The organism is Nocardia sp. NPDC047654, from assembly GCF_043205035.1.
In the GTDB taxonomy this organism is placed as follows: Bacteria; Actinomycetota; Actinomycetes; order Mycobacteriales; family Mycobacteriaceae; genus Nocardia.
This window is the reverse complement of the sequence record NZ_JBIDDF010000001.1, coordinates 225622-282518: the sequence shown is the minus strand read 5'-3', so window position 1 is coordinate 282518 and position 56897 is coordinate 225622. Positions and strand designations below refer to the sequence as shown.

General features: G+C 68.5%; 48 protein-coding genes and 3 pseudogenes (2 of these 51 only partly in view). 26 read left to right on the top strand and 25 right to left on the bottom strand.

Translation table 11 applies throughout. The features are described from left to right. Both ACGF7Y_RS01340 and nrdF read left to right on the top strand, forming a co-directional pair. Nucleotides 1-713, top strand: the 3' portion of a protein-coding gene (locus ACGF7Y_RS01340) for an intradiol ring-cleavage dioxygenase (RefSeq protein ID WP_393230849.1). 160 nt of this gene lie to the left of the window's left edge; the window shows 713 of its 873 coding nt (coding positions 161-873); its start codon lies beyond the left edge, outside the window; its stop codon occupies nt 711-713. 589 nt (nt 714-1302) lie between these two features. Continuing rightward, nucleotides 1303-2265, top strand: a complete 963-nt coding sequence (gene nrdF / locus ACGF7Y_RS01335) for a class 1b ribonucleoside-diphosphate reductase subunit beta (RefSeq protein WP_391465907.1) — start codon at nt 1303-1305, stop codon at nt 2263-2265. A gap of 67 nt (nt 2266-2332) precedes the next feature. On the opposite strand, the gene mgtE is transcribed toward nrdF, so the two are convergent. Then, nucleotides 2333-3697: a magnesium transporter gene (gene mgtE / locus ACGF7Y_RS01330; RefSeq protein WP_393228139.1), complete on the bottom strand. Its 1365-nt coding sequence runs from the start codon at nt 3695-3697 to the stop codon at nt 2333-2335. 870 nt (nt 3698-4567) lie between these two features. Between mgtE and ACGF7Y_RS01325 the strand changes: the two genes are divergently transcribed. The 4 genes from ACGF7Y_RS01325 (at nt 4568) to ACGF7Y_RS01310 (ending at nt 8500) form a co-directional block, all read left to right on the top strand. Continuing rightward, nucleotides 4568-5650: an ABC transporter substrate-binding protein gene (locus ACGF7Y_RS01325; RefSeq protein ID WP_393228137.1), complete on the top strand. Its 1083-nt coding sequence runs from the start codon at nt 4568-4570 to the stop codon at nt 5648-5650. Next, the gene (locus tag ACGF7Y_RS01320) at nt 5647-6501 is read left to right on the top strand and encodes an ABC transporter ATP-binding protein (protein ID WP_393228135.1); all 855 of its coding nucleotides are present in this window, start codon (nt 5647-5649) and stop codon (nt 6499-6501) included. Before ACGF7Y_RS01325 ends, ACGF7Y_RS01320 begins: the two co-directional genes overlap by 4 nt. Continuing rightward, nucleotides 6494-7384 (top strand): ABC transporter permease, encoded by an 891-nt coding sequence (locus tag ACGF7Y_RS01315; protein WP_393228133.1) that lies wholly within the window; start codon nt 6494-6496, stop codon nt 7382-7384. Before ACGF7Y_RS01320 ends, ACGF7Y_RS01315 begins: the two co-directional genes overlap by 8 nt. Nucleotides 7385-7552: 168 nt before the next feature. Continuing rightward, nucleotides 7553-8500 (top strand): TauD/TfdA dioxygenase family protein, encoded by a 948-nt coding sequence (locus ACGF7Y_RS01310; RefSeq protein ID WP_393228131.1) that lies wholly within the window; start codon nt 7553-7555, stop codon nt 8498-8500. A gap of 215 nt (nt 8501-8715) precedes the next feature. Here the strand turns inward: ACGF7Y_RS01310 and ACGF7Y_RS01305 are convergent, their stop codons facing one another. Beyond that, the gene (locus ACGF7Y_RS01305; RefSeq protein WP_393230847.1) at nt 8716-8877 is read right to left on the bottom strand and encodes a winged helix-turn-helix transcriptional regulator; all 162 of its coding nucleotides are present in this window, start codon (nt 8875-8877) and stop codon (nt 8716-8718) included. 212 nt (nt 8878-9089) lie between these two features. Between ACGF7Y_RS01305 and ACGF7Y_RS01300 the strand changes: the two genes are divergently transcribed. Further along, the gene (locus ACGF7Y_RS01300) at nt 9090-10082 is read left to right on the top strand and encodes an LLM class F420-dependent oxidoreductase (protein WP_393228129.1); all 993 of its coding nucleotides are present in this window, start codon (nt 9090-9092) and stop codon (nt 10080-10082) included. A 276-nt stretch (nt 10083-10358) separates the two neighbouring features. Here ACGF7Y_RS01300 and ACGF7Y_RS01295 read toward each other — a convergent pair whose 3' ends face one another. The 7 genes and pseudogenes from ACGF7Y_RS01295 to ACGF7Y_RS01265 form a co-directional block, all read right to left on the bottom strand. Further along, entirely contained in the window at nt 10359-11180 is an 822-nt protein-coding gene (locus tag ACGF7Y_RS01295; protein ID WP_393228127.1) for an SAM-dependent methyltransferase, read from the bottom strand. Nucleotides 11181-11340: 160 nt separating this feature from the next. Beyond that, nucleotides 11341-12957 (bottom strand): annotated as a pseudogene (gene nrdE, locus ACGF7Y_RS01290) (class 1b ribonucleoside-diphosphate reductase subunit alpha); the annotation flags it as partial. Between the two features lie 24 nt (nt 12958-12981). Further along, nucleotides 12982-14157: pseudogene (locus ACGF7Y_RS01285) on the bottom strand (LAGLIDADG family homing endonuclease); the annotation flags it as partial. Nucleotides 14158-14172: 15 nt separating this feature from the next. Beyond that, nucleotides 14173-14646: pseudogene (locus ACGF7Y_RS01280) on the bottom strand (ribonucleotide reductase N-terminal alpha domain-containing protein); the annotation flags it as partial. Between the two features lie 62 nt (nt 14647-14708). Next, nucleotides 14709-15170, bottom strand: coding sequence for a class Ib ribonucleoside-diphosphate reductase assembly flavoprotein NrdI (gene nrdI, locus ACGF7Y_RS01275; RefSeq protein WP_040868730.1), 462 nt, complete (start codon nt 15168-15170; stop codon nt 14709-14711). A 70-nt stretch (nt 15171-15240) separates the two neighbouring features. Then, nucleotides 15241-15474 carry a redoxin NrdH gene (locus tag ACGF7Y_RS01270; protein WP_039799742.1) on the bottom strand — a complete coding sequence of 78 codons (234 nt, stop codon included), beginning with the start codon at nt 15472-15474 and terminating at the stop codon, nt 15241-15243. Nucleotides 15475-15865: 391 nt separating this feature from the next. Further along, on the bottom strand, nt 15866-16435 hold the full coding sequence (locus ACGF7Y_RS01265) for an NAD(P)H-dependent oxidoreductase (protein ID WP_393228124.1): 570 nt from the start codon (nt 16433-16435) through the stop codon (nt 15866-15868). Nucleotides 16436-16579: 144 nt separating this feature from the next. On the opposite strand from ACGF7Y_RS01265, the gene ACGF7Y_RS01260 reads away from it, so the two are divergent. Further along, nucleotides 16580-17185: a TetR/AcrR family transcriptional regulator gene (locus tag ACGF7Y_RS01260; protein WP_062969540.1), complete on the top strand. Its 606-nt coding sequence runs from the start codon at nt 16580-16582 to the stop codon at nt 17183-17185. Between the two features lie 22 nt (nt 17186-17207). Beyond that, nucleotides 17208-18032 carry an ammonia-dependent NAD(+) synthetase gene (gene nadE, locus ACGF7Y_RS01255; RefSeq protein WP_393228122.1) on the top strand — a complete coding sequence of 275 codons (825 nt, stop codon included), beginning with the start codon at nt 17208-17210 and terminating at the stop codon, nt 18030-18032. Nucleotides 18033-18136: 104 nt separating this feature from the next. Here the strand turns inward: nadE and ACGF7Y_RS01250 are convergent, their stop codons facing one another. Then, nucleotides 18137-18379: a MoaD/ThiS family protein gene (locus tag ACGF7Y_RS01250; protein ID WP_357802614.1), complete on the bottom strand. Its 243-nt coding sequence runs from the start codon at nt 18377-18379 to the stop codon at nt 18137-18139. Next, entirely contained in the window at nt 18372-19430 is a 1059-nt protein-coding gene (gene moaA, locus ACGF7Y_RS01245; protein ID WP_393228120.1) for a GTP 3',8-cyclase MoaA, read from the bottom strand. The genes ACGF7Y_RS01250 and moaA overlap by 8 nt, the downstream gene beginning before the upstream one ends. 253 nt (nt 19431-19683) lie before the next feature. Between moaA and glp the strand changes: the two genes are divergently transcribed. From glp to ACGF7Y_RS01225, 4 genes are read left to right on the top strand one after another with little or no spacing between them, the layout of a single operon-like run. After that, a complete protein-coding gene (glp, locus tag ACGF7Y_RS01240) occupies nt 19684-20928 on the top strand; it encodes a gephyrin-like molybdotransferase Glp (protein ID WP_393228118.1) in 1245 nt (414 codons plus the stop codon). Next, nucleotides 20925-21980, top strand: coding sequence for a bifunctional molybdenum cofactor biosynthesis protein MoaC/MoaB (moaCB, locus tag ACGF7Y_RS01235; protein WP_393228116.1), 1056 nt, complete (start codon nt 20925-20927; stop codon nt 21978-21980). The genes glp and moaCB overlap by 4 nt, the downstream gene beginning before the upstream one ends. Continuing rightward, entirely contained in the window at nt 21967-22401 is a 435-nt protein-coding gene (locus ACGF7Y_RS01230) for a molybdenum cofactor biosynthesis protein MoaE (protein WP_393228114.1), read from the top strand. The genes moaCB and ACGF7Y_RS01230 overlap by 14 nt, the downstream gene beginning before the upstream one ends. 56 nt (nt 22402-22457) lie before the next feature. Then, entirely contained in the window at nt 22458-23480 is a 1023-nt protein-coding gene (locus tag ACGF7Y_RS01225) for an AraC family transcriptional regulator ligand-binding domain-containing protein (RefSeq protein ID WP_393228112.1), read from the top strand. Here ACGF7Y_RS01225 and ACGF7Y_RS01220 read toward each other — a convergent pair. The 3 genes from ACGF7Y_RS01220 to ACGF7Y_RS01210 form a co-directional block, all read right to left on the bottom strand. Further along, the gene (locus tag ACGF7Y_RS01220) at nt 23470-23661 is read right to left on the bottom strand and encodes a hypothetical protein (RefSeq protein ID WP_040868744.1); all 192 of its coding nucleotides are present in this window, start codon (nt 23659-23661) and stop codon (nt 23470-23472) included. The two genes, ACGF7Y_RS01225 and ACGF7Y_RS01220, sit on opposite strands and share 11 nt — an antisense overlap. Nucleotides 23662-23847: 186 nt before the next feature. Further along, on the bottom strand, nt 23848-24882 hold the full coding sequence (locus ACGF7Y_RS01215; protein ID WP_393228110.1) for a CobW family GTP-binding protein: 1035 nt from the start codon (nt 24880-24882) through the stop codon (nt 23848-23850). A gap of 85 nt (nt 24883-24967) precedes the next feature. After that, a complete protein-coding gene (locus ACGF7Y_RS01210; RefSeq protein WP_393228108.1) occupies nt 24968-26275 on the bottom strand; it encodes an N-acetylmuramoyl-L-alanine amidase in 1308 nt (435 codons plus the stop codon). A 563-nt stretch (nt 26276-26838) separates the two neighbouring features. Between ACGF7Y_RS01210 and ACGF7Y_RS01205 the strand changes: the two genes are divergently transcribed. Beyond that, entirely contained in the window at nt 26839-27210 is a 372-nt protein-coding gene (locus tag ACGF7Y_RS01205) for a hypothetical protein (RefSeq protein ID WP_393228106.1), read from the top strand. 64 nt (nt 27211-27274) lie between these two features. Beyond that, on the top strand, nt 27275-28024 hold the full coding sequence (locus ACGF7Y_RS01200; RefSeq protein WP_393228104.1) for an SDR family oxidoreductase: 750 nt from the start codon (nt 27275-27277) through the stop codon (nt 28022-28024). Nucleotides 28025-28036: 12 nt separating this feature from the next. Here the strand turns inward: ACGF7Y_RS01200 and ACGF7Y_RS01195 are convergent, their stop codons facing one another. Beyond that, nucleotides 28037-28894 (bottom strand): cyclopropane mycolic acid synthase family methyltransferase, encoded by an 858-nt coding sequence (locus ACGF7Y_RS01195; protein ID WP_393228102.1) that lies wholly within the window; start codon nt 28892-28894, stop codon nt 28037-28039. 176 nt (nt 28895-29070) lie between these two features. Between ACGF7Y_RS01195 and ACGF7Y_RS01190 the strand changes: the two genes are divergently transcribed. Then, entirely contained in the window at nt 29071-29472 is a 402-nt protein-coding gene (locus ACGF7Y_RS01190; RefSeq protein ID WP_393228100.1) for a PaaI family thioesterase, read from the top strand. Here the strand turns inward: ACGF7Y_RS01190 and ACGF7Y_RS01185 are convergent. Continuing rightward, entirely contained in the window at nt 29469-30590 is a 1122-nt protein-coding gene (locus ACGF7Y_RS01185; RefSeq protein ID WP_393228098.1) for an MAB_1171c family putative transporter, read from the bottom strand. The genes ACGF7Y_RS01190 and ACGF7Y_RS01185 overlap by 4 nt on opposite strands. Before the next feature lie 694 nt (nt 30591-31284). On the opposite strand from ACGF7Y_RS01185, the gene ACGF7Y_RS01180 reads away from it, so the two are divergent. Continuing rightward, complete coding sequence (locus tag ACGF7Y_RS01180) at nt 31285-32010, top strand: TetR/AcrR family transcriptional regulator (protein WP_393228096.1); 726 nt, start codon at nt 31285-31287, stop codon at nt 32008-32010. 19 nt (nt 32011-32029) lie between these two features. Here ACGF7Y_RS01180 and ACGF7Y_RS01175 read toward each other — a convergent pair whose 3' ends face one another. After that, nucleotides 32030-32578: an ester cyclase gene (locus tag ACGF7Y_RS01175; protein WP_393228094.1), complete on the bottom strand. Its 549-nt coding sequence runs from the start codon at nt 32576-32578 to the stop codon at nt 32030-32032. 455 nt (nt 32579-33033) lie between these two features. Here ACGF7Y_RS01175 and ACGF7Y_RS01170 point away from each other — a divergent pair, with 455 nt between their 5' ends. The 6 genes from ACGF7Y_RS01170 (at nt 33034) to ACGF7Y_RS01145 (ending at nt 45979) form a co-directional block, all read left to right on the top strand. Beyond that, entirely contained in the window at nt 33034-39360 is a 6327-nt protein-coding gene (locus ACGF7Y_RS01170; protein ID WP_393228092.1) for an SDR family NAD(P)-dependent oxidoreductase, read from the top strand. Beyond that, nucleotides 39357-40781, top strand: coding sequence for an aminotransferase class I/II-fold pyridoxal phosphate-dependent enzyme (locus tag ACGF7Y_RS01165; protein WP_393228090.1), 1425 nt, complete (start codon nt 39357-39359; stop codon nt 40779-40781). Before ACGF7Y_RS01170 ends, ACGF7Y_RS01165 begins: the two co-directional genes overlap by 4 nt. Continuing rightward, the gene (locus ACGF7Y_RS01160; RefSeq protein WP_393228088.1) at nt 40778-42790 is read left to right on the top strand and encodes a CRTAC1 family protein; all 2013 of its coding nucleotides are present in this window, start codon (nt 40778-40780) and stop codon (nt 42788-42790) included. Before ACGF7Y_RS01165 ends, ACGF7Y_RS01160 begins: the two co-directional genes overlap by 4 nt. Then, a complete protein-coding gene (locus ACGF7Y_RS01155) occupies nt 42787-44010 on the top strand; it encodes an enediyne biosynthesis protein (RefSeq protein ID WP_393228086.1) in 1224 nt (407 codons plus the stop codon). Before ACGF7Y_RS01160 ends, ACGF7Y_RS01155 begins: the two co-directional genes overlap by 4 nt. Nucleotides 44011-44202: 192 nt before the next feature. Next, nucleotides 44203-45165: a DUF1702 family protein gene (locus ACGF7Y_RS01150; protein ID WP_393228084.1), complete on the top strand. Its 963-nt coding sequence runs from the start codon at nt 44203-44205 to the stop codon at nt 45163-45165. A 10-nt stretch (nt 45166-45175) separates the two neighbouring features. Continuing rightward, a complete protein-coding gene (locus ACGF7Y_RS01145; RefSeq protein WP_393228082.1) occupies nt 45176-45979 on the top strand; it encodes an SDR family oxidoreductase in 804 nt (267 codons plus the stop codon). A gap of 64 nt (nt 45980-46043) precedes the next feature. Here ACGF7Y_RS01145 and ACGF7Y_RS01140 read toward each other — a convergent pair whose 3' ends face one another. Beyond that, the gene (locus ACGF7Y_RS01140) at nt 46044-46481 is read right to left on the bottom strand and encodes a hypothetical protein (RefSeq protein ID WP_393228080.1); all 438 of its coding nucleotides are present in this window, start codon (nt 46479-46481) and stop codon (nt 46044-46046) included. 98 nt (nt 46482-46579) lie between these two features. Here ACGF7Y_RS01140 and ACGF7Y_RS01135 point away from each other — a divergent pair, with 98 nt between their 5' ends. From ACGF7Y_RS01135 to ACGF7Y_RS01125, 3 genes are all read left to right on the top strand, one after another. After that, nucleotides 46580-47149, top strand: coding sequence for a TetR/AcrR family transcriptional regulator (locus ACGF7Y_RS01135; RefSeq protein ID WP_393228078.1), 570 nt, complete (start codon nt 46580-46582; stop codon nt 47147-47149). Between the two features lie 85 nt (nt 47150-47234). Further along, nucleotides 47235-47603, top strand: coding sequence for a hypothetical protein (locus tag ACGF7Y_RS01130; protein WP_393228076.1), 369 nt, complete (start codon nt 47235-47237; stop codon nt 47601-47603). Nucleotides 47604-47826: 223 nt separating this feature from the next. Then, entirely contained in the window at nt 47827-48522 is a 696-nt protein-coding gene (locus ACGF7Y_RS01125; protein ID WP_393228074.1) for a hypothetical protein, read from the top strand. A gap of 34 nt (nt 48523-48556) precedes the next feature. On the opposite strand, the gene ACGF7Y_RS01120 is transcribed toward ACGF7Y_RS01125, so the two are convergent. The 7 genes from ACGF7Y_RS01120 to ACGF7Y_RS01090 form a co-directional block, all read right to left on the bottom strand. Further along, nucleotides 48557-49834 (bottom strand): MFS transporter, encoded by a 1278-nt coding sequence (locus ACGF7Y_RS01120; RefSeq protein WP_393230845.1) that lies wholly within the window; start codon nt 49832-49834, stop codon nt 48557-48559. Between the two features lie 328 nt (nt 49835-50162). Beyond that, a complete protein-coding gene (locus ACGF7Y_RS01115) occupies nt 50163-50957 on the bottom strand; it encodes a 3-oxoacyl-ACP reductase (protein WP_393228072.1) in 795 nt (264 codons plus the stop codon). Then, nucleotides 50954-52315 (bottom strand): aldehyde dehydrogenase family protein, encoded by a 1362-nt coding sequence (locus tag ACGF7Y_RS01110; RefSeq protein ID WP_393228071.1) that lies wholly within the window; start codon nt 52313-52315, stop codon nt 50954-50956. The genes ACGF7Y_RS01115 and ACGF7Y_RS01110 overlap by 4 nt, the downstream gene beginning before the upstream one ends. Beyond that, nucleotides 52312-53058 carry a gamma-glutamyl-gamma-aminobutyrate hydrolase family protein gene (locus tag ACGF7Y_RS01105; protein WP_393228069.1) on the bottom strand — a complete coding sequence of 249 codons (747 nt, stop codon included), beginning with the start codon at nt 53056-53058 and terminating at the stop codon, nt 52312-52314. Before ACGF7Y_RS01105 ends, ACGF7Y_RS01110 begins: the two co-directional genes overlap by 4 nt. After that, complete coding sequence (locus tag ACGF7Y_RS01100; protein WP_393228067.1) at nt 53039-54403, bottom strand: glutamine synthetase family protein; 1365 nt, start codon at nt 54401-54403, stop codon at nt 53039-53041. Before ACGF7Y_RS01100 ends, ACGF7Y_RS01105 begins: the two co-directional genes overlap by 20 nt. A gap of 140 nt (nt 54404-54543) precedes the next feature. Further along, a complete protein-coding gene (locus ACGF7Y_RS01095) occupies nt 54544-55932 on the bottom strand; it encodes a lipase family protein (RefSeq protein WP_393228065.1) in 1389 nt (462 codons plus the stop codon). A gap of 165 nt (nt 55933-56097) precedes the next feature. Next, on the bottom strand, nt 56098-56897 hold the 3' portion of the coding sequence (locus ACGF7Y_RS01090; protein WP_393230843.1) for an esterase/lipase family protein. Its footprint extends 340 nt past the window's final position; 800 of the gene's 1140 nt are visible here — the last part of the coding sequence; its start codon lies beyond the right edge, outside the window; it ends in the stop codon at nt 56098-56100.

The following is a 56897-nucleotide window of genomic DNA, read 5'->3' as shown; positions in this document are numbered from 1 at the left end:
CCGCTCCGCAGGAAACCGAGGGACCGTATCCGGGCGACGGGTCGAACGGACCCAACGTCCTCATCGAGTCCGGCGTGGTGCGCAGCGACATCACCGGCTCGTTCGGCTCGTACTCCGGCGTCGCGCAGGGCGTTCCGATGACGCTCGAACTCACGCTGCGCGATCTGGCGAACAGCGGCGCGGCGGGGGCGGGCATGGCGGTGTACGTGTGGCACTGCGACCGCGACGGCAATTACTCGCTCTACAGCAGTGGTGTCACCGAGCAGAACTACCTGCGCGGCGTGCAGGTGGCCGGCGCCGACGGCAAGGTGAGCTTCACCTCGATCTTCCCGGCCTGCTACTCGGGCCGGTGGCCGCACATCCATTTCGAGGTCTACGACTCGCTGGAGACCGCGGTCGCGGGCCAGAACGCGCGACTGACCTCGCAGATCGCGCTGCCCCAGGACACCTGCGAGGCGGTGTTCGCCTACGACTCCGGTTACGCGCGCAGCATCACCAATCTGGCAAAGGTCTCGCTCGCCTCGGACGGTGTCTTCGGCGACGGCTGGGACGCCGAACTGGCGACCGTGACGGGCGCGCCGTCCTCCGGGCTGCGCGTCTCGCTCACCGTGGGCGTCGCCGAGAAATCGCAGAACACGCAGTCGGGCAATGGTTCCGCGCAGCCCGGTGGGCGGCCGCCCGGCGGCGTACCCGGCGGCCGACCTCCGCGGTAGCGATCGGTCCTGCGCCCGTCCGCCACGGGTCTCCGGCCGGGCGTTGGCCGGCCCCGGATACCACGACGTCCACGGCGATCACCAACGCCCGGAACCGGTGGTGACACGACCAGGAATCTCCATGCCGGGCCGGGTGGAGCCGCTCGGATGATCGATTCGGGGCAGGTAGACCACCGCGCGTCGAAGCGGCTCGGTCCCCGGGCGGCGGTGACTTGCGGCACTGCCGCCGTCCCGGCGCACCGGGGAAATGAAGGATCAGCGAGCCCGGCAACGCTTTCGCGGCCGAGCGGAGGCAGGCATCCACACCTGGTGTGCCGCGTCGTCAGCCCGCCGCCCCCGTCTGATGTGACACCTATTGGCAAACTTTCAGCGAGCAATCGGACCCACCGATGCCGATGTAGTCGCCAGAAGGCGCGTACCGCACAATAGGGGGCCGCGCGCGGCGCGCCCTGGCGTTCTTCCGCACATAGGACGCGCGTCGCGGCGACACAAGGTGTTGTGCTACGCGGACATGTCAGCCACTAGGAGTAGTGTTCCGAGGGTAGACATTCCGTGACGGCAGCGTGCTCGGGAAAGGCGTGGAGGCAGGATGAAACTGATCGATCGGGTGTCGGCCATCAACTGGAATCGGGTGCCCGACGAAAAGGACGCCGAGGTCTGGGACCGGCTGACCGGCAACTTCTGGCTGCCGGAGAAGGTGCCGGTCTCCAACGACATCCCGTCGTGGAACACCCTGACCGCCGACGAGAAGCAGCTGACCATGCGGGTCTTCACCGGCCTGACCCTGCTGGACACCATCCAGGGCACCGTCGGCGCGGTGAGCCTCATCCCGGACGCGCTGACCCCGCATGAAGAGGCGGTGCTGACCAACATCGCGTTCATGGAATCGGTGCACGCCAAGAGCTACAGCTCGATCTTCTCCACGCTGTGCTCCACCCGCGAGATCGATGAGGCGTTCCGCTGGTCGGAGGAGAACCGCAACCTCCAGCGCAAGGCCGAGATCGTGCTGTCGTACTACAACGGCGACGATCCGCTCAAGCGCAAGGTCGCCTCCACACTGTTGGAGAGCTTCCTGTTCTATTCCGGTTTCTACCTGCCGATGCACTGGTCGTCGCGGGCCAAGCTCACCAACACCGCCGACATGATCCGCCTCATCATCCGGGACGAAGCGGTCCACGGCTACTACATCGGCTACAAGTACCAGAAGGGCTTGGAGCTGGTCACCCAGGCCGAGCGGGACGAACTCAAGAACTACACCTTCGAGCTGCTGTTCGAGCTCTACGACAACGAGGTCGACTACACCCAGGACCTCTACGACGAGGTCGGCCTCACCGAGGACGTCAAGAAGTTCCTGCGCTACAACGCCAACAAGGCGCTGATGAACCTCGGCTACGAGGGCCTGTTCCCCAAGGACGAAACCGACGTGAACCCCGCCATCCTCTCGGCCCTGTCCCCCAACGCGGACGAGAACCACGACTTCTTCTCCGGCTCGGGCTCGAGCTACGTCATCGGCAAGGCGGTCAACACCGAGGACGAGGACTGGGAGTTCTGAGCCGACCGAGCCCGGCGCCGCGACCGCGGAGCCGGGCTCGGGGTGGTCGATCCCTCGTTCGCCGACCTCAGATTCCCAGGACCAGCTTGGCCGTCGTGAAGTAGATGATCAGGCCGGTGGCGTCGACCAGGGTGGTGACCATCGGGGCGGAGACGACCGCGGGGTCGATGCGCAGTTTCTTGGCCAGCAGCGGCATGGTGCCGCCGATGGTGGCGGCCCAGCCGCAGATCAGGACCAGGGTGATGCCGACGACCAGGGCGATGCGCGGACCGACGAACAGGGCGCCGATCGCCAAGCCCACCGAGGCCAGCAGCGAGCCGAGCACCAGGCCGACCCGGCATTCCCGCCAGATCACCTTCAACAGGTCCGACGCCTTGACCTCGCCGACCGCGACCGCGCGCACGCAGGCGGTGGCGGCCTGCGCGCCCGCGTTCCCGCCCGCGCCGATCAGCAGCGGGATGAACAGCGCCAGGTGCGCCGCCTGCTGCAAGGTGCCCTCGAAGAAGTCGGTCACGCTCACCGTCAGTGTCGCGGCGAAGAGCAACAGCAGCAGCCACAGCGCGCGATAGCGGGCCAGCTGGAACACCCCGGCGGCCATGTAGTGGCCCTCCCACGGCGCCGATCCCGCCTGTAACGCCACGTCCTCGCTGTCGGCGGCCTCGATCACCTCGACCGCGTCGTCGATGGTGAGCAGCCCGACCAGCCGGTCCTCGCTGTCCACCACCGGCAGGTTGATGTCGTTGGTCTCGCGCATCAGGCGGGCGGCCTTCTCCGCGGAATCGGTGGCGCGCGCGAAGGCCGGTTCGGTGACGACCAGCTCCGACACCATGGTCTCGGGCTTGCTGAGCACCAGTTCGCGCAGTTCGACGATGCCGGTCAGCCGCCTGCCCGAATCGACCACCGGCAGCGTGTACACCGTCTCGGCGTTGCCGCCCTTGGCGCGCACCATGCCGAGCGCTTCGGCCACGGTGAGGTCACGCGGCAGCGCCACCACCTCCGGCGTCATGAACTGACCGGCGGAGCCCTCCGGGTAGCCGAGCAGGCTCGCGGTCATCCGCCGCTCCCGCGGGCTCAGGCCGGCCAGCGCCTTCTTGGCCACCTTGGCGGGCGCCTCGCGCAGCATGCGGGCGCGGTCGTCGGGCGCCATGCCCTCGACCAGGTCGCGGAAGCTCTGATCGCGCAGTCCTTGCAGGATCTGCTGCTGGTCCACCGGCTCGAGTTCCTCGAAAACGGCCAGCGCCAGGTCTTTGTCGAGCAGGCGGAACGCCATCCCGGCCCGCACCGCGTCCATGCGGGCGAGCTGATCGGCGATGACGTGCGGCGGATGGTTGCCGAGCCAGTCCAGCGCGGCGTCCACGCGACGGGTATCGACGATGTCCTGGAGGGATTCGGACAGCGTCGGACGTACTTCGATGATGTCGGTCTGCGACATGAGAGGACCTCAGCACATGCGTGAGTGAACGGAGAGCGCGAAATTCACACCGCGGGCGCCGGCCCCTGCCGTCGCGACCTGATCAGGAATGCGAAGGGGCGGCGCCGCGCGGCCTTCGACTGGGAGGTTCGCTGCGCATCGCTACCCCACCTCCCTCTCGTCGTCGCCGCGGATCTCGGATATCCGCACCATTCGGATCAACATCTCGCGGACAGGAAACGTCCTCGTGCAGCTTACATGGCTTCGGGGACGATGATCACCTTACGACGGCGCGCTGTGACGGAAGCCGCTCCACGCCGGTCGGAATCGGGCGTCGTTCGCCCGCGGATGTCGGCGTGGGTATCGGCGCGCCGACCGCGATGGCGGTCGACCGCCCGCGGTCGGGCTCCGGCAGCCGCAGGAACGACCGGATCCGAGCGTGCGGCACCGCACGGGTCGTCATCGCTCCGGGTTGCGCGACCGCGCGGTTCATCGTGCGGCGCACGCCGCTACCGGCCGGCGACCGTGTCACCCGGTCTCCGGAACGCTCGTCCGCTGGCCGACAGGGTTATACGCAGGGGGCGTCGAACTGTTGCTCCCATGCTTGGGAACCGGGACAGTGTTTCCCAAGCGGGTGTCGGAAGTCACCGCGCCTGTCCCGCACCGATATACAGCTCACGGAAGTCTCGAAGTGTCGACAGCAACAGCATTGATCCGCCGTCGCGCGGTCGACTTCATGCGCGTTCCGCACGGAATCTGTCGCCACTGAAGTAGCGCGGCATCGGTTCCCGGCCGAATCCCGCGCGGTCGTCCACCGCCGCATCGCTCCGCTGTGGTGTCGCCGGACGCCTGCATCGAACTGCACGGCGTCTTCTCTTCGAAAGATCAACAATGCTTCTCTCTCCCTCCTCCCGGCGCGTCGCCCGCGCTCTCGCAGCCGCCGTGGCGGTGCTCACCGGTCTATCCGTGCTCACCGGATGCGGCGAGTCCACCCCCGCCAAAACCACCGACGGCAAGACCGTGCTGCGCTATCAAGGCGCCACCGGGCAGGTGAGTCCCGTCGAACTGGCCGACGATCTCGGCTACTTCACGAAGATCAGCCTGCACTGGGAAGGCGACACCACCAGCGGGCCGGCCAATATCCAGGCCGCGGCGACGAACCAAGTCGAGTTCGGCAGCGCGTTCAACGGCGCGGTGGTGAAGCTGATCGCGGGCGGGGCGAAGGTCACCTCGGTGCTCAGTTCCTATGGCGCGGACGAGCAGTCGTTCACCGGTTACTACGTGCGCGACGACTCCGGCATCACCTCGGCACGCGATCTGATCGGCAAGAAGGTCGCGGTCAACACCCTCGGCGCGCACCACGAATTCATCACCAGGGAGTGGCTGCACCAGCAAGGTTTGACCGACGACGAGATCAAGCAGGTGCAGCTGGTCGTCGTACCGCCTGCCAACACCGAGGACGCGCTGCGCAAGGGGCAGGTCGACGTCGGCGCCTTGGGCAGCGTCTTCCGCGACACCGCCCTCCAGCGCGGCGGTATCCACCCGCTGTACACCGACAAGGCCATTTTCGGCACGTTCGGCTACGGCACGTACGTCTTCCGCAACGACTACATCGCCAAGAATCCCGAAGCCGTGGAGGACTTCGTGCAGGGCACCGCGCGCGCGATCCGCTGGCTGCAGGTGACTCCGCGCGATCAGGTGCGTGAGCGGTTCGTCCAGATCATCGGCAAGCGCGGCCGCAACGAGAACGCCGGCCTGGTGCCGTACTGGCTCAGCTCCGGGATACCGGTGCCCGGCGGGGTGGTCGCCGACAAGGAGCTGCAGATCTGGATCGATTGGCTGGTGCGCAACGGCGAACTGCCCAACGGCAAATTGAAGGCCGCGGACCTGTTCACCAACAAGTTCAACCCGTATGCCAACGGCAAGTTCACGCCGGAGGCGGGACCGACCGGAGAGGTGGTGGCCGCGAAATGAGCACGGCTACGAAACTAGCGCTCACCGGAGTGCGCAAGCAGTTCGCGGTGCGCGGCTCCCAGGAGCGGTTCACCGCACTCGAGGACATCTCGCTGGAACTGCGTGAAGGCGAGTTCCTGGTCCTGGTCGGACCGAGCGGCTCGGGCAAGTCGACGCTGCTGGACCTGCTCGGCGGGCTGAGCAAGCCCACCTCCGGTGAGATCCTGCTGGACGGGAAGCCGATCACCGGGCCGGGCCTCGACCGCGGCATCGTCTTCCAGCAGTACGCCCTGCTGCCCTGGCGCACTGCCCGGTCCAATATCGAATTCGGTTTGGAGGCCAAGGGTTTGCGCCGCAAGACGCGGCGCGAGCTCGCCGACCACTACTTGGAACTGGTCGGGCTCTCCGGTTTCGGCGACCGCTACCCGCACGAACTGTCCGGCGGCATGAAACAGCGCGTCGCGATCGCTCGCAGTCTCGCGTTCGATCCCGAGGTGCTGCTGATGGACGAGCCGTTCGCCGCGCTCGACGCGCAGACCAGGGAATCGTTGCAGGACGAACTGTTGCGCATCTGGCGCGCCACCGGCAAGACCGTCCTGTTCATCACCCACGGCATCGACGAAGCGGTGTATCTCGGCCAGCGTGTCGCCGTGCTGACCTCACGGCCCGGCCGGATCAAGGCCATCGTCGACGTCGAACTCGACCGGGACACCGACGACGACATCCGCTCCTCCCCACGCTTCCGGGACTATCGCCACGAGATCTGGACGCTGCTGCACAGCGAGGTCCAACGAGCCGCGAGCCTGGAACTGGAATCCCTTTCCGACCCGGCCGATATCGACCCCACCACCGAGAGGACGGCTCATGTCTAGTGCCATTCAGCTGAGCGAGCGGCCGGTACGGGAACGCGCGGTCCAGCCCACCCGGCCTGCCCCGGTGCAGCGGGCCGAGCCGGCGCCCACCGCCGTGACGCGGGCCCTGCGGGCGGTGGGCCGGTTCGCCTGGCGGGTATTCAAACCGACGGTCGTGATCGTGCTGTTCTTGCTGCTGTGGCAACTCGCCCCCACGCTCGGGCTGGTGGACGAGGTGTTCCTGCCGCCGTTCTCGGTGGTGGCGCAGGCGTTCGCCGACCTGGTGGCGAGCGGAGAGATGTGGACGCACATCTCCGCGAGCCTGAATCGTTCCCTGGCCGGGTATTCCCTCGCGTTGGTCGCGGGTATCCCGGTGGGCGTCGCGATCGCCTGGTACAAGCCGGTGGCGGACTTCCTGAACCCGATCCTCGAACTGTTCCGCAACACCGCGGCGCTGGCGTTGCTCCCGGTCTTCTTGCTGATCCTGGGGATCGGCGAAACCTCGAAGGTGGCCATCGTCGTCTACGCGAGCTTCTTCCCGATTCTGCTGAACACCATCACCGGCGTGCGCACCGTCGATCCGCTACTGGTCAAATCCGCTGCTTCCCTGGGCTTCTCGCCGTTACGACTGTTCCAGAAGGTGATCCTGCCCGCGGCGCTGCCGTCCATCTTCACGGGTCTGCGGATGGCCGCCGCCAGTTCGATCCTCGTGCTGCTGGCCGCCGAGATGTTCGGGGCCAGGGCCGGGCTCGGCTATCTGATCACCGCCGCGCAGCAGAACTTCGCGATCCCGAACATGTATGCGGGAATCCTCGCCATCTCGCTGCTCGGCCTCGGCTTCAACGGCGTGCTGGTGGCCCTGGAACGCCGCCTGTCGCGGTGGCGTGCCCCGGCGAACGCCTGAACCATGGCCGCCCGTCCCATGTTCGGAAGGCAGTCGCCGTGCGGGCGCTGACCAAACGGCGCGTCGTGGACTTCATGCGGGTGTGCGGCAGCGCTTGTCGCCTTGCCGCACATCCCGCATCTCCGGTTGCCGCCGGCCCGATCCTCTGATCCGAAACGAGTTCTTCCGATGACCGCTGTCCACGAAACCCCCCTCTCGACCGTCACCGACAACCCGGTGCGCGTCGCGCCCGTCGCCGGTTACATCGGCGCCGACGTCTCCGGCGTCGATCTCCGCGAGCCGCTGACCGACCAGCAGGTCGCGGCCATCACCGACGCGCTGCACACCTACAAGGTGCTGTTCTTCCGCGATCAGCACATCGATCACGCGCAGCAGATCGCCTTCTCCCGCCGGTTCGGCGCGGTCACGCCGTCACATCCGTACGACGACGACGCGCCGACGGAGCACCCGGAGATCCTCGCGGTCGACAGCCGGTTGTACGAGAAGCGGTTCGGTGTGCGGAAATTCAGCTACACCAACCACTGGCACACCGATGTCTCCGCGCTGATCAACCCGCCCGCCGCCTCGATCCTGCGCGCCGAGATCGCCCCGGCGCAGGGTGGCGACACCGGCTGGACGAACCTCGTCGCGGCCTACGAGAACCTGCCCGAGCCGCTCAAGCGATTCGTCGAAGGGTTGCGCGCCGAGCACCGCTTCGGCGGCAGCAGGCCGGCCTGGGACTCCGACAGCGACTATGCGAAAAAGGTCGCGGCCGCGCCGCTGATCACCGAACATCCGGTCGTCCGGGTGCATCCGGTGACCGGCGAGCGGGCGCTGTTCGTGAACCCCGGCTTCACCACCCGCATCGTCGGGCTCCGGCCGAACCAGAGCGACGCACTGCTGAAGCTGCTGTTCGACGAGGTGACCAACCCGGCCTACACCGTCCGATTCCGCTGGGCGAAGGGCAGCCTCGCGTTCTGGGACAACCGCGCCACCGCGCACCTCGCACCGAGCGACCTCGACCACCTCGATGTCACCCGCGTGCTGTACCGCACCACACTCGAGGGTGACATTCCCGTCGGCGTCGACGGTGCGCCGTCGAAGTCCATCGCGGGAGGGAAGTTCACCGGCGCGTAGGGACAGGGCAGGCGAAGTCGGCCGATCGCACCATTTGCGATCGGCCGACCTCTTGCTTTCGCGGCGCCGAGACGAGGCTGCCTTTCCCACGGTTCCAGCGTCCGGCATTCGGTCCGCCTCTCGCCGGCGGATTTCGTGTGCGGGCAGTCGGCGGAACAACGAACAATCGGCCTGCTGCACCGTGCGTTCTCGATTCCCGGGCCGCGTTCGGGCGCTCAGCGTGGCCGCGTGTCGTACGCGGCCCGATGAGCGTCGATCTCGGGATTGTGCTTCGTGGCCCATCTGGCCAGGGCGAGCGCGTGGGGGATCAAGGTCATGGCGAGTTCGCTGAGCTCGTACTCGACACGCGGCGGGACCTCGGCATGGGCGGTGCGGATGACCAGCCCGTCGCGTTCGAGATTGTGCCGCGGTGGCGACCTGGCTCGCTACGACCTGGTTGTAGAGCGCTCGAGTCCCGGCGGCCGGGGCTCCCCGGGGGAATTCGGAGCGTCGAGCGCCGAACGGTTGCCAGCGCGCGGTGGACTGGTAACAGTGAGGAAGGCCGCGGCGCTCGCCATGGCCGTTTCGGGTACACACGAAGGAGATATTCGTGCGCTTCGGCATCTTCATTCCGCAGGGTTGGCGGCTCGATCTGGTGGGCATCGACCCGGCGGATCAGTGGGGGGTGATGCGAGACCTCGCCCAGCGCGCCGACGCGAACCCGGCGTGGGAATCGCTGTGGGTGTACGACCACTTCCACACCGTCCCGGTCCCCACCGAGGAGGCGACGCACGAGGCATGGACGCTGATGTCGGCGTTCGCCGCCACCACCGCACGCATCCGCCTCGGCCAGATGTGTACCGCGATCAGCTACCGCAACCCGGCCTACCTGGCCAAGGTGGCCGCGACGGTCGACCTGATCTCGGGCGGCCGCGTCGAGATGGGCATCGGCGGTGGCTGGTACGAACACGAGTGGCGCGCCTACGGTTACGGTTTCCCGTCCGCGGGCGAAAGACTGGGCCGCCTGGACGAGGGTGTGCAGATCTTCCGGCAAGCGTGGACCACGGGTTCGGCCACCCTCGACGGCAAGTACTACCAGGTCGACGGCGCCATCGTCCGTCCGCTCCCGTTGCAGGAGAACGGTATTCCGCTGTGGATCGCGGGTGGCGGCGAGAAGAAGACGCTGCGCATCGCCGCGAAGTACGCGCAGTACACCAACTTCAGCGGTAACCCCGAGGAATTCACCCACAAATCCGAGGTGCTGCGCGCCCACTGCGCCGACGTCGGCACCGACTTCGACGCGATCGTCCGCAGTTCGAACTTCAACGTCGTCATCGGCTCTAACCAGGCCGAAGTGGAGGATCGCCTCGCGGCGCTGCGCGCCCGCCTGATCCCCGTCATCGGCGCCGACGCGGCCGAGTCCTACTTCCACCAGCTGTACAACAGCGGCGCCGCCACCGGAACTCCGGACCAGATCATCGACAACCTCACCAAGGTCCGCGACCTCGGCCTCGGCTACGCCATCTTCAACTTCCCCGAATCCGCCTACGACACCTCCGGCATCGAACTCTTCGAACGCGAAGTGCTCCCCGCGCTGAGCTGAGCGCGCTGAGGCAGGTCTGTCCGCAGCCGAGCGAACCTCAGCGCCTGGGTTGATCCCCAGTACCGAGTACTCCCGGCCCCTCCCCCTGCCCGCAAGAGTTGGCATCCCCACCCACCCGCCCACAACGGAGCGAGTCTTACGAGCGACCGTTCGCGGCCGTCTCGCGACCGAGCGACCGAAGCGCATGCGCCGTAGGCGCGAGTCTCGGTCGCTCGGTCGCGAGACAAAGGGGGCCGCGAACACGCCGCGCCGCAGGCGCGGCCGACAAACACAGCACTACAACTTCCGGCCGACCGCGCTCCAGCAGTTCACTTGGGAGTCGAGCCAGGACGGTGACTCACCGTGGGTGCGCCATTGGTTGGAGACGACGATGCCCGGGTCCATTAGTTCCAGCCCGGTGAAGAATCGGGCGAATTCGTCTCGCGTGCGTGTCTGGGCATAGACCCCACTCTGCCTGTACACGTTCAGGGCCTCGGTCATCATCTCCGGTTCGAGGTCGGCGGTGATGTGCGAGACCACGAGGAACGAGCCCGGCGCGAGGGCGCCGAGCAGCGTCTGGACTATTCCGTAGGGGTCCTGCTCGTCGGACAGGAAATGCAGCACGGCGACCAGGCTCAGCGCCACCGGACGCTTCAGGTCCAGGGTGTCGAGGAGTTCGGGGGCGGACAGGATCGCCGCGGGATCTTTCAGGTCGGCGTCGACGTAGGCGGTGCGACCCTCCGGCGTACCGGTGAGCAAGGCGCGGGCGTGGGACAACACGATCGGATCGTTGTCCACGTAGACCACCCGCGCTTCCGGCGTCGGCGCCTGCGCCACCTGGTGCAGGTTCGGCTCGGTGGGGATGCCGGTGCCGATGTCGAGGAACTGGGTCACGCCCATCGCGGTGAGCGCGTTCACCGCACGGTGCATGAAGAGCCGGTTCTGCCGAGCCGCGACCCGGGTGGTGGGAAAGGCCGCGATCACCTTCTCGGCCGCATCCCGGTCCACCTGATAGTGGTCTTTGCCGCCCAGCACGTAGTCGTATATTCGCGCGCTGCTCGGCACGCTCGCGTCGTGAATCGGACGGAGCGGCTTACCGTGGCCGCCGAGATCGGTCATTGTCGTTCCCATCACTACCGGATCGCCTCTGCGCCAGCATATTCCAGGCGCGGGATGGGCATCGCACCGCGACGGAAGCCCGGAATGGGAACACCTCGGTGGCCGGAGAATGCGAAACCGGGTGGCTGCCCAGCGGGAAGCCACCCTGTTCGCTACGGGATCACAGCATGCAGGAGACGCAACCCTCGACTTCGGTTCCCTCCAGTGCCATCTGGCGCAGCCGGATGTAGTAGAGGGTCTTGATGCCCTTGCGCCAGGCGTAGATCTGGGCGCGGTTGAGATCGCGGGTGGTGGCGGAGTCCTTGAAGAACAGCGTCAGCGACAGGCCCTGGTCCACGTGCTGGGTGGCCGCGGCATAGGTGTCGATGATCTTCTCGTAGCCGATCTCGTAGGCGTCCTCGTAGTACTCGAGGTTGTCGTTGGTCATGTAGGGCGCCGGGTAGTAGACGCGCCCGATCTTGCCTTCCTTGCGGATCTCGATCTTCGACGCCACCGGGTGGATGGAGCTGGTGGAGTGGTTGATGTAGGAGATCGACCCGGTCGGCGGGACCGCCTGCAGGTTCTGGTTGTAGATGCCGTGTTCCATGACCGAGGCCTTCAGCTCACGCCAGTCGTCCTGGGTCGGGATGTGCACGCCCGCGTCGGCGAACAACTGCCGGACGCGATCGGTCTTCGGCTCCCACACCTGATCGGTGTACTTGTCGAAGTACGCGCCGCTGGCGTACTTCGATTCGGGGAAGCCGCCGAAGTACGAGCCGCGCTCGATCGCGATCCGGTTCGACGCCCGGATCGCGTGATAGACCACGGTGTAGAAGTAGATGTTGGTGAAGTCGATGCCCGCTTCGGACCCGTAGTGGATGCGTTCGCGCGCCAGGTAGCCGTGCAGGTTCATTTGCCCGAGGCCGATGGCGTGCGAAGAGTTGTTGCCCTGCTCGATGGAGGGCACCGAGTAGATGTGGGTCTGGTCCGACACGGCGGTCAGCGCCCGGATGGACACCTCGATGGTCTGCGCGAAGTCGGGCGAGTCCATCGTCTTGGCGATGTTCAGCGACCCGAGGTTGCAGGAGATGTCCTTGCCGATCTTGGCGTAGGACAGGTCGTCGTTGAACTCCGACGGCGTGGAGACCTGCAAGATCTCCGAGCACAGATTGGAGTGGGTGATCTTGCCCGCGATCGGGTTGGCCCGGTTCACCGTGTCCTCGAACATGATGTACGGGTAGCCCGACTCGAACTGCAGCTCGGCGATGGTCTGGAAGAACTCGCGCGCCTTGATTTTCGACTTGCGGATGCGCTTGTCGTCGACCATCTCGTAGTACTTCTCGGTGACGTCGATGTCGGCGAACGGCTTGCCGTAGATGCGCTCCACGTCATAGGGCGAGAACAGGTACATGTCCTCGTTCTTCTTGGCCAGCTCGAAGGTGATGTCCGGGATGACCACGCCGAGCGAGAGCGTCTTGATGCGGATCTTCTCGTCCGCGTTCTCCCGCTTGGTGTCCAGGAACCGGTAGATGTCCGGGTGATGGGCGTGCAGGTAGACCGCGCCCGCGCCCTGGCGCGCGCCGAGCTGGTTGGCGTAGGAGAACGAGTCCTCGAGCAGCTTCATGATCGGGATGACGCCCGAACTCTGGTTCTCGATCTTCTTGATCGGCGCGCCGTGCTCGCGAATGTTGCTCAGCAGCAGCGCGACACCGCCGCCGCGCTTGGACAGCTGCAGCGCGGAGTTGATCGAGCGCCCGATGGACTCCATGTTGTCCTCGATGCGCAGCAGGAAGCAATTGTGGACGACCGTACCGCGGATCGAGTAGGTGTGGGTGTCCTCGACGTGGAGGTTGTACACCTTCTCCGGGGTCTCGGTGGTGCGCTCGACAGCGCGCACACCGTATACCTGCCGGCCGTGCACGACCTGATACGTCGCACGCTTTGTGCCCTTGCGGCCGACGTAGTTGTACAGGTTCTTGCCGATGTCGAAGATGAAGTCCTCGTTGTTTCCCGGCAGGCCGGGCACGAAAACCTGGCCGGTCACATTGCCCGCTCGGTTGACGTAGCTACGGACGACCGACACGATGCCGAGGCGGCGCAGGATCAGCTGCACCTGGTCGATGAGCTCGGGGTTGACCAGGTCGAGCATCATGCCGCCCGAGGTGCTGCAACCATCGCCGCGGAACAGCCCGGCCAGCAGGCCGCGTTGGAATTCCTCGTCGGCGGTGAGCACATCACCGTCCAATCGTTTGTTGCCATAGCCGGTCCCGGCCAATGACAACAGCAATGATGCGACGACGTTGCTGTTGCACACCATCCGCGTGGAGTGATCGGAGTGGTTGGTGTGCAAGGACAGGTCGACCCCGAACACCTGCTTGAATGCCATGCCGAGTTCGACGTGGTAGTCGACCTCATGCGCGCCGAGGGTGAAATGTACGCCGTTGGGCACGCTCACGTCGGTCGACCGCTTGGACACGTGGCCTTCGGCCACATACCAGCCGAGGATCAGGCCGAGCTCGTAGGACTCCTCGACGAAGCGGTTGACCGCGACGAAACGCTGGTTGTGGCGCTGCTTGTCGCGGTGCTTCGCGTCGGTGTTCACCTTCTGGATCAGCCCGTCGACCTCTTCGTACACACCTTCGCCGGTGTGATCCATGAGGTCGAACACGCGCCGGTCCCGCTGTCCCAGCGGCGCGGTCGTCACGATGTAGTCGGTCGGCTGCACGTCCCGCGCGGCCAGCCACACGAAACCGTTGAACGGGTCCGCGCCGTCCGCGTTGATGAGTGTGTCGACCTCACGGGTGGTCCACACCAGGATCGGATGCTCAGGAGTGCACCGGATCGGCTCCTTGTGGCCGAAGTGCGAAATCGCCACCAGCGCTTGATCGTTGGGATTCTCGATCAACGCTTCGACCGCACGATAGGAACCGTCGTGGGACAAGACCCGGTCGCCCGGCCGCAGCGTCTCGATGGCGCGGGGACCGTCGATCGTGTCCACCGGCGTACCCGCAGGGAAACACGACACCGGCTCGCCGCGCTGCTTCTTGCCCGAGTTCAGGAAGGTCGGGGTGGCGGGCTGGAAGCGGCCGTCGATGATCTCGTCGACCAGCTTGCCCGCCAGCGCCTCGTCACCGGCGGCGAGGGTGAGCGCGACCATGCACACCCGGTCCTCGAACCGCTCCAGGTAGCGCTTGCCATCGAAGGTCTTCAGCGTGTACGAGGTGTAGTACTTGAACGCGCCGAGGAAGGTGGGGAACCGGAACTTCTTGGCGTACGCCTGTTTGAACAGATTCTTGATGAACGGGCGGCTGTACTGCTCCAGGACCTCCGCCTCGTAGTAGTTCTCGTCGATCAGGTAGTCCAGCTTCTCGTCCAGGTTGTGGAAGAAGACGGTGTTCTGATTGACGTGCTGCAAGAAGTACTGGTGGGCGGCCTCACGGTCCTTGTCGAACTGGATCTCCCCGTTCGGACCATACAGGTTCAGCATCGCGTTGAGGGCGTGGTAGTCGAGGACCTCGCCCGCGTCGCCGCCACGGACCGGGGGCTGCTCTAAGCGAGCTGTTTTTCCGGCCGGTGCTGTCGTTGCTGTTGCCAAAACAATCCCAATCCCTCTCGGACGCGTTCGACGTCCTCAGCGGTTCCCATGAGTTCGAAGCGATACAGGTACGGCACGCCGCACTTGCGCGCGATCAGTTCGCCCGCATAGCAGAAGGTGTCGCCGAAGTTCGTGTTCCCCGCCGCGATGACGCCGCGCAGCAGCGCCCGGTTGTGCGGATCATTGAGGAACTTCGCGACCTGCCGCGGCACGAAATCCTTGTCGGAACGATCGCCCCCCAGCACGTGCCGACCGCCCCCATAGGTGGGGACGATCAGCACGTACGGTTCGTCTACGCGCAGCGAGTCGGCGGTGTGCAGTGGTATGCGAGTCGCCGGGAGCCCCAGCTTCTCGACGAAACGATGCGTGTTCTCCGAAGCGCTGGAGAAGTAGACCAGCGCCGTCGTCTCCGGCATGGTCGCCTTCCTCTTCTCGGGAGTGCCGCGGCGGACCGCCCGGCACTCGCACCTCGGATCCGGTGGAGGGTCAGGCCGCCACGGTCGCGAGCGACTTGATGCGATCGGGCCGGAAGCCCGACCAGTGATCGTCTCCGGCCACCACGACCGGCGCCTGCAGGTAGCCCAGGGCCATGACGTAGTCACGCGCCTCGTCGTTCTCCGAGATGTCGATGACCTCGTAGTCCACCCCGGCCTTGTCGAGGGCCTTGTAGGTGGCGTTGCACTGGACGCAAGCGGGCTTGGTGTACACGGTGACGGTCATTGATGTCCCTCTCTCCTTGTGCCTGATCCACAGCCTGAGATCCGTTGCAATACACGATCGACGTATGCTGCGCAAACTTCTGGAGCCGGACTCGAATCCCCTGATCAGCCACTCGTGACCGACTCCTACCGGGTGGGGCCTCTCACCGTCTTCCAGTAGCGAAGACACTACACCTAGTGGCCGACAGATTCCTACAACACGACATGTAGCGAGTCACATTGATGAAATTCCATCGAGAGAAGTACCAGGACGCTCGATTCGCCCCCGGATCAAACAGTGGCGCAGATCACTGTTCAGCACGTCAGCACACTTTCAGCAAACTCACTGGCAAACGAAGAGGGCCACCGCTGCGCCCGCAGCGATGACCCTCGTCCGAGACCGGAGATGGAGCTTACACCGACGCGAATTCGCCCCGCGTGGCCTCGACCAGTTCGCGCACGGTGCCGGCCAGCTGGGTGAGCGCCTCGGCGTCGTCGCGCGGATGCGTGGCGCCGAAGCGCTCGCCGATGACACCGAAGTGCAGGTGCGCGGACTCGACCACTCGCGCGCCCGCCACACCGAGCGCCTTGACGGCGTCGCCGTGCGCCCACTGCGCCGCGTTCGGGCTGATCGACGCACTCACCACAGCGGTGGGCTTACCCTTGATGGCACCGGCGCCGTACGGGCGAGAGGCCCAGTCGATCGCGTTCTTCAGCACCGCCGACAGCGTGCCGTTGTACTCCGGAGTGACCACCAACAGGCCGTCGGCCTCGGCGACCGCGTCGCGCAGCGCCTGGGCCGCCGCCGGAACCGAGCCGGGGACGTCGATGTCCTCGTTGTAGAACGGGATGTCGGCGAGTCCGTCGTAGAGGGTGACCTCGACGCCCTCCGGCGCGGTGTGGGCCGCAGCCTCGGCCAGCCGCCGATTGACCGAGGCGGCGCGCAGGCTGCCGACGAGTGCGAGAATGCGGGTCTGGCTCATGAGCACTCCTGGTGTACTGAATTAGATGGTGTCCGTACGTTCACCACACACTAACCGGACCATGGTCCGATTACTTCCCGCGGAGCCTGCGTGAGCGCTGTGAACTACCCCACACCCCACCCGACCTCCGCCGGCTCCCGTCGGCTGCTCGACGTCGGGGCCCCGCTGCCCGGCACCTCGGAGCCCGCCGAGCGCGCCGACGCCGCACGCAATCGCCGGCTGCTGCTGGACGCGGCGCAGCAGCTGGTGCGTGAGCACGGCGTGGACAGTCTCACCATGGACGCGCTGGCGAAACGCGCCGGGGTCGGCAAAGGCACGGTGTTCCGCCGGTTCGGCAGCAGATCCGGCCTGATGCTCGCCCTGCTGGACCACTCCGAACAGAAGTACCAGGAGTCGTTCATCTTCGGCCCGCCGCCGCTCGGCCCGGGCGCACCTCCGGTGGAACGACTGGTCGCCTTCGGGCGGGCCAGGCTCCTCGACATCGAAGTGGAAGGGGAACTGCACCGCGCGGCCGAACTCGGCGAGGCGGGTGACCGGTATTCCGGTGCGCCCTACGGATTGCTGCGCGCTCACGTCGCCATGCTGTTGCGGCAGGCCGACGTGCCCGGCGAGGTCCCGCTCGTCGCCGACTGGCTGCTGGCGATGCTGGGCGCGGCGCTGGTCATGCACCAGATGCACGTGCTCGGCTATACCCGCGAGCAGATCGGCGACAACTGGGAGGACGTCGTCCGTCGCGTTGTCACCCGCTGAATCGCCAGTACACTCGGGCGCCATGGGGAACCTGCGCGAACAGATCATCAGTGAATTGGGCGTCCAGCCCACGATCGAACCGAAGAAAGAGATCCGGCGCCGAGTCGATTTCCTCAAGGATTATCTGAACGCCACTCCCGCACGTGGTTTCGTTCTAGGCATCAGCGGTGGACAGGACAGCGCTCTCGCGGGCAGGCTGTGCCAGCTCGCGGTCGAGGAACTGCGCGCCGACGGCGTGGACGCGACCTTCCTCGCCGTCCGGCTGCCCCACGGTGTGCAGGCCGACGAGGCCGACGCGCTCACGGCGCTGGCCTTCGTCCGGCCCGACCGGCAGGTCGTGGTGAACATCCGGCCGAGCGCGAGCGCCGCGGCCGCGGAGGCGGCATCCGCGTTGCAGGTGGACCAGCTGCGGGACTTCGTGCGCGGCAACATCAAAGCGCGCGAACGCATGGTGCTCCAGTACGCGTTGGCCGGGCAGGAGAACCTGCTCGTGATCGGCACCGACCACGCGGCCGAGGCGGTCACCGGATTCTTCACCAAGTACGGCGACGGCGGTGTCGACCTGACCCCGCTCACCGGTCTCACCAAGCGCCAGGGCGCCGCCCTGCTCCAGGAGCTCGGCGCACCCGCCAGTATCTGGTCCAAGGTGCCCACCGCCGACCTGGAGGACGACCGACCCGCCCTGCCCGACGAGGAGGCGCTCGGTCTGCGCTACAGCGAGATCGATGACTACCTGGAAGGCAAGGAGGTGACCCCCGAGGTCGCCGAGCGGCTGGAAGGCATCTTCCGCGACACCCGGCACAAGCGCACCGTCCCGGTGACTCCGCTGGACACCTGGTGGCGCTGAGCACCTGGGCCGACTCACCCGGCGCGAGACGGCGCGCCGGGAACCGCCGCTTGTGAAGCCATCGGCTGCTGCGGCGTGCCCGCCGGTGCGAACGCGTCGCCGGGCTATCCCCCGGCGAAGGGGGGCAGGACGTCGACGCGCGGACTCAACGCGGCGGCGGGATCACGGGTGAGTTCATCACCGATCAGATAGGCGCACACCGACAGCATCTTGTCCAGGTCCGGGCCGTAGGCCGCGGACAGGGCGGCGCGAAGGTCGGCCACCGTCGCTCCGGCCGGGAAGTCGAGGGTTTCGCTGTCCTTGCCGACGGCGTCGGCGATCGCGGCGAAATAGCGGATCTCAACCACCGATGGCTCCCATCGTCCGCTCCGGGGGGACGAAGCCCTCGGCATCGATGCCGTGACCTGCCCATTTGTTCCACATCGCGCCGCGCCAGATGGTCGCGACCTCGTCGTCGCTCGCACCGGAGCGCAGCACCTGGCGCAGGTCGAATTCCTGGTCGCTGAACAGGCAGGAGCGCAGCATGCCGTCCGCGGTGAGGCGGGTGCGGTCGCAGGTGTCGCAGAACTTGCGGGTCACGGTGGCGATGATGCCCACGGTGCCGGGGCCGCCGTCGACCAGCCACTTCTCCGCGGGGGCCGACGGATCGGCGCGGCCTGCCTCGGCGAGCCCGAACCGGGCGCCGAGCACATCGAGCAACTCGGCGGCGGTAACCATGTTGGCGCGGGCCCACTCGTGGTCGGCATCGAGCGGCATCTCCTCGATGAAACGCAGTTCGCAACCCTCGTCCAAGCACCAGCGCAGGAGATCCGCTGCACCGGAGAGGGTTTCGCGCATCAAGACGGCGTTGACCTTGATCGGCGCCAGTCCGGCGGCACGAGCGGCGCGAACACCCGCGAACACCGATTCGAGGCGGTCGCGGCGCGTCAGCCGCGCGAAACCGGCCCGGTCCACGGTGTCCAGCGACACGTTCACCCGGTGCAGTCCCGCGGCGGCGAGGCCGAACGCGCGGTGCTCGAGCCCGATGCCGTTGGTCGTCATGGCCAGCGGGATGTGCGGCACCTCGGCGTGACAGCCCGCGATGATCTGTTCCAGCTCGCGACGCATCAGCGGCTCGCCCCCGGTGAAGCGGACCTCACGCACCCCCAGCTCGCGCACCGCGAGGCGGACCAGACGCACGATCTCGTCCACCGTGAGCAGCTCGTGCCGGGGAATCTCCGGCAGCCCCTCCTCCGGCATGCAATAGGTACAGCGCAGCGAACACTTCTCGGTGATGGATACGCGTAGGTCGCGGGCGACGCGTCCGAAACGATCCAGCAAGTAGGGGGTGTCGGGACGGCCGGCGAGCGAGGGACGCCCGGAACGCACCGCGGGAATCCCGATCTCGACCAGAGTCACACGTCCATTATGACCGCCTGTCCCGATTCGGCTGCGGGCGGAATGCCCACCTCGGGCTCACCGCGTCCGCGAATCAGCGGTGCGGCCCGCGCCGGGGACGAGCACGACGCCGGCGACCTGCGCACGGACCGGCGCGCGGCGACGGAGGCGGAAAACCGCCCGGATCGGGCGTTAGGCGTACCTCCGCCTTCGCTCCGGCCATGCGCAGGCTGAGGACGGACTACGTCCGACCGCACCCATTAGGCTGACTCGCATGAACCCTCGGCCCGCCGGCGTCTCGGCCAGGCCCGTCGACGACTACCGCGACAGCATCGAACAGCTGCTGCGGCCACTGGCCGCGCGCACGGTCGAGTCCGTCCCGGTGCCGCGGGCGCTGGGCAGGCAGTCGGCCGAGGACGTCCGCTCGCCGATCGAGCTGCCGGTGTTCCGGAACTCCGCGATGGACGGCTACGCGGTGCGCGCCGAATCGGTGCTGGTCGCCCCGGTCACCCTGCCCTTGACCGGCGTGGTCGCGGCGGGCGCGGCGGGCCGCACGCCGCTGCCGAGGGGCGCTGCGATGAAGGTGATGACAGGTGCGCCGATCCCGCCCGGCGCGGACTGCGTCGTGCCGGTGGAGGACACCCACGTGGGCGACGGCACGGTGACCATCGAACGCGGGCGCAGCGCAGGCGAATTCGTGCGGGAACCGGGGACGGACGTCCGGACCGGGGATCTGCTCGTGCGGGCGGGAACCATGCTCGCCCCCCGGCATGTCGCCGCCCTCGCCGCCGTCGGCCTGCCCGCGGTGGCGGTCTTCCGGTCGGTACGCGCCGCGGTGATCACCACCGGCGACGAGCTGGTCGCGGCCGGAAAGCCGCTGCGTCCGGGGCAGATCTACAACTCCAACGGCGTCGCCCTCGCCGCGGCGCTCGCGGCGAACGGCGTCGACGTCGTCTCGGTGGCGCACAGCACCGACGATCCGGCGCGCTTCCGCGCGCTGCTGTCGGCGGCGACCGAGAACGCCGATGTGGTGTTCACCTCCGGCGGCGTGTCCAAGGGCGACTTCGAGGTGGTCAAGGACGTGCTGGAGCCGATGGGCGGGCGGTTCGGCTCGGTCGCGATGCAACCGGGCGGCCCGCAGGGACTGACCGTGGTCGACGGGGTGCCGGTGCTCAGCTTCCCCGGCAATCCGGTCAGCACGATGGTGTCGTTCGAGGTGTTCGCCCGCCCGATCCTGCGGCGTCTCGCCGGTCTGCCCGAGGTGGACACCTACGAGCTTCCGCTGGCCGACGCCGTGCCGCGCTCGCCGGAGGGGAAACGGCAATTCCTGCGCGGCAGACTCGTCCGCGCCCTTCCGGGGGAATCTCCCGCGCACCGGCAGCCCCGGGCGGTCGAGGTGGTGTCCGGTCCCGGGTCGCATCTCGTGGCGGCCATGGCGTGGGCCGAGGTGCTGATCGACGTGCCCGCCGAGGTCACCGCGCTGCCCGCCGGAGCGCTTGTGCGAGTGTGGTCCTTATGAGCGAGTTGTCCCATGTCGACCAGGAAGGCCGCGCCCGCATGGTGGATGTGAGCGCGAAGAGCGACACCACCCGGATCGCCGTCGCGGCAGGCGAGTTGCGCACCACGGCCGAGGTGGTCGCGCTGGTGCGGGCCGACGACCTGCCGAAGGCGGATGTGCTGTCCACCGCACGCATCGCGGGCATCTCGGGGGCGAAGAAGACCTCCGAACTGATCCCGCTGTGCCATCAGCTGGCGCTGTCGTCGGTGCGAGTGGAGTTCGGTTTCACCGACACCGCCATCACGATCGAGGCCACCGCGAAGACCAAGGGTCCCACGGGTGTGGAGATGGAGGCGCTCACCGCGGTCGCGGTCGCCGGGCTCACCCTGCACGACATGGTGAAGGCGGTCGACCCCGCGGCGACGCTCACCGACGTGCGGCTGCTCACCAAAGAAGGCGGCAAACGCGGACATTGGGAGCGCCCGGCCGACGAAGGCCCCATCCCGCCTTCCGCCGACGAAGACCTGTCCCCCGAGGACGCGGATACCGAGCCGGACATCTCGGAGTACGCCGAGCCGGAACTCGACGAGGAACCGCGGTCGGCCGTGGTGCTGGTCGCGTCGACCGGTGTGGCGGCGGGGACCCGCGAGGACACCACCGGTCCGGTGCTCGCGGACTGGCTGGCCGGACTCGGCTTCTCGGTGCGGGGCCCGCTGATCTACGCCGACGCCGAGATCGAATTCGGCCTGGCCGACGCGTTGCGCTTCGAACCGGCGCTCGTCATCAGCACCGGCGGGACCGGCGCATCCCCTACCGACGGGACCCCGGAGGCCACTCTCGCCTTGCTCGACCGCGAACTCCCCGGTGTGGCGGAGGCGATCCGGCAGCGCGGCACGGCGAAATTCCCGCTGGCGGCGCTGAGTCGCGGCGTGGCGGGGCTGGCCGGGCGCTCGGTGGTGGTGAATCTGCCGGGATCGCCGGGGGGCGTCCGCGACGGCATCGCGGTGCTGGAACCGCTGCTGGATCATCTGCTCGCACAAGTCGCCGGAGGTGGAAGTCATGACAACGGCTGAGGCCACGGTCCGGCTCGCCCGGATCAGCGACCAGCCGCTCGACCCAGCGGAGGTCGAGGAGGCGGTCCGCGGACCGCGCTACGGCGCGGTCGTGGTGTTCACCGGGAAGGTCCGCGACCATGATGGCGGGCAGGCCGTTTCGGCCCTGGAATACTCCGCGCACCCGCAGGCGGAACGCTTCCTGCGCACCGTCTGCGCGGAACTGGCCGCCGCACACGGTTTGCCGGTCGCGGCCGTGCATCGCGTCGGCTCGCTCGGCATCGGTGACCGCGCGATCGTCGTCGCGGTGGCGGCGGCGCATCGGGGCGCGGCGTTCGCGGCGTGCTCGGAACTGGTGGATCGGATCAAGCACGAAGTCCCGATCTGGAAACGCCAGTTGTTCGCCGACGGCCTGTCCGAATGGGTGAACGCCTGCGGGTGACCTGACCGTGACATGAATATCATGACGAATCAACACGACCGGGATAGCGTGTCGGCGTGGGAACCGACCAGGTCTTGCTCCACCGGTTCGTCATCTCGCAGCTCACCGCGGCCGGCGTCGACCGCGACCGGCTGCTCCGGGAATCCGGGTTGCCGGAGTGGACCATGGCGGGCGACGACGTGCACCTGCCCAGCCAGACGTTCTCCCGGCTGTGGGAGATCGGTGAGCACGAACTCGGCGATCCGGACGTCGCCCTGAACGTGGCGAGCCGCTACGAACTCACCTGCCTGGGTCTCTACGACTACCTGTTCTCCTCGGCCCCGACGCTGGGCGCCGGATTGGCGACCTGCGGGCCGTACGTCACGGCGGTGACCACCAACCATCGGTTCGACCTGGTCGCGGAGAACGACGACGAAGTCACCCTGTATCTCGACATGATCGACGGGGAAGGCCGGGGCCGGGATCTCACTCAGCTGTGGGGCCTGTGCGCGGTGCTCAGCCGCGCGCGGCGCGTAGTGCGCGAACCGCTGGCCCCGTTGCGGGTCTCGCTGCGCCAGCGCGCACCCGCCAAGACCGACACCTTCGTCGAGGTATTCGGCACCACCGCGATCGAGTTCGACGCGTCGGTGGACGCCATGACCTTTCGCGCCTCGGATATGGATCTGCCGCTGACCACCAGTGATCCCGTCCTGGCCGGCATCCTGCGGCCGTTGGCCGCGGCCCTTCCGCCACCGCCGCCGCTGGCCACCGCCTGGCCGGAGCGTGTCGCGGCCGCGCTGGCGGACTGTCTGGACGAGGGCGACGCGTCCCTCGAGCGGGTGGCGCGCAGGCTGGCCACCAGCCCTCGCACGCTTCAGCGGCGGTTGCGAGAGGCGGGCACCACGTGGCGCGCGGAACTGGATCGGGCACGCGGCGCGCGGCTGATCGCCGCGACGGCCACCGGCCCGTTGAGCCCGTCGCGCCAGGCCGAGATTCTCGGCTACTCCGACCCGGGATCGATGCGGCGAGCGGCCCGGCGGTGGTCGCTGGCCACCCGCGCGTATCGCGCCGAGTGGGTGGAGCGGACGTTCACGGCCTGATGAAACGCGCGGCGATCGACCAGAACGTCGCGTCCTCGATCGCACGGAAATCCCAACTGTTGGCGATGGCGTGGGTCTCGGCGACGATCGCGGGAACGTCGAAGTCCTCGCGGGTGGCGGTGCCCTTGGCCTCCAGCGCCTCGATGACGTACGCGGTGGCGCTCTCCATGGAATCTGACACGGGAAACTCCCATCGGTCGCAGAACGATTCGGTCGGTCACGGATGGGCTGCCGAGCGGCGCCGCGGGCGGCAGTACGCTCCCAGTGCCCGCGGACCGGCGGACACGCATTCAGTCTCATGAAAAGACTGCTCTGTCACCAGCACCGAACGCGACATGTCGCGAACAAACGCGCCAATCTGGCGCGTTCAGTGCGGTGCATAGCGCCACACGCCGAGCATGCTCTGCGCGTCGAGTGGTTCGGCGTCGTCGTGCACGGTGTCGTGCAGCCGCGCCAGGGCCGTATCGGTGCGCAGGCCTGCCCCGATGAGCACCAGCTGCGCGCCCCGTGCTTCGCCGCGCGACCAGCCGCCCGGCTCGAAGACGATGTGGCGGCCGACCATGTGCAGGACGAACTTCCTGCGTTCGTCGGCCACCCCGAAGGCGGCGAACCCTTTGGCCCGGAACAATCCCGGCGGTGGGTCCTCCAGGAAGCCGATCAACTTGCGCGGGTCCAGCGCTCGTTCACTGGTGAACGAGACGCTGGCGTAGTCGTCGTGCAGATGACGGTGCCCGGCGTGATCGTCGTGGTCGTGCTCGACGAGCAGTTCGTCGAAGCTCAGCTGCTCGGCCACCATCGGGCGGGTGCGGTGCGGTTGGTCGAACAGCAGCCCGGGATCGATCCGGCCGTAGGTGGTCGCGTACACCGGCACCGAACCGACCAGCGCCGCGATGTCCTCGCGCAGCCGTGCGAGTTGCTCGGGCGCGATCCGGTCGGCCTTGTTGACCACGACCAGATCGGCCAGCCGCAGATGCGTGCGCAGCTCCGGGTGGCGGGTACTGCTGCGCGGGAACTCTTCGGCGTCGACCACCTCGACCAGGCCGCCGTAGCGCAGGCGGGGATTGTCGCTGCCGACCACCATCCGGATGAGGCTGCGCGGCTCGGCCAAGCCGCTGGCTTCCACGACGATCACGTCGATTCCGGCCTTCGGCTGTGTGAGCCGGGTGAACAGCTCGTCCAGCTCGGTGACGTCGACCGCGCAGCACACGCACCCGTTGCCGAGCGAGACCATGGCGTCCACCTGCCCGGCGACCAGCATCGAATCGATGTTGATCGCCCCGAAGTCGTTGACCACCACCCCGATCCGCGTTCCCCGGTTGTCCCGCAGCAAGTGATTGAGCAGCGTGGTCTTTCCGGAACCGAGAAACCCGGCGACGAGCACAACAGGAATCCGGTCAGCCATTCCGCTCACCCTAGTGCGCCGCGGGAAAGACCGGACGCCACCCTCGAGGTGGTGAGGATGGCGTCCGGCGGGTTCGGTGTGCGGACTATTTCGAGGAGCCCAGCAGCATGCCCGCCAGGCTGAAGCCGAGGTTGATCAGCTCCGTGGTGATCGCGTTGTCGTCCAGGCCGAGCATCTTCGCCAACGGCATCAGCAACTCCATGATCGAAGCGTTGCCCCCGGCGGTCCCGGGTGACTGCTGCGCGTTCGGCGTGCCCGGCGACTGGGTTCCGGAGGTGCCCGGCGCATTCGGCGCCGCGGGCGTGCCCGATGACTGCGGTGTCGCGGTGCCGGGCGCGGGCTTCGGCGTCGAGGTGCTGGGAACGGACTGCGCCTGCGGCACCGCGGGGGCCGCCGGACTCTGCGGCACACCGGGAGTCGTCGAACTCTGCGGCACCGCCGGAATCGTCTGCGCCTGCGGCACCACCGGGTTCGTCTGTGCTTGGGGAGTACCCGGATCCGTCTGGCCCTGCGGCGTTCCCGGCGCCACCGCGGGACGGTCGAGCGACGTGCCCTGCGGAGTGGTCTGGCTTGCCTGCTGATCCGGTGCGATACCCGGCTGCGGTGCGCCGAGCAGGTAACCGACCACTCCGGTGGTCAGCGCGATGGCGTGCTTGAGCTGCCCGTCGGGTGTTTCCAGCAGCGCCGCGTCCTCGGGATTGGCGCCGTTGCCCATCTCGAGGAAGACGAGCGGAACGGTGGTCAGCGCGGGCCCGGCGATGTCTCTGCGGGTCTGCAGACCGTCCACAACACCGCCGTAGTTGGCGGGCGGGAAGCCCGCGTCGCGGTACGCGTCGCGCACCGACTTCGACGCGGCGAGGCCCGCTCCCGACTGGGCCTGATCGACGATCGGATTCGGGATCGGCAGCTCCGGAATGATCAGGTGGAACCCGCGATCCTGCGCGGGCGCGCTGTCGGCGTGGATGCTCACGGCGACGTCCGCGCCGGACTGGCTCGCCGCGCGGGCCCGGTCGTCGACGCAGCCGCCCCAGTTCATGTCGTCCTGGCGACTCAGCACGACGTGCGCGCCGAGCGTCTCCAGCGACGTCTTGACCACCTGGGCGACGTTCCAGGTGATGGTGTGCTCGGGAACGCCGTTCATCGTGGTCATGCCGGTGGTCTGGCAGTCCTTGGTGCCGCCGCGGCCATCGCTGACCTGTCTTGCCAAATCTTGGGAATGGTTCGACCCCTGATGTCCCGGGTCGAGGAAAACGGTCTTGCCCGCGAGCTTTTGCGACATATCCAGCGCCGACGGAGCCGCCTGTGCGGTGACCGGGAGCAACCCGGACAGCGTCACCGTTACCGCGGCTGTGACGGCGGTACAGATCCCTGCCTTGATGATGCTTGGCTTCATAGTGCGGTCGGCGCTCCGGAACGGAGCACCCCTCCCTTCCCACTTGTAACACCAAACCCAGTAGTCAACTCTGGCAACGCGTGTATCAGCAAAGCAAGTTGCGTGATCGAAGTGTTACAGCATGCGCGACGCCCGGCCGTCCGGCTCGCTCGGTAAGTTTGCGCAGAGGTAGCAGAGCGTAATGCATCCGGCTCGGCGCCACACCGAACGGCACGCGGAAACTGTCGGCGACTTGCTGAGCGTCATGGTCACGCTCGATCTGCTCGGTCATCCCGCGCGATAGGGCGGAGGTGGGCAGCGGGTAACTGCACCCCGGGAGATCGTCGGCCGACCCGTCGGCGAAGCGTGACGGGACTCGCCCCGTTCGCACCATCGCCCCGCCGCACCGCGACCGGGCGAGGTCCGAGACGACATTCCGCCCGGATTACGGGATTCCGGGCACACCGCTCGGTCGGTTCTGGTATTCCTTGCCGCGGAGATGCGGGGATCTCCCGGGTCGGCCACGGCCGCGGGGAGCACGACGACCGTGGACGCGGCGGTAGTACAAGTCAAGGAGAACCGGTATGCGTGCAAGCGCACTCCTCTTCGCGGGAGCCATGAGCTGCGCGGTGACTCTGCTCGCCGCGGGGACGGCGGCGGCCGAGCCCGCGAACACCATGACGCACGACGGCGTCTACTTGGTCGGCGTCGACATCGTGCCCGGAATCTGGGAGGCGCCCGGCACCCCCGACCCGGCCTACGCGTGCGATTGGCGCAGGCTGTGGAAAGTAGAGGGCGACAACACGAACATGCAGTACATCCTCGCGAACAACTACACGCGGCTCGGTCCGGTACGGGTGCAGATCAAGCCGACCGACGTGGGGTTCAAGACCGAGAACTGCGGGCCGTGGCGGTTGCTGCCGACACCGCCGCCGACCGGCTCGTTCGGCGGCTGACCGAGCGGCGCATCCCGCCGGGCGGCGTATTGACTCGTGTTCAACAAAGGCTAGGGTCAGCCGCATGACGCGGAAGAGGATTCTGATCACCGGCGCGAGCGCGGGCCTGGGGGCCGCCATGGCGCGCGACTTCGCGGGTAAGGGCCGCGATCTCGCGCTGTGCGCCCGCAGGCTGGACGCACTCACAGCGCTGCGCGACGAGCTGGTGGCCGCGCACCCCGAAGTCACCGTCGCGGTACGCGCCCTCGACGTGGACGACCACGCCGCGGTGCCGATCGTCTTCGGCGAGCTGCGCGACGAACTCGGCGGCCTGGATCGCGTGATCGTCAACGCCGGTATCGGCAAGGGAGCGCCGATCGGCAGCGGACGGGCCGACGCGAACCTCGCGACGGCGACGACGAACTTCGTCAGCGCGCTGGCGCAGACGGAGGCGGCGCTGGAGATCTTCCGCGCGCAGCGGGCCGGCCACCTGGTGCTCGTCGCATCCATGAGCGCGGTGCGCGGGCTTCCCGGCAAGAAGGCGGCCTACTCGGCGAGCAAGGCGGGCCTCGCCGCGCTCGGCGCCGCACTGGCCACCGAATTGGCGCGGTCGCCGATCGCCGTGACCACGCTGTTGCCGGGTTTCATCGCCACCGACATGGCGGCCAAGGCGGGTGACGCGCGGATGGTTGCGCCCCTGGACAAAGGCGTCGCATCGATGGTGGCCGCCATCGAGAAGGAGCAACGACGAGCGTGTGTGCCCGGGTGGCCTTGGCGGCTGATCGATCTCGCGCTCCCCCACCTGCCCGACACCCTGGTGGCACGGCTGAGCTGACCCGGCCGACGCTCACTTGACCAACGTGAACTGCATGACGTCGATGCGGCCGTCGCGGAATTGCCGCGCACACCCGGTCAGATACTTCAGGTACCGCTGATAGACATCTTCGGACGCGAGGGCGATGGCCCGGTCCCGGTGCGCCCGCAACGCCTCGGCCCAGCAGTCGAGGGTGTGCGCGTAGTGCGGCCGCAGCTCCTGGATCTTCTCCGTGCCCAGCCCCGCGCGGCCGGCCAGGCGCGTCACCTCGGCGGGGTGCGGCAGCTGTCCGCCGGGGAAGATCTCCCGCTTGATGAAGATGTGGAACAGCGCGTCTTCCCGGGTCACGGGAATGCCCATGCGCCGCAGGTCTTTCAGCGTGTACGCGACAATCGTGTGCAGTAGCATCCTGCCGTCCGGCGGCAGCATCCGGTGACATCGTTCGAAGAATGTCTCGTAGCGGGAACGCCGGAAGTGCTCGAAGGCACCGATACTGACGATGCGATCGACTTCGCCGTCGTATTCCTCCCAGCCCTGCAACCGCACCTGCGCGCCCGCGACGCGCTCGCGTTCGATCTTGTCCGCGACGTACTCGTACTGGTTGCGGCTGAGCGTCAGCCCCACGACCTGCGCACCGTAGGCGGTGGCGGCACGCAGCATGGTCGAGCCCCACCCGCATCCGACGTCCAGCAGGGTCATCCCCGGCCACAGGTCGAGCTTGCCGAGCGCCAGATCGATCTTCGCGCGCTGCGCTTGCTCGAGCGTCATGTCCGGTCGCTCGAAGTAGGCGCAGCTGTAGGTCATGGTGGGGTCGAGGAACAGCGCGTAGAACTCGTCGGAGAGGTCGTAGTGGGCCTGCACTTGCCGATAGAACGGCTGGAGTCCGGTCATCACGTTTCTCCTGTTCATCGGGTTCATGAGCTGATACCCGCCAGCCGTCGCCGCGTTTCACCGACCACGGACCGATACGGAACCGATGTGCACGTCTCCATCCGGCAACGGGGCGGGGCCGGCGACTACCCGCGAAGTAATCGACTCCACGACCGGCGGCGGGCAAGATCACGGCCATGATCGATGAGACCGGCACCAAGCTTTTCCACCAGACCATGCCGTTCACCGAACGCCTCGGCGTCGAGGTGCTCGCCCACGGCCCCGAGCTGGTCCGCAGCCGCCTGGCCTGGGACGAATCGCTGTGCACGCTGGGCGGCATGCTGCACGGCGGGGTGCTGATGTCGCTCGCCGACGCCACCGGCGCGGTCTGCGCGTTCCTGAACCTGCCGGACGGCAAGCAGGGCACCACCACGGTGGAATCGAAGACGAATTTCCTGCGCGCGGTTCGCTCCGGACACGCCATCGCGTCGGCGGCGCCGTTGCATGCCGGACGCTCGTTCATCGTGGTGGAGACGGTGATCCGGGACGACGCGGACAAGCTGGTCGCGAAGGTCACCCAGACCCAAGCGGTGCTCTAGCCGACGGCCACCGGGACCCGCTCGCCCGCCGCCGCGCGGGCCGCGGGCCACACGCGGGCCAGTTCGAGCAGTTGCCGCAGCTCGGCGTCGAAATCCGCCGCGGGCACCGGCAGCCGGGCCGACGTCGATCCGATCGGCGCCGAGCCCTCCTGTCGCGCGACCGCCGCGCACGCCAATTGCTGGGCGTAGTAGGTCATCGGACATCCCGACTCGGCCGATGCCCCGTACGCAGGGGCGTAGCGGCCCAGATGCAGTAGCGCGTCCTGGATCTCCACCGTCATCCGCAACAGCTGGGTCCCCGGGTCGGCCTGCTCGCCCGCCGCCGGCCGCAGCACGACCTCCGGGACGGCGGTGGTGAGATCCCGCCACAGCGGGCGCAACCTGCGGCACGATCGTCCTGCTCGATCGAGTTCCGCCGCGGCCAGCAGCGACCGGATCAGCGGAATGGCGATCACCGTCGCGTCGATCGCCAGACAGATGGTGACCGTCGCTTCGATCCGGATCAGATGCGTACCCCAGCGCTGCCATCCGGTGACCGCCCGCACCGTCGACAGCACCAGGTTCACACCGAAAAGTGTTGCCGCCCAGATCATCAGGGCGCACACCAGCTTCTCCGCCAGGCCGATGCCGCCCGCCCGCAGCTCACGCAGGCACATGCGGGCCAGCAGCGAGACGTTCACCAGCAGCGGGAGACCGAAGGCGGTCCACACCACCAATCCCTCGGCATCCAGGGTCAGGTCGACGAGTCTGCCTTCCTGCCGTGCCGCCGTGCCCGCCAGCAGGATCGCGCCGGTGGCCGCGGCCGCGAGCACGCAGCAGACGCGGTGCCTGCGCCGTACCGCCGCCGGGTCCACATCGAAGGCCCAGATTCGGACGATCCCTTGCAGGCACATCGACGCCATCACCGTGCAGCCGAGCGAGAGCTGGTGGGTGAGGCTCGCGATGCCGGGTGTCATGGTGCAGCGATACAGCAGCAGACTCAGCAAGCCCCACAAGAACAGCTGATTCAGCAGTTTGTCGACGATGGTGTCGCGTACCAGCAACCACCGGCCCGCGAGCACGGCGGCGACGAAACCGATGACCGGCCACGCGACGACTCCCGAGATCGATGACGACATCGGCCTCCCCACCCACGAAACTGTCCCTCGGTGAACGATACCGTCTCGTGTGCATGACCGCGCGGATCGAGAATCGGCGGCAGCCGGTTGATGACAAATGAGCGAGAAACACTTCCGCCCATAGTGCGCATGCCCCATTTGTCCGCTTTGCGCCATCGTGTGCCAGGAACCGAGCGGAAACGGAGCGCGATTGTCACCGCGTCCGGAACTTCGCCACCTCGGGCGCCGGATGCCACAGTCGAGCGCCGCACAGCGAATGGGAAACAACGCAGAACATTTGGCCGTTCGCCTGTGGATGTAACGCTGTATCACATAGAGTTTCGGAGACGACACTCACCTCCGACACGCACCTCCGGCGGGTGCGCCTGCTCTTCGTAGCCCGCGAACGCGGCTCCCCTCATGCTCTGTCCGCCCGTTCGTGCGGCAAGAACGGAGATTTCTGTGCGCGATGAACCACGATCAGCTTTCCGGACCGAGCGAATCGATGGTGCATCGATCGGAATAGACATCGCCGCGGCGGCACGGCCGAGGCACGGCCGACCATTCCGGCCGCGATCCACCGCCCCGAGACCCCCGGCCATCGCGGTGACCGCGACCGGGGCGCCCTCGGTCGAGCGGCGGTACCGCCTTCCCGAAGACAGCGCACCAGCGGATCTATGCGTCACGGCGTGACCGTGCGGGGGGAACGGAAGCGATGAGCAAGCAAACTGCCGGAACAACTGAACTAGCCGTGCGCCCGGCCGGGACGGACACGATGAACACCGCGCTGCGCGATCGCCTGATCGACGCGACCGTCGAGGTGGTGTCGACCGAGGGTTTGCACGCACTCACCGTCCGCCGCGTGTCACGCATGTGCGGAGTCTCCACGATGGCGGTGTATTCCAACTTCGGCGGCATGCCCGGGTTGATCCGGGCGGCGGGCTCCGCCGGATTCGCCCAGCTGGCCGAGCGGATGAACGCGGCCGGGGTGAGCGAGGAGCCGATCACCGATCTGCTCGTGCTCGGCCTGGTGTTCCGGGACGAGGCCCAGCGCAGGCCGGAGCTGTTCCAGCTGATGTTCGGCACCGGCACGCGCATCGACATGAAGATCAACCGCGGCAATGTGCTCGTGGCCGGGCACGATTCGGAGTTCGAGCACTACGCGGAGACCTTCGACCACGTGGTCGGCGCGGTGCAGCGCGCACAGGACGCGGGGCTGATCAACACTCCCGACGTCCGTTCGGCCGCGGCACAGCTGTGGATGGGACTGTTCGGCTTCGTGCAGCTGGAGATGGCCGGCCACCTGGGCGACGACGGCCTACTCGAAGTACTGGTGCCCGCGATCGTGAATCTTCTCGTCGGCATGGGCGCCGAACTGGAGACCGTCGGCGCCTCGGCCCTGCTCGCGGTGGAGCGCTTCGCCGAACTGTTCGGCGACTGAACCCCTAGCCGGGTACCGGTCAGAACGGCAGCCGGGACCGCAACCGCTGGGCGCGTGCCATCGCGCGCTCGGCGGCGCTTCCGCGCGGCGGCATCAGACCCAGTTGCAGCAGCATCTCGGTCAGGTCCCAGGTGGCCTGGCTGCGCCAGATCAGCCCGGAGCGGAACTGCCACGCGTCGATGACCAGCAGGTCGATCCGCTTGCCGGTCGGGCCGAAACCGGGCGGGTCGATCGGGCCCAGATGGGTGCCGGTCATCCGCCAGGGCACCAGGGCGATCCGGTTGTCCGCGGCGAGCGTCGGCGGGAACGGGTTGGTGTAGGCGACATCCGGGAACGAGCGCACCGTGTCGGTGACGAATTTCTCCACACCCGCCCGCCCGTGCGCCGGCGCGTCCAGCGAGGGGTCGTGCCAGATCGTGTCCTCGGTGACGCACTTCGCGACCGCCGCACCGTCCCCGCTGTTCCACCCGGCGATGTACCGCTCGGTGAACTCGAGCAGCCACGCCGGGCTCTCGATCGGTTCGGCCTCCGCTTCGATACGGAACTGCCCGGTGTTGTACGGATCCACGCCCATCGCCTTTCGCCGGTGCGTATTCGACGAGCCATCGTAGCCACGAATGCAGCGCGTGCTCAACACTTTCCGGACAGCTGTTGCCGAATACGCTGGAATAACACCGGAATAACGGTGTAATCCGGCCGAGTTCAGCCAGGCCATAACTGTGTAATAACACGAGAATAATATTGTCATACCCGCCCTGAACTGCATTTATGCTGCGGTTGTCATTGACTGGCACGCAATGCTTTTCGGTCGACGCCCGCACGATTCGTTATTGACCTTCGCGAATCGGGCCTCCTACCATGGGTGGACACTGACCTCCTACCGCGGAACCACTTCACCGCCGGACGACGCTCGTGGCCGAACAGGCATACCGGCGTCGCGATTCCGGTTGTCTCCACGCTGATTCGACGTCGCCGACGTGAAACGCCTGCGATTTCGAATACCTGAGCACCAGGGGATTTTGCATGCCCAATGTAGCAATTGTCGGTATCGGCTGCCGTTTTCCGGGCGGCATCGAGGGGCCGGACTCGTTCTGGGATCTCGTCGTGCGCAAGGGCGACGGGATCGTGGAGGTACCGGCGGACCGCTGGAATCTCGCGAAATTCTACGATCCGGACCCGGACGCGCCGGGCCGGATGTACACCAGGCACGGCGGATTCCTGACCCGGTCGCTGTGGGAGTTCGACGCCGAGTTCTTCGGCATCTCCCAGCGCGAGGCGTCGATCATGGATCCGCAGCAGCGGCTCCTGCTCGAAGTCGCCTGGGAGGCGCTCGACGACGCGGGGATGGCGGGCCGGGTCGGCGGTCGCGAGGTCGGCGTGTTCGTCGGCGGCTTCATGAACGACAACGCGCTGGTCCGTAGCGGTTCGGTGTCGCGGGCCTCGATCAACAGCCACAGCCCGACCAGCTCCTCGCACACGCTGCTGTCGGCCCGCATCGCGTTCCTGCTGGATCTGCTCGGACCGACCATGACCATCGACACCGCCTGCTCCTCCTCCCTGGTCGCACTGCACCAGGCGATGCTGGCGCTGGAGTCGGGTGAATGCGAGACGGCGATCGTCGGCGGCGCCAACGCGATGCTGCGGCCCGAGGCTTTCATCTCCATGTGCAAAGGCCGGTTCCTCGCGGTCGACGGCCGCTGCAAGTCCTTCGACGCGGCGGCCGACGGCTACGGCCGCGGCGAGGGCGCGGGCGCCGTGGTGCTGAAGCCGCTGGAGGCGGCGGTGCGCGATCGCGACCGGATCTACGCGGTGGTGCGCGGCAGCGGCGTCAACCAGGACGGCCGCACGCTGGCGATCCCGGTGCCCAACCCGGCCGCGCAGGAGGCCTTGGCCCGGCGGGTGCGCCGGCTGGCGGGGATCGACGCCCACGACATCCGCTACGTGGAGGCGCACGGCACCGGCACACCGGTCGGCGACCCGCTCGAATTGGCCGCCTTGGGCGCGGTGTACGGCGCGGTCGACGGCCGCGACGAACCGTTGCCGGTCGGTTCGGTGAAGAACAACATCGGGCACACCGAGGCCGCCGCGGGCGTGGCGGGCGTCATCAAGGCCGCGCTGACGCTGCATCACGGCGTCATCGCTCCGCAACTGCGGCTGGACAACCCGAACCCCGAGATCGCGTTCGACGAACTGCGGGTACGCATTCCGCTGGAGACCGAGCCGCTGCCGAACGACGACGGCCGGGCCGCGGTGGCGGTCAACAGCTTCGGCTACGGCGGCACCAACGCCCATGCGATCCTCACCCGCGCGCCCGAAGCGCCCGAGCCCGCCGAGCAGTCCGCGCGCGGACCGATCACCGTGCTGCCGCTGTCGGCCCGCAACGAGACCGCGCTGCGCACCATGGCCACCCAGCTGCACGAGCTGACCGAGACCGCCCCCGTCGACGCGGTGACCGAGGCGGCGTGGGTGCAGCGCGCGCACCACCCGCTGCGCGCCGCGTTCGCCTTCCGCGACACCGACGATCTGCGTTCCCAGCTGGCCGATTTCGCCGTGGGCGCGGGCAAGCCGCCCGCCCGCGCGCTGACCGACGGATCCACCCAGCCGGTGTTCGTGTTCAGCGGCATGGGCCCGCAGTGGTGGGGTATGGCCCGTGGCCTGCTCGAGGCCGACGGGCATTTCGCCGCCGCGGCGCGGGCGATCGACGAGATCTTCCGCGAGATCGCGGGATGGTCGATCGTCGAAGAACTCCTGCGCCCGGAAGCGGAGTCGCGGATCACCGGGACCGCGTACGCGCAACCGGCGAACTTCCTGGTCCAGGCCGCCCTGGTGGCCGAACTCGCCGAACTCGGCGTCCACCCCGCCGCGGTGGTCGGCCACAGCGTCGGCGAAGTCGCCTCGGCCTACGCGTCCGGCGCGCTTTCGCTGCGCGACGCGCTGCTGGTGAGCTATCACCGCGCCCGGTTGCAGGCCACCACCGCGGGCACCGGCGGCATGCTGGCCGTCGGCCTGTCCGACGAGCAACTGGGCGAGCGCCTCGCGGGCGTGCCAGGCGTCTGCGTCGCGGCGATCAACAGCCACTCCGCGGTGACACTGTCCGGTGACCCGGCCCAATTGGACCGTATCCGAACGGAACTCACCGAAGAGGGCGTCTTCGCCAAGGCGCTGCGCGTCGAGGTGCCCTACCACAGCCATCTGATGGACCCCATTCTCGGCGACCTCACCACGGTGCTGGCCGGCCTCGCACCGCGACCCGCACGGGTGCCGATCTGGTCCACCGTCACCGGCGGTGAACTGTCCGGGCCCGAGTGGGACGCCGAGTACTGGTGCCGCAACGTGCGCGAGCCCGTGCGGTTCGGCGCGGCCGTGGACAGCCTGCTCGACGCGGGCCACCGGGTCTTCCTGGAGGTGGGGCCGCACCCGGTGCTCAGCGGCAATATCAAGGAGGCGTTCGTGCGCCGCGGTCTCGACGGGGCGGCGATCAGCACCCTCTCGCGAAACGCCGACGACCACGACAACCTGCTGCGCGCGGTGGGCGAGCTGTACCAGGTGGGCGGGCTGGACACCACGCACGCGCCCGGTGCGGCGGAAACGCCTGCCGCGCATCTGGACCTGCCCCCTTATCCGTGGCAGCGCCGCACGCTGTGGACCGAGGACCCGGCGATCGAGGCGGACCGCGTCGGCGCCGTCGACGGCTACGTCATGCTCGGCCAGCGCACCGCGGCGTCCGCTCCGGAATGGGAGGTCGAGCTGTCGGTGGCCGCGTTGCCGTGGCTGCCCGATCACGTCGTGGACGGATCGGTCGTGCTGCCCGGCGCGGCCTATCTGGACGCCGCGCTCAGCGCCGTCGCGGTGCGGACCGGTCGCACCTCCTTCGGGCTGGAGTCGGTCCAGTTCGTCGCGCCCTTGGTGATCGCGCAGCACGACGTGCCGGTATTGCGTCTCACCGTCGAGGAGACCACCCACCGGTTCACCCTGCGCTCGCGCGCCGCCACCGCGACCACCTGGACGGTCAACGCGCACGGCAGGCTGATCGAAGCGGACGTCGACGCGCGCGGCATCGACCTCACGCCGGCGGCGGACGCGGTGGAGGTGAGCGCGGCGACGCTCTACGACGGCCTCGCCGCGCACGGCCTGGCCTACGGGCCGAGTTTCCGGCTGATCACCGACGCCCGCGTCGGCGCCGATTCCGTGCTGGCCCGGCTCGATCTCACGCCGCTGGCCGGTAGCGCGCCGAGCCTGCCGCACCTGGCCCATCCCGCCGCGGTCGACGCCGCGCTGCAGTGCTTCGCCGCCCTGTACGCCCAGACCGCGCGCGGCGCGAGCGTGGTGGTGCCGTCCTCGGTCGCCGGGGTCCGCTGGACCGGGCCGCTGCCCGAGCAGGCCGTGGTACTGGTCCGCCGGGTCGACGGTGATCCGCTGTGCGCCGATATCACCGTCGCCGCACCGGAAGGCGCTGTCGCGCTGACGCTTTCCGGGGTGCGGTTCGCCAGTCTCGCGGCCGAGCCGGATCTGCACGAGCAGCTCGACGGCCTGTTCTACGAGCCGGTGTGGTCCATCGTCGACGACACCGCGACCGCCGACGAACCCGCGGGCGGCGAGGAATTCCTGCTCGTGGTCAGCCTCGGCAGCACCGTCTCCCAGCGCGCGAAGGAAATCGCCAGCGCCCGCGCCTCCTCGGAAATCCTCACGCTGGAACCGGAGGAGGCCGGCGCCTCGGATCGTGTCCTCGCCGCCCTCCGCGCCGCTCATGAGCGGCCCGGCGTGACGCGCGGCCGGCTCGTCGTGGTGTCCGGCGCCGAGCTGGACGCGGTGCCCAACGCCTACGGGCTCGCCCTCGTCGCGAAGGCGGTCGGCGAACTGGTGGTCGGCGAGGAGGACGACGCCACGGCGGCCGAAGTGCGCGCGGTGGTGGTCACCGAACAGGCGTTCTGCCTGCCGATCGACACATTCGCGCATCCGGCGCAGGCCGCGCTCACCGGCGCCCGGCGCACACTGCGCAACGAGCAACCCGCGGTGCACTGGCGGTTGGTCGACACCGAACCGGCCACACGCGCCGCGGACATCGTCGAGCAGGTGCTCGGCGACGGACGCGCCGACGAGGTCGCGTTGCGCGCGGGCGCGTGCTGGGCGCTGCACCTGCGCAAATCCCTGCGCGAGCACTTGGCGGTCTGGGACGAGGCCGCGCCGCTGACCGACCCGGAAAGCTCGTTCCGCTTGGAGATTTCGCGCTCGCGGCTGCTGTCGGATCTGGCGTGGCGCGCGGTCGACCGCGTGGCGCCGGGCCCCGGCGAGGTCGAGATCCGGATGGACGCGGTGGGCCTCAACTACAAGGACGCGCTCAAGGCGCTCGGGGTGCTCACCGAAAAGGAGCTGGCCGGAACATACTTCGGCACCGAGCTGGGCATGGACGGGTTCGGGGTGGTCGAGCGGGTCGGCCCCGGCGTGACCGAGGTCGCCGTTGGTGACCAGATGTCGGTGTGCGCGAGGGACCTGGTCCGGCGGCACGTCACCCTGCGGCCGGACGAGGGCGCCACGATGCCCCTCGACTACCCGGACACGGTGCTCGACCCGTGCCACTCCAGCTCGGTGCTGCCCTTCCTCACCGCCGAATTCGCCTTCGGCGACCTCGCGCACCTGCAACCGGGTGAGACGGTGCTGGTCCACGGCGCGGCGGGCGGCATGGGCATGGCCGCGGTCCAGGTGGCGGTGCGCCTCGGCGCGCGGGTGATCGCGACGGCGGGCTCGGACGAGCGCCGCGCGGTGGCCACGGCGGCGGGTGCGCACGAGGTGGTCAACTCACGGTCGATCAGTTTCGTCGACGACGTGCTCGCGCTGACCGGCGGACGCGGCGTCGACGTGGTCTACAACTCCTCCCCCGGTGAGATCCTCCAGCAGAACCTGCGGGTGGCCGCCGAGTTCGGCCGGGTCGTCGAGATCGGCAAGGCCGACATCTACGGCGGCGGCGCGATCGACCTGCGCCCGTTCGACCGGAACCTGTCGTTCTTCGCCGTGGACATGGACCGCGCCCTGGCCGTGCGGCCCGAGTTGGTCCGCCGCGCGGCACGCCGGGCGATGGACGCCCTGAACGACGGCACCTACGACTACCTGCCCTACACCGCGTTCCGGCTCGCGTCGACCGCCGAGGCGTTCGAAACCGTGGTGCGGTCCAAGCAGATCGGCCGGGTCGTGCTAGATCTGCGCGAACCGGAACCGACCGTGCTGGCCAAACGACCGAGTCTGCCGATCGACGCGCACGCCAGCTACCTGGTCACCGGCGGTTTCGGCGCATTCGGCCTGGCCACCGCGCGCTGGCTGGTCCGCAACGGCGCGCGCCGGCTGGTGCTGGCCGGGCGCAGCGGCGCCACGACGGACGCGGCCCGCGCCGCGATCGCCGAATTCGGCTCCGCCGGTGCGGAAGTCGTCGAGGAACGCCTCGACATGTCCGACTACGACGCCGTCGCGGCGCTGGTCGAGCGCATCCAGGCGAGCGGGCGTCCGCTGCGCGGGGTGTTCCACGCGGCCGGTGTGGTGAACAACCTCGAGGTGCCGCAGATCACCGCCGGGTCGCTGGCGGAGATCTTCGGGCCCAAGGTCGCGGGTGCGGTCAACCTGGACACCGCCGTCACCGCCGCCGACATCGAACTCGACATGTTCGTGCTGTTCTCCTCGGCGAGCAGCATCGTCGGCATCTCGCCCCAATTCGGGTACGCGGCGGCCAACTCGGTGCTGGACATGATCGCCGCCGCCCGCCGCGCCCGTGGCGCTGCCGCGCTGGCGGTGAACTGGGGCTTCATGAGCGGTGGCGGCGGCATGGCCGACTACGAGGCGGTCAGCCGGTATGCGGAGATGACCGGCTACCGCTCGGTGGACATGGACGTGGCCACCGATCTGCTCGGCGAGTGCCTGCGGCTGGACCTGCCGCAGATCGTGCTGTTCGACGTGGACTGGAGCCAGTGGGCACTGGCGCATCGCCCGTCCACCCGCACGCCGCGTTTCGCCGACCAGGTGGCGGCCGCGGGCGGCGGCGCGTCGGGCGCGGGTGCGCTGCGGGCGGAGATCCTCCAGTTGGGTCTGGAGCAGCGCGGCGAGGTGGTGGCCTACCTGCTCGCCGAACAGCTCGCCGCGGTGCTCGGCGTCGACGCCGAGACGGTGGACCTCAACACTCCGCTGCCCGAACTCGGCATGGACTCGCTGATGGGCATGGAGTTCGGCGCCCGCGTGGTGCAGGTGCTCGGCACCCAGCTGTCGGTGCTCGCCGTGATCGGACTGACGTTGCGCGGGCTCGGCGCGCGGATTGCCGAGCAGATTGCCCAAGAAGAAGAGCGCGCGGCGAGGAGCGAGGACGAATGACCGACAACAACCCGAGGGAGCTGGCCCGCGCATTGCTGGCCAGGCACGCGAGCGGAGAGACCGGCGCCGCCGCGCCCGCGGCCGACGGCGCGCGGACCACGAACGGATCCGCGACCGCGACCACCGCCAACGGCCACAGCGCACCGCGCGGGGTCGCCCACACGTCCTTCCGTGACCACCCCGGTGTGCTCGAGGCAGGGCAGCGGTTCGGGCGGTTCGACGCCTGGGTCGAACAGGTCGGTCTGGTCAACCCGTACTACTTGCCGCACGAGGGCGTCAGCGGTGCGGTGACCAGGATGGCCGACCGGGATGTGGTGAACTTCAGCAGCTTCGGCTACCTGGACCTGGCCGCCGACCCGCGGGTGCGGCAGGCCGCCAAGGACGCGATCGATCAGTACGGCACCTCCGCCGCCGCGGTCCGGATCGTGGCGGGCGAGCTGCCGATCTATCGTTCGCTGGAAGCCGAGATCGCCCGCGTCTACGACACCGAGGCAGCCCTGGTGACCGCCAGCGGCTACCTCACCAATGCCGCCGCGGTCGGATTCCTGCTCGGCAAGCGCGATCTCGCGGTCTGCGACGCGCTGATCCACCACAGCGTGGTCTCCGGCACGGAGTGGTCGCGCTGCAAGCGGGTCTCGTTCCGGCACAACGATCCCGAGTCGCTCGAGACGATCCTCAAGATGTCCCGGCGCAGCTTCGACCGGGCCATGGTGATCATCGAGGGCCTCTACAGCATGGACGGCGACGTGGTCCGGCTGCCCGAGATCATCGAGGTGGCCCGGCGCTACGACTGCTCGATCATGATCGACGAAGCGCACTCGTTCGGCACGCTCGGCGCCACCGGGCACGGCGTGCGCGAGCTGTTCGACCTGCCCGGCGACGCCGTGGACGTCTGGATGGGCACCCTGTCCAAAGCACTCGGCAGCGTCGGCGGTTACCTCGCGGGCAACCGGGAACTGGTCGACGGATTCAAGTACGTCGCGGGCGGATTGAGCATGTACACCGCCGCGCCCGCCCCCTCGGCCATCGGCGCCGCGCTGGCCGGGCTCGAGGTACTGCGCGACGAGCCGGAACGGGTGGCGCGGCTGCGGCACAACAGCGAGTACTTCCACCGCCGTGCGAAGGAACACGGGTTCGACATCGGCACGTCGGAGGATTCCCCGATCATCCCCGTGATGACCGGCGCCGACGAACCGGCCGTGCTGGCGGCACTCGCCATGCTGCAACGCGGCTTCAGCGTGAACGCCATCACCCACCCGGTCGTCCCGGCCGGGGAGGCAAGGCTGCGGTTCTTCATCAACTGCAGGCACACCGAGCAGCACATGGACCAAGCGCTGGCCACGCTGCGCGAGGTGCTCGACGGACTCGCGGACACCGCGGGACAGCAATTCACTCTCGCCCATGAGGAGCAGCACTCGTGAAAATTCCCATCAACCGATCCCTCCTCCGAAAAGCGGTGGTCCCCGGGGTGGCCCTGCTGCTGATGGGCTCGCTGTTCATTCCCGCGCGGTCGGCGCTGCTGCCCACCTACGACGAGGCGGGCGGCCCGATCGCGAGCAGGTTCGACTTCACCGCGATGCCGATCGCGCTGCCCAAGGGCCTGCCGACCGACCGCAAGATCCGCGAGTTGCGGGAGCCGTACAAGCACCTGTCGGCCTGGATCTCCTCGGTCGGCGCGGCGATCGCGATGAACGACTTCGACGGCAACCGGCTGGCCGACGATCTGTGCGTGGTCGATCCCCGTTCGGACACGGCCTTCCTCACGCCGACGCCGGACAGCAACACCGGCCGGTACGAACCGTTCGTCCTCGACCCCAAGCCGTTGCCCGTCGACTCCTCCACCGTCCCGTCGGGCTGCATCCCGGGCGACTTCAACGGTGACGGCCGGATGGACGCGCTGGTGTCGTACTACGGCCGCACGCCGATCCTGTACCTGCAACGCGCCAACGCGACCCGACTGGACGCCAAGGCATTCCGCCCGGTCGACATCGTCCCCTCCCCGAACACCCCGGACGGGCACTACGAGGGCGAGCGCTGGATCACCGCGGCGGTGTCGGTCTCCGACTTCGACGGCGACGGCAAGCCGGACATCTACCTGGGTCAGTACTTCAACGACATGGACGTGCTCTCCAAGGAGGGCCAGCTCGCGCTGTGGATGACCGACTCGCTGTCCAACGCGCGCAACGGCGGCAAGGATCGGATCTTCACGCTGACCTCCGCCGCGTCGGGCAACGAACCGACCGCCGACTACCGCGAGGTGGCCAACCCGTTCCCGATCGGAATGGACACCGGATGGGCGCTGGCCGCCGCCGCGTCCGACCTGAACGGCGATCAGTTGCCGGAGCTGTACGTGGCCAACGACTTCGGGCGCGACCGCCTGTTCGTCAACCAGTCGACACCGGGACGGATCCGCTTCGGTTTCGCCGAGGGCGAGCGCGGCATCACCGAGCCGAAGTCGTATGTGATGGGCCATGATTCGGACAAGGGCATGGCCGCGGACTTCGGCGACCTGAACGGCGACGGCATGCCGGACCTGTTCGTCAGCAACATCGCCGTGCGCTTCGCGCTGATGGAGGGCCACTTCGCCTTCTACAACACCGCCAAGGACACCGCCGACGCGGCGCGTCAGCTCGCCGAGGGCGTCGCCCCGTTCAAGAATCGCGCCACCGACGTCGGACTGGCCTGGGAGACCTGGGGCTGGGACGCCAAGATCGACGACTTCGACAACGACGGTCGCAACGAGGTGGTCCAGGCCACCGGCATGATCAAGGGCGACACCAACCGGTGGCCGCAGATCCAGGAACTCGGCACCATGAACGACAACCTGACCAAGTACCCGTGGTCCTGGCCGATCATCGGCGCGGACGCCGATCTGGCGGGCAGCGATCCGGTCGGCTTCTTCAGCCGCGGCGACGACGGCAAATTCGCCAACCTCACCCATGCCCTCGGCATGGACACCCCCGTCCCCTCCCGCGGCATCGCCGTGGGCGACACCTCGGGCAACGGCGCGCTGAGCTTCGCCGTCGCGCGCCAATGGGGTGATCCGACCTTCTACCACAACAACAAGGCAGGCAACGGCCGGTTCCTCGGCCTGAAGCTGTTCAAGCAGGCCTGGGATGGCACCGCGACCACGAACACCATCGCCGGTCTTCCCACGCAGGGCGTTCCCGCGGTGGACGCCCAGGTCGAGGTCCGCACGGCGGACGGCCGGTTGCTCACCAGCCACCTCGACGGCGGCAGCGGGCACACCGGCAAGCGCGCCACCGAGGTGCACATCGGCCTCGGCGACGTCGACCCCGCCGCCCCGCTGAACGTCGTGCTCCGCTGGCGGGAGACCAACGGCACCCCGCACGACCAAACCCTCCAGCTCGCGCCGGGCTGGCACACCGTGAACCTCGCCTCGGACGCGCAGGAGGTCAAGCAGCGATGAGCGACAACGACAAGAAGGATCCGGGCGAGGCGAAAGCCGCGTCGAACGGTCATCACGAAACCCCGGCGGCCGACGGCAACGGCAGCGCCGCCCACGGCGGTCCCGAGGGCAACGGCGTGGCCCCGGAGAACAATCCGGCCGCCACGGCGGGTAACGGCAACGGGACCAGCGTTACGGCAGCCGAGCGCATCTCGGCCGTGCAGCGCTCGGGCACCGAGTTCGCCAAGGAATGGGTGGAGAAGCCCGCGGCGACCAAAGACCCCCGCTACCTGGCACTGCGCAACTTCGCCATCTCGATCACGATCTTCAACCTGATCGGATTCCCGCTGCTCGGCTTCGAGCAACCGTTCCTCTGGCCGTTCATCGCGCTGGCCACCGCGTACTCCACCGAGATCGGGCTGGAAGTCCTCGCGGCATGGGCGTACAAGCGGCCGCCCGCCTTCCGGGGCCGTGGGCCGCGTGGGCTGTTCGAGTTCTTGCTGCCCGCGCACATCACCGGTCTGGCGTTCAACTTCCTGACCTTCGCGCACGACAAGCTGTGGCCGGTGATCTTCGGCATCGTGGTCGCGGTCGGTACCAAGTGGGTGTTGCGCGCCAAGATCAACGGCAAGATGCGCCACTTCATGAACCCGTCGAACTTCGGTGTCGTGGTGTGCTTCCTGGTGTTCCCGATGATCGCGGTGGCGCCGCCGTACCACTTCACCGAATACATCACCGGCCCGGCGGACGCGCTCATCGTGCTCGGCCTGCTGATGACCGGCACCATGCTCAACGCCAAGCTGACACTGAAGATGCCGCTGATCATGGCGTGGGTGGGCGCGTTCGCGCTGCAGGCCATCGTGCGCGGGCTCATCGAACCGAACATCTCGATCCTGGGCGGTCTGAGCGTGATGACCGGCCTGGCGTTCGTGCTGTTCACCAATTACATGGTCACCGACCCGGGCACCACGCCGTCGGGCAAGAAGCAGCAGATCATGTTCGGCGCCTCGGTCGGCATCATGTACGGCGTGGTCACGGCGCTGCACATCTCCTACGGCCTGTTCATCGCGCTGGTCGTCGTCTGCGGCGCTCGCGGCGTGTACTGGTGGGCGCGCGGCATCGCCGAGTGGTGGGGCCGGCGCGGCGCGACGCCGGCCGCGGAGCAGCCCGTGGTGGCCGACGACCTGGAAGCCGACATCGCACGCGAACCCGAGCCCGCGAAGGAGGCGGCCCGCTCATGACCGGTAGCGCCGAGCCGCGCCGCGTGCTCGGCGCTTTCACCACCGGCGTCACCGTGGTCACCACCGGGTGACCACGGCCGCACGGCATTACCGCCGACGCGTTCACGTCCGGTCTCACCGAATCCCCTGTGCGTCGCCCACACGGCGCTCCCGCACCGGGCCCAAGACTCCACCCCGACGATTGGAGAACCCATGCCCTCGCCGTTGGGTCCGCTGCGCGCGGCCCTCTTCGTCCCCAGTCCGGCCAGTGTCCGCAGGGTGCTCAGCGGATTCGAGCAGCCCGACCAGCACACCGCGCTGGAACTCGAGCAGGTGACCATGCACCTGGTCGGCGGCATCGACTCCGCGGTACGCAGCTCGGACAACGACGAACTGATCGCCGCGCTGCTCCAGGTGCCGCCGAAGTACCGCGGGTTCGCCTACGAAGGCGCGGCGGTCGGCCTCACCGCGATCGACTCGCTGTCGCCCGGCCGGCGCGCCGCCGATCTGATCGACGGCCCGGCCGCTGATTACGCCCTGACCATGTATGTGGGTGTCGGCCTCGCGATGGCGAAGATCCCGAAGCTGCGCTGGAAGAAGCTGTTTCCGCAGCACCCGCTGTTCCGCTGGCTGGCCATCGACGGGTACGGCTTCTACAAGGCGTTCTTCCAGATGCAGCGCTATGTGCGGGACAAGCACGTCGAGACCCGCTACCCCGGCTGGCTCGGTGACCGGGACAACTTGAAGCGCATTGCCGATCAGGGCATGGGCCGCGCGCTGTGGTTCATCGGCGGCGGCAATCCGGCCGGTGTCGTGCGCCTGATCGGCGAGTTCGACCCGAAGCGGCACGCCGATCTGTGGAGCGGCGTCGGCATCGCCGTCACGTTCGCGGGCGGCGTGCAATCGGCTGCCATGGAGGAACTCTGGGATGTGGCCGGTGAATTCCGGCCGCAGCTGTCGCTGGGCTCGGCCATGGTCGCGCGCATCCGGCAGCAGACCAACAGCGTCAACGAGCACAGCGAGGCGGCGGCGCAGGTCTTCTGCGGGACCAGCGTCGCGAAGACCGACGCGCTGATCGAGAGTTCGCTCGATGACCTGCCCGACGACGGCACCTCCGGAACCTACCTGCTGTGGCGGGATCGGATCGCCGATATCGTCACCGCGAGCCGAGCCTGAGGGTCACGGGATGGCACGGGTCAGGGACTGGGTCGGCAAGCACGTCATCGTCACCGGCGGATCGGAAGGGATCGGCGCCGCGGTGGCGGAGGTCTTCGCGCGGCGTGGCGCGCAGGTCTCGATCATCGCGCGCCGGAAGCTTCCGCTGCGCGACACCGCGAAACGATTGGGTGCGAACTGGGCCGCCGCGGACGTGACCCGTCCGGACCAACTCGATTCGGCCATCACGGAACTGGAGCAGCGCAACGGGCCGTGCGACGTCATCGCCTGCTGCGCGGGACTCACACTGCCCGGACGGTTCCTCGAAGTCGACGCCGGCGAGTTCGAGGTACAGATGTCGGCGAACTATCTCGGCGCGGTGCACGCGGTGCGCCGGGTGATGCCGGGGATGGTGCAGCGGGGCGGCGGGAAGATCCTGCTGGTCAGCTCGACTTCGGCGTTTCTCGGGATCACCGGCTACACCGGTTATGGACCCACCAAGGCGAGTATCCGGCAGCTGGCGTTGTGCCTGCGCTACGAGGTCGAGCCGAAGGGCGTGGACGTCACGGTGATCTATCCGGCCGACACCGACACACCGGGGCTGGCGATGGAGAACCAGCGAAAGCCGGTGGAGACCAAGGCGATCACCGGATCGATCGAGCCGATGCCGGCCCGACGGGTCGCCGAGGCCGCGGTGCGGGGAATGGAACGCGGGCATCACCACATCGCCCTCGACCCTCTGACGCGGTTCTTCCTGGCCTGGGCGAACCTGCCCGAGGATCTGGCGCGGCCGTTCATGCGCCGCACCATCGCGAAGGCACTGCGCGGCAACTGAACTCCGACCACGCGAAAGACCCGCTCGCACATCGAATTCGGATGTGAGCGGGTCTTTCGCAGGTTCACCCGATGATGACGACCACGCAGGCCGCGATGAAGAGCACCTGAACCAGACCCCGCAGCGGCAGCGGCATGGTCTTGATGCCCAGATCCGCGCGAGCGGCGCGGACGTTCGCGGGGAACAGGGCCAGCAGCAGGGCGATCAGGCAGGCCGCGGCCAGGTCGGCGGTGGCCGGGATCAGCACGCCGACCGCGCCCGCCAATTCCAGGACGCCGGTCAGCGTCACCAGCGCGGGCGCGTTCGGCAGCCGCGGCGGCACCATGGCGATCAGGGCGTCGCGGCGCGGCTGGAGGAAGTGCGCGCTCGCCGTGAGGACGAGCATCGCGGCCAGGCCGAGTGCGGTCGCCTGCGCCCACGAATCGAGCAGGCCGTCGCCGATCAGCCGGCCGATGAGCCGGGCGAGTGCGGTGACGGCGACGAGGACAACCAGCGGGGCCATCGGATCTCCTGTGCATCGAGAGCAAATCTTGACAGTGGAAAGATTAGGCTCGGCGCCGCAAACTTGTCAATGTCTAGATGATCGGTCACCATCGAGGGATGGCGAAGGACGGCTACCACCACGGAGATCTTCGCGCGGCGCTGCTGACCGCGGCCGCCGAGCGGATCGCCGCCGACGGCGTGGACGCGCTCTCGCTGCGCAACCTGGCCCGGCACGCGGGCGTCTCACACGCCGCGCCCGCCCACCACTTCGGCGATCGAGCCGGTCTGCTCACCGCGTTGGCCACCGAGGGTTTCGAGTTGCTGGCCGAACAGCTCGCGCGAGCAGGCGAGGACTTCCGCGAGGTCGCGGTGGCATACATCCGCTTCGCGCGCGAGCGCCCCGGGCACTTCGACGTGATGTTCCGGCACAGCCTCTTGCACGCGGAGGACGCGGCGTTGCGCGCCGCGCGCGAACGGTCCGCGCTGGCGCTGCGCTCCGGCGTCGCGGACCTCCAACCGGGTCACCGTCACGACCGGCAGCAGGCGACCCAACTCGCCGCATGGTCGCTGGTGCACGGCTTCGCTTCGCTGTGGCGCGAAGGGGCACTGCATAATTCATCACTGGCCGCCGATTCCGATCCGGAGGCCCTGGCCCGCAAGATGTTGTCCACTATCCGGTTCGACTGACCGGAAACCGGCTTGCGCCGAGCCGCCACCGTGCTATCCAGAGACCCGGAAGGAGCGGGCGGCCACTCCCAGCTGCCATCGACATATGGACATCCACGCCTACCCGACCGAGGCGACCACACCGGTGGACCTGACCGAAGCGCACCGGATCGCCGACCACCACTTGGCCAACGGCGACTATGCCGATCGCGGAATCAGCTACCACCTGACCGAGTTCGACACCTGCTTCGTCGCCGTCGCCACCTTCCCCCGCCCGCCGCAGGCCGATCCGGCCAGCCCGCCGGTGATCGTCGGCGGTTCGGTCTGCGTCATCGACAAGCCCACCGGCGCGGTCTCCTACTGGCCGACCTACCCGGCCGACCTGGTGGCCGACCAGTACGCGACCGCGCTGCGAGACGGTCGCCTGGTCATCGAGGACGACTGGCCCGCGGATGACGACGAGTCATTCACGTGACCGAGTCGTCCTGCCGTGCGGGCGGCATCCCGTACCGCTCCCCAACCAGGCGTAGTGCGCCGCGAGCCGCTGCCGACTCGGCCGGTCCGCAAGCCGGAACCATTGTCCCCATTGACAATTGATACCGGTCGGACAACCATGATCAGCGGCCCGGGCCCGCACCGGGCCCGCACCGGGCAAGCGTCAGGCATTCGGAACCGAGCCACAGGAGGCGGGTTTCTCCATGGGGGACGACGATCCCGATGAGAATGCGCGCGAGACAGACCCCCCTCGGCAGCAGGACTCCACCGAGCGCAAGAGTTGGATCCGTCGCCACTCCGGGACGATTCTCACCACGCTGCTGTTCCCGATCGTCTCCGGTTTGATCGTTCTGGCCGTGGAGAAGTTCACCGACGAGGGCAAAGACGAGGATTCCGCCGCGCGAGCCTCGACCTCGGCTCAGCAGACCACGCGCGGTGACAGCCCGAAGGACCCCTCGCCCCCTTCCTCCCGACCGGCGGCCTCGGCAACCGCGTCGGCCGACGAGGTCCGCTGGTCCGGCACGATCAACCTGACCTACCTCGACCTGGACTCCGTCCCGCCTCGCGTCCTGTCGAGCAACAGCGGCGCCAGCGCCTGGGTCAGCTACGACTGGGAGTCCGTCGGTAAATTCTCCGACGCCACCCTCTACGGACTCGGCGGCGGATTCTTCACGACGAAGCCCACCCTCGCCTTGTGGACCACCTCGGGCCAACCCACCCGGCAACAGTGCTCGGAACTCATCTCCACCCAGGGCGTGGAAACCCTACCGGTCACCAAGGACAGCGCCTACTGCGTCAGAACCGCCGCGGGCCGCACCGCCTTCATCACCGGAGTGGCCCTCAGCAACGCGGTCCACGCCTACACAGCCTCGGTCACCGTCTGGTCCGCCATCCAGTAGCCGTTCGTCGCCGTGCCGATTCCGCGGAAGTGGCTCAGTACGCGGGCTGGGCGGGGAGATCCGGGTCGGGGGTTGGTTCGCCCGCGTCGGGGACCTCGGTGCCGCGTAGCGAGGTGCCCGCGGTTTCACGCAGGTAGGTCCAGGCGACGAGGCCGATCAGGGAGGCGCCGACCATGTAGAGGGCGGGGAACAGCGTCCAGCCGGTTGCCTCGATGACGGCCTCGTTGATCAGTGGGGCGGTGCCGCCGAAGACCGCGGTGGAGACGTTGTAGGCCAGCGCGAAACCCGCGTACCGGACATGGGTCGGAAAGATCGCGGGGAAGGTGGAGCTGATGGTGGACAGCTGCGGCACGTACAACAGTCCGAGCACGATGAAGCCGATGATGGCCCACGCGGTGCCCTGCCCCATCAGCCAGTACATCGGCACCGCGAGCACGGCCAGACCCAGCAGGGAGAACAACCACATCGGGCGGCGGCCGACACTGTCGGACAGCCTGCCGAAGAACGGCAGCACCACCATCATCACCACCTGCCCGAGCAGCATCATCGCGGTGGTGGCCGACTCCCCCATACCGATGGTGTTCTGCAGATAGGTGGGCTGGTAGGTGAGCAGCGTGTAGTTCACCACGTTCAGCGCGACCACCAATCCGGCCAGCGTGAGCGTCTCGCGCCGGTAGGTGGTCAGCACTTCGCGCAGGCCACCGGCCGGACGCTTGTGCTCGGCGACTTCGGTGAACACCGGGCTCTCCTCCAGCTTGGCACGCAGGTACCAGCCGGTCAGGCCGAGCGGGATGGCGATCAGGAACGGGATGCGCCAGCCCCATTCGTGCATGGTGTCCGAACCGAGCGCGAGCTGGAAGGCAAGCACGGTCGCGGAACCTCCGACGAAGCCCGCGAGCGTGCCGAACTCCAGGAAACTGCCGAGGAAACCGCGTTTGCGGTCGGTCGCGCATTCGGCGAGATAGGTGGCGGCGCCGCCGTATTCGCCACCGGTCGAGAAGCCCTGCACCACGCGCAGCAGGATGAGCAGAACCGGGGCAAGCACACCGACGGACGCGTGGGTGGGCAGTACGCCGATGGCTCCGGTGGCGGCGGCCATGAGCAGGATCGTGGTGGCCAGCACGGCTTTGCGGCCGATCCGGTCACCGAGCGGTCCCCACACCATGCCGCCGAGCGGCCGCAGGACGAACGAGATGGCGAAGCCGAGCATGGTGCCGAGCGTGCCCAATTCCCCAGGGAAGAAGGCATCGGTCAGGTATGTCGCGGTAGCGGCGTAGACGCCGTAGTCGAACCATTCCGTCGCGTTGCCCATGGCGGAGGCCGCCACGGAACGCCGCAGCGGGAAACTCGCCGATGTCCGGTCGGTCACGTGCACGTCCTCTCCAGTCCGTCCACGGACCTCGGTTCGTTTCACCTCGGGCTACGAGAACCGAAGGTGTGGCACGAAACAGACCGTTACCCAGGATCAGCCCCCGGCAAACAGTCCCGGACCCGAGAAACACACAGAAGCGGTCGCGCTGACCTGCGACGGAGCCATCAATTGTGATGTCGGTCACAACAACTCGCAGCGACCACGGCTATCGGCCCGGCTTCGTGACCGACACACCGGCCGCTTGGGAGCGCCGAAATAGGTCCCGGCCCTACAGCGGCGTCACGTACGCGCCCGCGATGCCGCCGTCGACCAGGAACTGCGACGCGGTGATGAAGGAGGAATCGTCGCTGGCCAGGAAGGCGACGGCGGCGGCGATCTCCTCCGGTTCGGCGAACCGGCCGAGCGGAACGTGTACCAGACGCCGTGCGGCGCGCTCGGGGTCCTTGGCGAACAGCTCCTGGAGGAGAGGGGTGTTCACCGGTCCCGGGCACAGCGCGTTCACCCGGATGCCGTTGCGGGCGAACTGCACTCCCAGTTCCCGGCTCATCGCCAGCACGCCGCCCTTGGAGGCGGTGTAGGAGATCTGCGAGGTCGCCGCGCCCAGCACCGCGACGAAGGAGGCGGTGTTGATCACCGAGCCCCTGCCGCGCTCGAGCATGTGCCCGATGGCGTACTTGCTGCACAGATACACGGAGGTCAGGTTGACCTCCTGGACGCGCCGCCACGCGTCGATGCCGGTGGTCAGGATCGAGTCGTCCTCCGGCGGGGAGATGCCCGCGTTGTTGAACGCGATGTCCAACCCGCCGTAGATCTCGACCGCGGTCTGGAACAGCGCCTCGACCTGCGCTTCCTCGGTGACGTCCACCTGGACGTACCGCCCGCCGACCTCCTCGGCGGCCGCTGCGCCGCTCCCGGCGTCGATATCCGCGACCACGACCTTCGCGCCCTCCGCCGCGAAACGACGGACCGTGGCCAGACCGATACCGCTCCCGCCGCCGGTGACGACGGCGACTCGATCCTGTAAGCGCTGCAACGTATCTCCTGTCGGATTGGCGGGTGTCACCGCGTGGCGAGGAAGACGTTCTTGGTCTCGGTGAAGGCCAGCGCCGCGTCCGGGCCGAGTTCGCGCCCGAGCCCGGACTGCTTGAAACCGCCGAACGGCGTCCAATACCGCACGGAAGAATGCGAATTCACCGACAGGTTGCCCGCCTCCACACCGCGGGCCACGCGCAGCGCCCGGCCGACGTCCCGGGTCCAGATCGAGCCGGACAAGCCGTAATTCGTGTCGTTGGCGATGCGCAGCGCGTCGGCCTCGTCCTCGAAGGGGAGCACCGCGACCACCGGGCCGAACACCTCCTCGGTGAGCACCCGGTCGGTCGGAGCCCCGGGCAGCACCACGGTCGGGGGATACCAGAATCCCGGTCCGTCGGGCGCGCTGCCGGTGAACGCGACCTCGGTGGACGGCTGCACGAACGCGGCGACGCGCTCGCGGTGCGCGGCCGAGATGAGCGGGCCCATCTCGGTGGACTCGTCGGACGGGTCACCGACCCGCACACCGCGCACCGCGGGTTCCAGCAGTTCGAGGAAGCGGTCGAACACGCTGCGCTGCACGAGAATGCGCGATCGGGCACAACAGTCCTGCCCGGCGTTGTCGAAGACGCCGTAGGGCGCGGTCGCCGCCGCCTGCTCCAGATCGGCGTCGGCGAAGACGATGTTCGCGCTCTTGCCGCCCAATTCCAGCGTCACCCGCTTCACCTGCCGCGCGCAGCCCGCCATGATCTGCGTGCCGACCTCGGTGGAGCCGGTGAACACCACCTTCCGGACGGCCGGGTGGGTGACGAAGCGCTGCCCGACCACCGACCCCTTGCCGGGCAGCACCTGGAACACGCCATCGGGCAGGCCCGCCTCGAGCGCGAGTTCGCCGAGCCGCAGGGCGGTCAGCGGCGTGACCTCGGCGGGTTTCAGTACGACGGTGTTGCCCGCGGCGAGCGCGGGCGCGAAGCCCCACGCCGCGATCGGCATCGGGAAGTTCCACGGCACGATCACCCCGACGACGCCGAGCGGTTCGTGGAAGGTGATGTCGACCCCGCCCGCCACCGGAATCTGGTTTCCCAGCAGGCGTTCCGGCATCCCGGCCGCGTAGTGCAGGACATCGCGGACGTTGCCCGCTTCCCATCGCGCGTTGCCGATGGTGTGCCCGGAATTGACCACCTCGAGCCCGGCGAGGTGCTCCAGATCCGACTCGACCACCTCGGCGAACCGGCGCAGCAATCGTGCCCGGTCCCCCGGCGCCACCTCCCGCCACGCGGTCGCGGCGTGCTGCGCGCGGGCGATGGCGGCGTCGGTCTCCGCTTCCCCGGCGAGTTCCACGGTGGTGACCACCTGCTCGGTCGCCGGGTTGACCACCTGCGCTGTCGTCACCGGTCGCGCTCCCTTCCATAAGTCTCCGCCGCTACCACCAGTGCCCGGACCAACCGGCGATCGGTGGCGTCGGCCTCCGGGTGCCACTGCACACCGACCAGGAACGAGCCGTCGGTGGATTCCACGGCCTCGATCGTGCCGTCGGCGGCGTACGCGGTGGCGGTCAGGCCCTCGGCCAGCCGGTCGACGGCCTGGTGATGGTGGCAGTGCACCTTCAGCTCCGGACCGGCCAGGCGGGCGACGCGGCTGCCCGCGATCGTCAGCACCCGGGTGGCGGTGAACCCGCCCTCGACGCCGGAGTGCTCCTCGTGACCGACGACATCGGGCAGATGCGGGATCAACGTGCCGCCGAGCGCGACATTCGCCAGTTGCAGGCCGCGGCACACCGCGAGAATCGGCAGGCCCGCGGCTCTGGCCAGCTCGAACAGGCCGAACTCCGACTCGTCGCGGTCGGGCCTGGTGTAGCCGGGTATCCCCGCCGAAGAGACACCGTAGCGAGCGGGATCCACGTCCGCGCCGCCGGTCAGCACCAATCCGTCGAGCCGCCGCACCAGCTCGGGACGCGCGACGCCCGCGGGCGGCAGCAACACCGGGATGCCGCCCGCTGCCGCCACCATCTCGACGTAGGCGTGGGGCAGGACCGCGCTCGGCAGATCCCACGCGTTGAACCGGGTCCGCTCCACATACGTGGGCAGGCCGATCACGGGACGGGCTCCCGCGACCTCAGAGTCGTTCGAAACCACGGATACGCTCCCAGTCGGTGACCGCGGCGTCGTAGGCGTCCAGCTCGACCCGCGCCGCGTTGCGGTAGTGCTCCACTACATCATCACCGAAGGCCGCGCGGGCCACCGTGCTGCCGGAGAACAGCTGGGCCGCTTCGCGCAGCGTCCGCGGCACCCGGGGGCGTTCGGAGTGGTAGGCGTTGCCGCGGAACTCCGGCTCCAGCGGCAGCCGGCGATCGATGCCGTGCAGTCCCGCCGCGACCAGGGCGGCCACGGCCAGGTACGGGTTCACGTCGCCGCCGGGCACCCGGTTCTCGAACCGCAGCGAATGGTCCTCGCCCACCACGCGGATGGCACAGGTGCGGTTGTCCCGCCCCCACGCGATCGCGGTCGGCGCGAAGCTACCGGCGGCGAACCGCTTGTAGGAGTTGATGTTCGGCGCCAGCAGGTAGGTGAACTCGCGCAGGCAGTCCAGCTGGCCCGCGATGAAATGCCGCATCAGCGGCGACATGTCGTCCGCCCCGTCACCCGCGAACACGGGCTTGCCCGCGTCATCGCGCAGGCTGAGGTGGATGTGACAGGAATTCCCCTCGCGCTCGTTGTATTTCGCCATGAACGTCAAGCTGCGCCGCTCCTGGGCCGCGATCTCCTTCGCGCCGGTCTTGTAGATGCTGTGGTTGTCGCAGGTGACCAGGGCTTCGTCGAATCGGAAGGCGATCTCGTGCTGGCCGGGGTTGCATTCGCCCTTGGCCGACTCGACATACATCCCGGCGCCGTCCATCTCCTTGCGGATGCGGCGCAGCAACGGTTCGATCCGCCCGGTGCCCAGCATCGAGTAGTCCACGTTGTACTGGTTGGCCGGCGTCAGCCCGCGATACCCGGCGTTCCAGGCCGCCTCGTAGCTGTCGTCGAACACCAGGAACTCGAGTTCGGTCCCGACGAACGCGTGCAGGCCGCGCTCGGCCAGCCGGTCCAGCTGCTTGCGCAGCACCTGACGGGGCGAGGCGGGCACGGGCCGTCCCTGCGGCACCACGTGCTCGACGTCGCACAGCACCAGCGCCGTGCTCGGCCACCACGGCGTCGTCCGCAGCGTCCGCAGATCCGGTCGCAGCACGACGTCCCCGTACCCCGTCTCCCAGGACGACAGCGTGTAACCGTCGACCGTCGTCATGTCGACGTCCACCGCGAGCAGGTACCCGCACGCCTCGGTGGCGTGCTCGACCACCTCGTCCAGGAAATAACGTGCCGCGCAGCGCTTTCCTTGCAGTCGCCCCTGCATATCGGTCATGGCGACCAGCACCGTGTCGATCTCGCCGGTGTCGACCCGGTCCCGCAATTGCGCCACACTCAGCATCCCGCTACGCATCCACGACCCCTCTCGGCACCAACCGTGCTCACGCTAGAGCAAAACGGACACCTTTGTGAGGCGACACCCGAATCTCGTCCGCACGGCGTGCCGGTGCGGGATCAGGCCAGCTCAGCGGCACTCGGTGGCGTCAGTCGCGGTCAGGACAACGGATTGCGGAGGGCGGCGGAGAGGACGGAGGGGCGGCGCGGTCGGGGGCGCGCCAGCACCGGCGGGCGCGCTCCACGGATCGGCCGTCCCAGCCACATGCGGGCGAGCAGGGCCGCGAAACTCAGGTGACCGCTCAGCGCCGGACCGGCGAAGGCGAGCGACCACCGGGTCCACGTACCGGCCGCGGGCAGCTCGCGGCCGGCGAAGCGGCCGGCGAGCCAGTCGACCATCACCGGCAGCGCAAGGAACTGCAACAACAGATGGGTGCTGAGCCGATCGCGAAGGTAGCGCACGTGGACGCCCGCTTCGACGTAGCGCGCGACGTGGCCGTCGACGTCGGCGACCGCGATCACCTCGTCGTGCACGCCTTGCAGCACGAGCATGGGCAGCGCGGGCGCCCGGCGGCCGGGGTGGATGTCGTCGAGGATCCGCCGCAACCCGTCCTGCGCGATCATGGCGGCGAGCCCCGCGCCACTGTGTTTGTCGATGTCGCGCCGGGCGAAGCGATACAGCAGCGGGAACGTCGCGGTGGTCTCGGTCTCGGCCAGCCAGCCCAGATACCGCGCGTCCAGGTGGGCGCGCAGCATGCGGTCCAATTCGGGGTACCCGCGGCGCAGTCCGGCGGTGAAGACGGCCGCGAAGCCCGCGAAAAGCGTGCCGTTGAGCCGGACGAACGCGGCCGCCGGATCACCCACCGGCGACCCGGCCACCGCGCCGACGACATTCAACTCGGGCGCGTACTCGGCGGCCGCCTCCGCGGCCCAGGCGGTGGCCAATCCCCCGCCCGAATATCCCCACAGCGCAATGGGTGTAGCCGGATCCAGACCCAACGGCAGGAAGGCGAGGGCGGCGCGGACCGCGTCCAGCGCGCGATATCCCGGCTCCCTGGCCACCCCGAACCGGCCGGCCGTTCCACCGTGATCCGGAACCGACACCGCCCAGCCGCGCGCCAAGGCACTGACGATCAGCGGCAGCTCGAGCTGCGGAATCGAACCGGCCGCCCGCGCTCCGCGCCGAAGCGAGTACGAGGGCAGGCATTTCGAGGCGACCGCGTCGATCGCGCACTGGAAGGAGACCAGCGGGCGCGGCTCGGCCGGATCCGCGCCCCACGGCAGCAGCACCGTGGTCACCGCGACCTCCGGCACACCATCCAGATCACAGGTGCGATAGAGCAACTGCCAAGCCGAGATACGCTGCGGCACAATACCGAAGAATCCGATCTCCACCGCGCGCGTGCGGACGATCGCACCGGGGCGCAAGCGTTCGACCGCGGGCGGTGGGACGTAGAACGGATCGTCTTCGGGCAACATCGGCCGATCCGAGAACGTCGCCGGCTCCGGCGGCACCGGGCCGCCGTCCCATTCGAGCTCCACACTCATCCGGTTTTCCTTTCCGACGGCACGGCCGTGATCGCGGGCGCCGCCGTGCCGACGACAGCGGGGTGGCCCGTATTCCACCCAACCAATGCGCCGGCCGGAAAAGAATTGGCTCGCGCGCCAATCAAGCGCTCGCGAATTCTCGCGCCGATGCAGTGACAGCGTGGCTCACAAGCTGCCGTTGCCGCCGATCATCCACGGATTGAAGGCGCATTCCAGCGACGGGTGCGCGACCGGATCCAGCGCGTGCAGCACGATCGAGGCCGCCCGCGGGGAATACATCATCGTCAGGTGGTCGGACATATCCTGCTCGCACCCGTCTTGCAGTGTGACGTTGTCCACCGTCGCGTCCGGACCGGCCTGCAGGAATGTCCATTGATAAGGGTTGGTGACCTCGTCGTGCCGGGAGCCGATCGCCGTGTACTCGACGCCGGGCACGGTGTCGCCCTGCGCGTTCAGGCCGGCGTAGAACGACGAGCCCACCGCCTGCTGGATATTGGCGATGCCGACCAGCGGCTCGTAGAACCCGAGGATATCGACGCCCAGGTTGTTGATGATCCGGCCCAGCGTCGCCATGCCCATGAGCGAGGTGCCGTGGTGGGTGGCGCCCAGGCTCACCAGCTTGCCCACTTTGCCCTGACCGCCTTCGAATTTCAGATAGTGGTTGGCGACCGTGCCACCCTGGGAATGCCCGACGATGTCGACGGCCTGCGCGCCGGTCGCGCCCAGCACACGATCGATGAAGTCCCGCAACTGCACCGCCGAATCCTCCATCCGCCCCACACCGAAGCGCCCGGGCAGGACCGGTCCGAGCCCGCCGCCCTGCATCAGGCCGGATCGCCCGAAGTTGAAGGCGAACACGCAGATTCCGGCGCGCGCCAGCCGCGGCGACAGGGAGGAGAAGGTGTCGTAGGCGTTCAGCCAGGTGCCGTGCAGCAACACCACCGGTCGCGGGTGTTCGGCGGACG

What these genes read in the sequence shown, in the direction of transcription:
- ACGF7Y_RS01140 (WP_393228080.1), bottom strand. Translation starts at nt 46,481, where the DNA reads ATGGCCCCGCTGGTTGTCCTCGTCGCCGTCACCGCACTCGCCCGGCTC.
- ACGF7Y_RS01190 (WP_393228100.1), top strand. Translation starts at nt 29,071, where the DNA reads ATGATCGATGAGACCGGCACCAAGCTTTTCCACCAGACCATGCCGTTC.
- moaCB (WP_393228116.1), top strand. Translation starts at nt 20,925, where the DNA reads ATGAGCGAGTTGTCCCATGTCGACCAGGAAGGCCGCGCCCGCATGGTG.
- ACGF7Y_RS01315 (WP_393228133.1), top strand. Translation starts at nt 6,494, where the DNA reads ATGTCTAGTGCCATTCAGCTGAGCGAGCGGCCGGTACGGGAACGCGCG.
- ACGF7Y_RS01170 (WP_393228092.1), top strand. Translation starts at nt 33,034, where the DNA reads ATGCCCAATGTAGCAATTGTCGGTATCGGCTGCCGTTTTCCGGGCGGC.
- ACGF7Y_RS01230 (WP_393228114.1), top strand. Translation starts at nt 21,967, where the DNA reads ATGACAACGGCTGAGGCCACGGTCCGGCTCGCCCGGATCAGCGACCAG.
- ACGF7Y_RS01100 (WP_393228067.1), bottom strand. Translation starts at nt 54,403, where the DNA reads ATGCGTAGCGGGATGCTGAGTGTGGCGCAATTGCGGGACCGGGTCGAC.
- ACGF7Y_RS01135 (WP_393228078.1), top strand. Translation starts at nt 46,580, where the DNA reads ATGGCGAAGGACGGCTACCACCACGGAGATCTTCGCGCGGCGCTGCTG.
- ACGF7Y_RS01215 (WP_393228110.1), bottom strand. Translation starts at nt 24,882, where the DNA reads ATGGCTGACCGGATTCCTGTTGTGCTCGTCGCCGGGTTTCTCGGTTCC.
- ACGF7Y_RS01295 (WP_393228127.1), bottom strand. Translation starts at nt 11,180, where the DNA reads ATGACCGATCTCGGCGGCCACGGTAAGCCGCTCCGTCCGATTCACGAC.
- ACGF7Y_RS01120 (WP_393230845.1), bottom strand. Translation starts at nt 49,834, where the DNA reads ATGGGCAACGCGACGGAATGGTTCGACTACGGCGTCTACGCCGCTACC.
- nrdF (WP_391465907.1), top strand. Translation starts at nt 1,303, where the DNA reads ATGAAACTGATCGATCGGGTGTCGGCCATCAACTGGAATCGGGTGCCC.
- nrdI (WP_040868730.1), bottom strand. Translation starts at nt 15,170, where the DNA reads ATGCCGGAGACGACGGCGCTGGTCTACTTCTCCAGCGCTTCGGAGAAC.
- ACGF7Y_RS01130 (WP_393228076.1), top strand. Translation starts at nt 47,235, where the DNA reads ATGGACATCCACGCCTACCCGACCGAGGCGACCACACCGGTGGACCTG.
- ACGF7Y_RS01310 (WP_393228131.1), top strand. Translation starts at nt 7,553, where the DNA reads ATGACCGCTGTCCACGAAACCCCCCTCTCGACCGTCACCGACAACCCG.
- ACGF7Y_RS01180 (WP_393228096.1), top strand. Translation starts at nt 31,285, where the DNA reads ATGAGCAAGCAAACTGCCGGAACAACTGAACTAGCCGTGCGCCCGGCC.
- glp (WP_393228118.1), top strand. Translation starts at nt 19,684, where the DNA reads ATGAACCCTCGGCCCGCCGGCGTCTCGGCCAGGCCCGTCGACGACTAC.
- ACGF7Y_RS01270 (WP_039799742.1), bottom strand. Translation starts at nt 15,474, where the DNA reads ATGACCGTCACCGTGTACACCAAGCCCGCTTGCGTCCAGTGCAACGCC.
- ACGF7Y_RS01195 (WP_393228102.1), bottom strand. Translation starts at nt 28,894, where the DNA reads ATGACCGGACTCCAGCCGTTCTATCGGCAAGTGCAGGCCCACTACGAC.
- ACGF7Y_RS01205 (WP_393228106.1), top strand. Translation starts at nt 26,839, where the DNA reads ATGCGTGCAAGCGCACTCCTCTTCGCGGGAGCCATGAGCTGCGCGGTG.
- ACGF7Y_RS01265 (WP_393228124.1), bottom strand. Translation starts at nt 16,435, where the DNA reads ATGAGCCAGACCCGCATTCTCGCACTCGTCGGCAGCCTGCGCGCCGCC.
- mgtE (WP_393228139.1), bottom strand. Translation starts at nt 3,697, where the DNA reads ATGTCGCAGACCGACATCATCGAAGTACGTCCGACGCTGTCCGAATCC.
- ACGF7Y_RS01095 (WP_393228065.1), bottom strand. Translation starts at nt 55,932, where the DNA reads ATGAGTGTGGAGCTCGAATGGGACGGCGGCCCGGTGCCGCCGGAGCCG.
- ACGF7Y_RS01200 (WP_393228104.1), top strand. Translation starts at nt 27,275, where the DNA reads ATGACGCGGAAGAGGATTCTGATCACCGGCGCGAGCGCGGGCCTGGGG.
- ACGF7Y_RS01210 (WP_393228108.1), bottom strand. Translation starts at nt 26,275, where the DNA reads ATGAAGCCAAGCATCATCAAGGCAGGGATCTGTACCGCCGTCACAGCC.
- nadE (WP_393228122.1), top strand. Translation starts at nt 17,208, where the DNA reads ATGGGGAACCTGCGCGAACAGATCATCAGTGAATTGGGCGTCCAGCCC.
- ACGF7Y_RS01320 (WP_393228135.1), top strand. Translation starts at nt 5,647, where the DNA reads ATGAGCACGGCTACGAAACTAGCGCTCACCGGAGTGCGCAAGCAGTTC.
- ACGF7Y_RS01125 (WP_393228074.1), top strand. Translation starts at nt 47,827, where the DNA reads ATGGGGGACGACGATCCCGATGAGAATGCGCGCGAGACAGACCCCCCT.
- ACGF7Y_RS01150 (WP_393228084.1), top strand. Translation starts at nt 44,203, where the DNA reads ATGCCCTCGCCGTTGGGTCCGCTGCGCGCGGCCCTCTTCGTCCCCAGT.
- ACGF7Y_RS01325 (WP_393228137.1), top strand. Translation starts at nt 4,568, where the DNA reads ATGCTTCTCTCTCCCTCCTCCCGGCGCGTCGCCCGCGCTCTCGCAGCC.
- ACGF7Y_RS01165 (WP_393228090.1), top strand. Translation starts at nt 39,357, where the DNA reads ATGACCGACAACAACCCGAGGGAGCTGGCCCGCGCATTGCTGGCCAGG.
- ACGF7Y_RS01155 (WP_393228086.1), top strand. Translation starts at nt 42,787, where the DNA reads ATGAGCGACAACGACAAGAAGGATCCGGGCGAGGCGAAAGCCGCGTCG.
- ACGF7Y_RS01185 (WP_393228098.1), bottom strand. Translation starts at nt 30,590, where the DNA reads ATGTCGTCATCGATCTCGGGAGTCGTCGCGTGGCCGGTCATCGGTTTC.
- ACGF7Y_RS01145 (WP_393228082.1), top strand. Translation starts at nt 45,176, where the DNA reads ATGGCACGGGTCAGGGACTGGGTCGGCAAGCACGTCATCGTCACCGGC.